This is a genomic window from Pseudoalteromonas sp. ABE4_541 (assembly GCF_056312285.1).
In genome coordinates this window covers 1-57,671 of the sequence record NZ_JBSVEM010000012.1, presented here as the reverse complement: position 1 = coordinate 57,671, position 57,671 = coordinate 1, and the positions used below count along the sequence as shown (strand labels likewise).

The 57,671-nt window shown below is 42.8% G+C and carries 52 protein-coding genes and 1 tRNA gene (1 of these 53 running past the window's edge); 31 read left to right on the top strand and 22 right to left on the bottom strand.

What is annotated here, in order from left to right; genetic code table 11:
* From ACW689_RS12915 to yegD, 5 genes are all read left to right on the top strand, one after another.
* Positions 1-1,570 carry the 3' portion of a TonB-dependent receptor gene (locus tag ACW689_RS12915; protein ID WP_476291961.1) on the top strand. The gene continues 743 nt to the left of window position 1, outside the view, so only the last 1,570 of its 2,313 coding nucleotides appear in the window; its start codon lies off the left edge, out of view; the stop codon is at positions 1,568-1,570.
* A gap of 123 nt (positions 1,571-1,693) precedes the next feature.
* Positions 1,694-1,993: a hypothetical protein gene (locus ACW689_RS12910; RefSeq protein ID WP_476291959.1), complete on the top strand. Its 300-nt coding sequence runs from the start codon at positions 1,694-1,696 to the stop codon at positions 1,991-1,993.
* Between the two features lie 16 nt (positions 1,994-2,009).
* Complete coding sequence (locus tag ACW689_RS12905; RefSeq protein WP_476291957.1) at positions 2,010-2,666, top strand: HAD family hydrolase; 657 nt, start codon at positions 2,010-2,012, stop codon at positions 2,664-2,666.
* 71 nt (positions 2,667-2,737) lie between these two features.
* Positions 2,738-3,574 (top strand): DNA ligase, encoded by an 837-nt coding sequence (locus tag ACW689_RS12900; protein ID WP_476291955.1) that lies wholly within the window; start codon positions 2,738-2,740, stop codon positions 3,572-3,574.
* A 235-nt stretch (positions 3,575-3,809) separates the two neighbouring features.
* Entirely contained in the window at positions 3,810-5,177 is a 1,368-nt protein-coding gene (gene yegD / locus ACW689_RS12895; protein ID WP_476291953.1) for a molecular chaperone, read from the top strand.
* Here the strand turns inward: yegD and ACW689_RS12890 are convergent.
* From ACW689_RS12890 to ACW689_RS12875, 4 genes are all read right to left on the bottom strand, one after another.
* Positions 5,174-5,632 carry a methylglyoxal synthase gene (locus tag ACW689_RS12890; protein ID WP_476291951.1) on the bottom strand — a complete coding sequence of 153 codons (459 nt, stop codon included), beginning with the start codon at positions 5,630-5,632 and terminating at the stop codon, positions 5,174-5,176. The genes yegD and ACW689_RS12890 overlap by 4 nt on opposite strands.
* A 6-nt stretch (positions 5,633-5,638) precedes the next feature.
* The gene (locus ACW689_RS12885) at positions 5,639-6,268 is read right to left on the bottom strand and encodes a LysE family translocator (protein ID WP_476291949.1); all 630 of its coding nucleotides are present in this window, start codon (positions 6,266-6,268) and stop codon (positions 5,639-5,641) included.
* A gap of 117 nt (positions 6,269-6,385) precedes the next feature.
* Positions 6,386-8,209, bottom strand: a complete 1,824-nt coding sequence (locus ACW689_RS12880) for a S8 family serine peptidase (RefSeq protein WP_476291947.1) — start codon at positions 8,207-8,209, stop codon at positions 6,386-6,388.
* 264 nt (positions 8,210-8,473) lie between these two features.
* Entirely contained in the window at positions 8,474-9,661 is a 1,188-nt protein-coding gene (locus ACW689_RS12875) for a multidrug effflux MFS transporter (RefSeq protein ID WP_476291945.1), read from the bottom strand.
* Between the two features lie 160 nt (positions 9,662-9,821).
* Between ACW689_RS12875 and ACW689_RS12870 the strand changes: the two genes are divergently transcribed.
* Entirely contained in the window at positions 9,822-10,286 is a 465-nt protein-coding gene (locus ACW689_RS12870) for a hotdog fold domain-containing protein (protein WP_476291943.1), read from the top strand.
* Here the strand turns inward: ACW689_RS12870 and ACW689_RS12865 are convergent.
* The 9 genes from ACW689_RS12865 to ACW689_RS12825 form a co-directional block, all read right to left on the bottom strand.
* Positions 10,273-10,665 (bottom strand): bactofilin family protein, encoded by a 393-nt coding sequence (locus tag ACW689_RS12865; protein WP_476291941.1) that lies wholly within the window; start codon positions 10,663-10,665, stop codon positions 10,273-10,275. The two genes, ACW689_RS12870 and ACW689_RS12865, sit on opposite strands and share 14 nt — an antisense overlap.
* Positions 10,655-11,686 (bottom strand): peptidoglycan DD-metalloendopeptidase family protein, encoded by a 1,032-nt coding sequence (locus ACW689_RS12860; protein WP_476291939.1) that lies wholly within the window; start codon positions 11,684-11,686, stop codon positions 10,655-10,657. The genes ACW689_RS12865 and ACW689_RS12860 overlap by 11 nt, the downstream gene beginning before the upstream one ends.
* A gap of 205 nt (positions 11,687-11,891) precedes the next feature.
* Complete coding sequence (fahA, locus tag ACW689_RS12855; RefSeq protein WP_476291937.1) at positions 11,892-13,205, bottom strand: fumarylacetoacetase; 1,314 nt, start codon at positions 13,203-13,205, stop codon at positions 11,892-11,894.
* Positions 13,206-13,307: 102 nt separating this feature from the next.
* Entirely contained in the window at positions 13,308-14,354 is a 1,047-nt protein-coding gene (gene hppD, locus ACW689_RS12850) for a 4-hydroxyphenylpyruvate dioxygenase (RefSeq protein WP_476291935.1), read from the bottom strand.
* Positions 14,355-14,807: 453 nt separating this feature from the next.
* Positions 14,808-16,241, bottom strand: a complete 1,434-nt coding sequence (locus ACW689_RS12845) for a peptide MFS transporter (RefSeq protein ID WP_476291933.1) — start codon at positions 16,239-16,241, stop codon at positions 14,808-14,810.
* Between the two features lie 799 nt (positions 16,242-17,040).
* Positions 17,041-17,361, bottom strand: a complete 321-nt coding sequence (locus ACW689_RS12840) for a hypothetical protein (RefSeq protein ID WP_476291931.1) — start codon at positions 17,359-17,361, stop codon at positions 17,041-17,043.
* 44 nt (positions 17,362-17,405) lie between these two features.
* The gene (locus ACW689_RS12835) at positions 17,406-18,452 is read right to left on the bottom strand and encodes a hypothetical protein (RefSeq protein WP_476291929.1); all 1,047 of its coding nucleotides are present in this window, start codon (positions 18,450-18,452) and stop codon (positions 17,406-17,408) included.
* Positions 18,449-19,282, bottom strand: coding sequence for a poly-gamma-glutamate biosynthesis protein PgsC/CapC (locus ACW689_RS12830; protein ID WP_476291927.1), 834 nt, complete (start codon positions 19,280-19,282; stop codon positions 18,449-18,451). The genes ACW689_RS12835 and ACW689_RS12830 overlap by 4 nt, the downstream gene beginning before the upstream one ends.
* Complete coding sequence (locus tag ACW689_RS12825) at positions 19,282-20,523, bottom strand: hypothetical protein (protein ID WP_476291925.1); 1,242 nt, start codon at positions 20,521-20,523, stop codon at positions 19,282-19,284. Before ACW689_RS12825 ends, ACW689_RS12830 begins: the two co-directional genes overlap by 1 nt.
* Before the next feature lie 346 nt (positions 20,524-20,869).
* On the opposite strand from ACW689_RS12825, the gene tyrR reads away from it, so the two are divergent.
* Positions 20,870-22,426: a transcriptional regulator TyrR gene (gene tyrR, locus ACW689_RS12820; RefSeq protein ID WP_476291923.1), complete on the top strand. Its 1,557-nt coding sequence runs from the start codon at positions 20,870-20,872 to the stop codon at positions 22,424-22,426.
* 12 nt (positions 22,427-22,438) lie between these two features.
* Here tyrR and ACW689_RS12815 read toward each other — a convergent pair whose 3' ends face one another.
* Positions 22,439-22,939: a hypothetical protein gene (locus tag ACW689_RS12815; RefSeq protein ID WP_476291921.1), complete on the bottom strand. Its 501-nt coding sequence runs from the start codon at positions 22,937-22,939 to the stop codon at positions 22,439-22,441.
* A gap of 126 nt (positions 22,940-23,065) precedes the next feature.
* On the opposite strand from ACW689_RS12815, the gene ACW689_RS12810 reads away from it, so the two are divergent.
* Positions 23,066-23,596: a thioesterase family protein gene (locus tag ACW689_RS12810; RefSeq protein ID WP_476291919.1), complete on the top strand. Its 531-nt coding sequence runs from the start codon at positions 23,066-23,068 to the stop codon at positions 23,594-23,596.
* A gap of 56 nt (positions 23,597-23,652) precedes the next feature.
* On the opposite strand, the gene ACW689_RS12805 is transcribed toward ACW689_RS12810, so the two are convergent.
* A complete protein-coding gene (locus ACW689_RS12805) occupies positions 23,653-24,303 on the bottom strand; it encodes an OmpW/AlkL family protein (RefSeq protein WP_476291917.1) in 651 nt (216 codons plus the stop codon).
* A gap of 271 nt (positions 24,304-24,574) precedes the next feature.
* On the opposite strand from ACW689_RS12805, the gene dapE reads away from it, so the two are divergent.
* Both dapE and ACW689_RS12795 read left to right on the top strand, forming a co-directional pair.
* The gene (dapE, locus tag ACW689_RS12800; RefSeq protein ID WP_476291915.1) at positions 24,575-25,756 is read left to right on the top strand and encodes a succinyl-diaminopimelate desuccinylase; all 1,182 of its coding nucleotides are present in this window, start codon (positions 24,575-24,577) and stop codon (positions 25,754-25,756) included.
* 172 nt (positions 25,757-25,928) lie between these two features.
* Positions 25,929-26,375 (top strand): Hsp20 family protein, encoded by a 447-nt coding sequence (locus tag ACW689_RS12795; RefSeq protein ID WP_476291913.1) that lies wholly within the window; start codon positions 25,929-25,931, stop codon positions 26,373-26,375.
* An 87-nt stretch (positions 26,376-26,462) separates the two neighbouring features.
* Here the strand turns inward: ACW689_RS12795 and ACW689_RS12790 are convergent, their stop codons facing one another.
* From ACW689_RS12790 to ACW689_RS12765, 6 genes are all read right to left on the bottom strand, one after another.
* Complete coding sequence (locus tag ACW689_RS12790) at positions 26,463-27,674, bottom strand: NAD(P)/FAD-dependent oxidoreductase (RefSeq protein WP_476291911.1); 1,212 nt, start codon at positions 27,672-27,674, stop codon at positions 26,463-26,465.
* Entirely contained in the window at positions 27,661-29,061 is a 1,401-nt protein-coding gene (locus ACW689_RS12785; RefSeq protein WP_476291909.1) for an FAD/NAD(P)-dependent oxidoreductase, read from the bottom strand. Before ACW689_RS12785 ends, ACW689_RS12790 begins: the two co-directional genes overlap by 14 nt.
* On the bottom strand, positions 29,058-29,372 hold the full coding sequence (locus ACW689_RS12780; protein ID WP_476291907.1) for a (2Fe-2S)-binding protein: 315 nt from the start codon (positions 29,370-29,372) through the stop codon (positions 29,058-29,060). Before ACW689_RS12780 ends, ACW689_RS12785 begins: the two co-directional genes overlap by 4 nt.
* A 174-nt stretch (positions 29,373-29,546) precedes the next feature.
* Positions 29,547-30,071, bottom strand: coding sequence for a hypothetical protein (locus tag ACW689_RS12775; RefSeq protein ID WP_476291905.1), 525 nt, complete (start codon positions 30,069-30,071; stop codon positions 29,547-29,549).
* Positions 30,068-31,252, bottom strand: coding sequence for a peptidyl-prolyl cis-trans isomerase (locus tag ACW689_RS12770; RefSeq protein ID WP_476291903.1), 1,185 nt, complete (start codon positions 31,250-31,252; stop codon positions 30,068-30,070). Before ACW689_RS12770 ends, ACW689_RS12775 begins: the two co-directional genes overlap by 4 nt.
* Positions 31,252-32,268, bottom strand: coding sequence for a phospholipase C/P1 nuclease family protein (locus tag ACW689_RS12765; protein WP_476291901.1), 1,017 nt, complete (start codon positions 32,266-32,268; stop codon positions 31,252-31,254). Before ACW689_RS12765 ends, ACW689_RS12770 begins: the two co-directional genes overlap by 1 nt.
* Positions 32,269-32,464: 196 nt before the next feature.
* Here ACW689_RS12765 and ACW689_RS12760 point away from each other — a divergent pair, with 196 nt between their 5' ends.
* Positions 32,465-33,304, top strand: coding sequence for a MipA/OmpV family protein (locus tag ACW689_RS12760; RefSeq protein WP_476291899.1), 840 nt, complete (start codon positions 32,465-32,467; stop codon positions 33,302-33,304).
* Complete coding sequence (locus ACW689_RS12755) at positions 33,294-33,698, top strand: DUF3019 domain-containing protein (protein WP_476291897.1); 405 nt, start codon at positions 33,294-33,296, stop codon at positions 33,696-33,698. The genes ACW689_RS12760 and ACW689_RS12755 overlap by 11 nt, the downstream gene beginning before the upstream one ends.
* Positions 33,699-33,760: 62 nt before the next feature.
* On the opposite strand, the gene ACW689_RS12750 is transcribed toward ACW689_RS12755, so the two are convergent.
* Positions 33,761-34,237: a globin family protein gene (locus ACW689_RS12750; RefSeq protein ID WP_476291895.1), complete on the bottom strand. Its 477-nt coding sequence runs from the start codon at positions 34,235-34,237 to the stop codon at positions 33,761-33,763.
* 356 nt (positions 34,238-34,593) lie between these two features.
* On the opposite strand from ACW689_RS12750, the gene ACW689_RS12745 reads away from it, so the two are divergent.
* The 19 genes from ACW689_RS12745 to ACW689_RS12655 all read left to right on the top strand — a co-directional run bounded on the left by ACW689_RS12745 (position 34,594) and on the right by ACW689_RS12655 (position 57,201).
* Positions 34,594-34,670, top strand: a tRNA-Met gene (locus tag ACW689_RS12745).
* Between the two features lie 261 nt (positions 34,671-34,931).
* Positions 34,932-35,387, top strand: a complete 456-nt coding sequence (gene rimP / locus ACW689_RS12740) for a ribosome maturation factor RimP (RefSeq protein WP_476291893.1) — start codon at positions 34,932-34,934, stop codon at positions 35,385-35,387.
* 40 nt (positions 35,388-35,427) lie between these two features.
* Complete coding sequence (gene nusA, locus ACW689_RS12735; RefSeq protein ID WP_476291891.1) at positions 35,428-36,930, top strand: transcription termination factor NusA; 1,503 nt, start codon at positions 35,428-35,430, stop codon at positions 36,928-36,930.
* Positions 36,931-36,955: 25 nt separating this feature from the next.
* Positions 36,956-39,607: a translation initiation factor IF-2 gene (gene infB / locus ACW689_RS12730; RefSeq protein ID WP_476291889.1), complete on the top strand. Its 2,652-nt coding sequence runs from the start codon at positions 36,956-36,958 to the stop codon at positions 39,605-39,607.
* Positions 39,608-39,718: 111 nt separating this feature from the next.
* On the top strand, positions 39,719-40,129 hold the full coding sequence (rbfA, locus tag ACW689_RS12725) for a 30S ribosome-binding factor RbfA (protein WP_476291887.1): 411 nt from the start codon (positions 39,719-39,721) through the stop codon (positions 40,127-40,129).
* Positions 40,129-41,064, top strand: coding sequence for a tRNA pseudouridine(55) synthase TruB (gene truB, locus ACW689_RS12720; RefSeq protein ID WP_476291885.1), 936 nt, complete (start codon positions 40,129-40,131; stop codon positions 41,062-41,064). Before rbfA ends, truB begins: the two co-directional genes overlap by 1 nt.
* Before the next feature lie 108 nt (positions 41,065-41,172).
* Positions 41,173-41,442, top strand: a complete 270-nt coding sequence (gene rpsO / locus ACW689_RS12715; RefSeq protein WP_010385052.1) for a 30S ribosomal protein S15 — start codon at positions 41,173-41,175, stop codon at positions 41,440-41,442.
* Between the two features lie 223 nt (positions 41,443-41,665).
* Positions 41,666-43,792, top strand: coding sequence for a polyribonucleotide nucleotidyltransferase (pnp, locus tag ACW689_RS12710; protein ID WP_476291883.1), 2,127 nt, complete (start codon positions 41,666-41,668; stop codon positions 43,790-43,792).
* A 106-nt stretch (positions 43,793-43,898) separates the two neighbouring features.
* Positions 43,899-44,777, top strand: a complete 879-nt coding sequence (gene nlpI / locus ACW689_RS12705; RefSeq protein ID WP_476291881.1) for a lipoprotein NlpI — start codon at positions 43,899-43,901, stop codon at positions 44,775-44,777.
* Positions 44,755-45,903: a hypothetical protein gene (locus ACW689_RS12700; RefSeq protein ID WP_476291879.1), complete on the top strand. Its 1,149-nt coding sequence runs from the start codon at positions 44,755-44,757 to the stop codon at positions 45,901-45,903. Before nlpI ends, ACW689_RS12700 begins: the two co-directional genes overlap by 23 nt.
* A gap of 245 nt (positions 45,904-46,148) precedes the next feature.
* Positions 46,149-48,941, top strand: a complete 2,793-nt coding sequence (locus ACW689_RS12695; RefSeq protein WP_476291877.1) for a monovalent cation/H+ antiporter subunit A — start codon at positions 46,149-46,151, stop codon at positions 48,939-48,941.
* Positions 48,941-49,288, top strand: a complete 348-nt coding sequence (locus ACW689_RS12690) for a Na+/H+ antiporter subunit C (protein ID WP_476291875.1) — start codon at positions 48,941-48,943, stop codon at positions 49,286-49,288. Before ACW689_RS12695 ends, ACW689_RS12690 begins: the two co-directional genes overlap by 1 nt.
* Entirely contained in the window at positions 49,285-50,805 is a 1,521-nt protein-coding gene (locus ACW689_RS12685) for a monovalent cation/H+ antiporter subunit D (protein WP_476291873.1), read from the top strand. The genes ACW689_RS12690 and ACW689_RS12685 overlap by 4 nt, the downstream gene beginning before the upstream one ends.
* Positions 50,805-51,341 (top strand): Na+/H+ antiporter subunit E, encoded by a 537-nt coding sequence (locus tag ACW689_RS12680; RefSeq protein WP_476291871.1) that lies wholly within the window; start codon positions 50,805-50,807, stop codon positions 51,339-51,341. The genes ACW689_RS12685 and ACW689_RS12680 overlap by 1 nt, the downstream gene beginning before the upstream one ends.
* The gene (locus tag ACW689_RS12675) at positions 51,335-51,604 is read left to right on the top strand and encodes a K+/H+ antiporter subunit F (RefSeq protein WP_476291869.1); all 270 of its coding nucleotides are present in this window, start codon (positions 51,335-51,337) and stop codon (positions 51,602-51,604) included. Before ACW689_RS12680 ends, ACW689_RS12675 begins: the two co-directional genes overlap by 7 nt.
* A gap of 8 nt (positions 51,605-51,612) precedes the next feature.
* Positions 51,613-51,945 carry a Na+/H+ antiporter subunit G gene (locus ACW689_RS12670; RefSeq protein ID WP_476291867.1) on the top strand — a complete coding sequence of 111 codons (333 nt, stop codon included), beginning with the start codon at positions 51,613-51,615 and terminating at the stop codon, positions 51,943-51,945.
* Between the two features lie 222 nt (positions 51,946-52,167).
* A complete protein-coding gene (locus tag ACW689_RS12665; protein ID WP_476291865.1) occupies positions 52,168-54,270 on the top strand; it encodes a methyl-accepting chemotaxis protein in 2,103 nt (700 codons plus the stop codon).
* Between the two features lie 82 nt (positions 54,271-54,352).
* Positions 54,353-56,278 carry a DNA topoisomerase III gene (locus tag ACW689_RS12660; RefSeq protein ID WP_476291863.1) on the top strand — a complete coding sequence of 642 codons (1,926 nt, stop codon included), beginning with the start codon at positions 54,353-54,355 and terminating at the stop codon, positions 56,276-56,278.
* A 65-nt stretch (positions 56,279-56,343) separates the two neighbouring features.
* Complete coding sequence (locus tag ACW689_RS12655) at positions 56,344-57,201, top strand: tetratricopeptide repeat protein (RefSeq protein ID WP_476292094.1); 858 nt, start codon at positions 56,344-56,346, stop codon at positions 57,199-57,201.
* Positions 57,202-57,671: the final 470 nt, after the last annotated feature.

Here is a 57,671-nt window from a genome sequence, read left to right as displayed (position 1 = left end):
TGAAGGTGAAGACTTTACTGGATTGTTAAATTACCACGTACGTGATTTAGATGGTCGCCCAATTCCATTCCGTGCAAACTTAATTAATGAGGGCACAAACGATATTAACCCTCTTTATGATGGTGACGATTTATATCAAGATGCGGCATCTCGAGCTATTCAGAAAGTTGACACACAAGGTATGAGCTTAAAGCTTGAGTGGGACTTTGAGCAACATACGCTGACTTCTATTTCGGGTTGGGAAAGTGCAGAGATATATTCACGAGCTGACGTTGATGGTGGTTATGGAGCTGGTTTCTTAGGCGTAGACAATGGCCCAGGTTTTGTTCGATTAGCTTTTGAAAGTGCTGATGGTATTCCTGAACATGATCAGTATACACAGGAAATTCGCCTATCGAGCAACTTTAGCGGCGACATGAATTATCAGGTTGGTGTGTTTTTCTATGAAGAAGAAGCAACTATCGAAAGTTTTAGCTATGATACTCTAGGGTACGATGCAGCTGCGCAAAACTATGGTATTCAAAATGGTTATGCGGTGCAGAATCAAGACACGTCGGCATGGGCGGTGTTTGGTTCAATGGATTATCAACTCACTGACAAGCTAGAGTTAACGACAGGTCTTCGTTATTCAAAAGATGAAAAAGAGTTTTATGCTAAGCGCACACAATCTCCACTAGCAAATTTTGGCGCGGCTGATTTTATTGAAGGCCGAGCAAACCCAGAAGACAGCCATTTAAGCTGGGATATCAGTGCAGCATATAAATATAGCGACGACGTGAATTTGTTTGCTCGTATTGCCAATGGCTTCCGTGCGCCAAGTGTGCAAGGACGTATTTTGTTTGGCGATGAAGTGACAGTTGCGCAATCAGAAACCACTAACTCAATTGAAGCGGGTATCAAATCTGATGTACTCGATGGACAAGGCCGTGTGAATGCCACTGTATTCTACTATCAAATGGATGATCAGCAGCTAACAGCGGTAGGTGGAGATTCAAACTTTAACCGTTTGATCAACGCCGACAAGACAACAGGTTATGGTTTTGAGCTTGATACAGAGTGGGTGCTAACGGATGAACTTAACGCTACGTTCAACCTTAGCTATAACAAAACTGAGCTTAAAGACAAGAATTTAGCTGTGGCAGTTTGTGTTCAATGTACAGTGACGAACGCAACTTATCAAATTGAAGGTCCATCGGGCCCTGAAACTAGGGCTATTTTAGACGGTAACAGCTTACCTCATGCGCCTGAATGGATTGCAAATGCGACGCTACGTTACACCAAAGAGTTAGAAGGCGGTGATTTCTTCGTATATGGTGATATGTCTTACCGCAGTGAAATTGATTTCTTCTTGTATAAGTCGGTTGAATTTGAAGGCGAAGCCCTGTTCGAAACAGGTATTCGCACCGGTTATATGTGGGCTGCGGGCGATAATGAATATGAAGTGTCTGCGTTCGTACGTAACTTGTTTGACGAGCAAGTGGTTATCGGCGGCGTAGACTTTAACAACAACACGGGTATGTTGAACGAAGAGCGTTTTGTTGGCGCTGAGTTCAAAGTTCGTTTCTTCTAATACAGAAGCAAATAATAAACAGATGAAAAAACCCGCGTTTAACGCGGGTTTTTTATTGTCTGTAATGAAAAGCACAGCAAGAGCTGATAAAGTCAAACAAATCATGAAATGAAGAGAATAAACATGTCTGGATTTTGGAACTACCGCGTGATCTTTTGTGAAGCAACAAAAGAGGAAGAAGCGCTTTATCAAATTCACGAAGTAGAGTACAACTTAAACGGTAAAGTAACTAACTGGTCCGAAACGGGCGCTGCACCTTTTGGTCGTACAGTTGATGAACTGTTAGCGGATACCGACCGACTCAAGTCGGCATTCGACAAACCGATCCTGAAGGTGGTGAGAAAGCCGCGCGGTTATGAATTGGTTGAAGTGGAAAGTGGTTTAGAAGCAAGTGCAGAGCCACCAGCTGGTTTAAGCCAGTAATTTTGCTAAGGAGCGAATGATGAGTTTAAAAGCCATTTTATTTGATTTTGATGGTACTTTGGTCGATTCTGAAGCGCTCCATTACCAAAGCTGGATGCAAGTACTAGAGCCTTGGCAAGTACACTATGATGAGCTGAGTTTTTGTGATGAGTTTTCTGGTGTACCAACTCTACAGACAGCGCAAGTATTAAATGACCGCCATGGGCTAGGTCGCGGAGCAACTTGGCTAGCTGAACGTAAAAACAACTTGTTTGTTGATGTTGCACAAACAACCTCACCGATACTAATGCCTTATGCACAGCAAGTGCTGCGTGAAGCAAGTGATAAATTCACTATCGCATTGGTGACGGGAAGCACCAGAGCTGAAGCTTTGCCCGTTTTACAACATTATAATTTAGATGTGCTTTTTAAATGTATTGTGTGCAAGGACGATGTTCATCACCCCAAGCCACACCCAGAACCTTACTGCAAGGCGCTTAAACAACTCGGCTTTCAAACAACGCAGGCGGTTGCAATTGAAGATACGCAAACAGGTTTAAGCTCAGCAGTAGGCGCTGGCTTACTTACAATTGTTATCCCCAACCATCACTCGAAAGCACAAAATTTTAGTCGAGCAAGTTACCAAGTAAGCGACTTGCTTGAGGCTTGGCAGCAGATCAAAGAACTCGCCTAAGCAAATAATTCTTTATCTATAAAAATTTCAGCTAGTCTTAAAGGTTCATATTAAGTGCAAGGAGCCTTTAGATGAAAGTATGGATACTATTACTGGTCAGTTGTATCAGTTTTGCAGCGTTCAGCGCAGAAAAAATCCCCCCTCAAGTTGAGCTAGCCAACCTGTATCGTAGTGATATTCGTATAAGCGATTACCTTGTTAGTGAGAAATTTGATGGTGTGAGAGCCATTTGGAATGGCACTAACCTCGTGACAAAAAGTGGAGCTGTCATTGCCGCACCAAACTGGTTTACAGTCAATTTGAGCACTAAGCCTTTAGACGGTGAATTGTGGGCAGGTTACGGTCTGTTTGAGTTTGTGAGTGCTGTAGTGCGCACAAAGCATGCACAGAGTAAAGACTGGCGGCGCGTAAAATACCTCGTATTTGACACGCCAAATAGCCAACTGACCTTTATTGAACGGTATCAAAATTATCTGTATGAAATTGCTCGCATCTCATCTTCACATGTGCAAGCGGTCAAACAATGGCGTTTCGAGCACGTAGAAGAGCTAGATGACTTTTATAAAGACGTTTTAGCAAGAGGTGGTGAAGGCGTAATGTTACATCAAAAAAATGCATTACACATTGCAGGTCGTTCAGACCGGATACTCAAATATAAACCTTTCCAAGATGCAGAAGCGATTGTGCTGGGATATACCGAAGGAAAAGGAAAATACAAAGGCATGATGGGCGCACTGAGAGTGAGGAATGAACAGGGCGTTGAATTCAAAATAGGCTCTGGATTTAGTGATGCTCAACGGCAAAATCCGCCAAGCATAGGTGCTCAAATCACCTACCGACACCAAGGGGCTACCAAATATGGTAAACCGAGATTTGCACGCTTTTTGCGAGAAAGACCTAAGTTATAAGTGCTTGCTCTTTTAATGTGGGTCATTTTAAAAATCCTGACCGTTTTTCACGAGGGTGAAAGACGTATATTAGGGGAGAGACGTTCCCCAAATATACGTCCTAGCTGAGCCAATTTTACCACGCTTAACTAGATTCATAATCTCATCACATAAACGAATGGTGTTATTTTGTCTGTTGGGCTTTTTGGACAGTTATGCTAACCTACGCGGCCTTTTTCGTCGTGAGGTGCAGTGTATGATAGTGGGTTTTGATTATGGAAGTTCTAATTGTGCAATAGGTACAATGATAGATGCGCAACGAACCAAACTCGTTGAGTTAGAAGCGGGCCGCCATTATTTGCCGTCAACCCTGTATGCACAGCACAATGCACTGGTTGTTGATTTTGTTGCAAAGCAACTATCGGGCTCAGAGCACGAGCAGGATTATCGCCATTCAAGGGCTGCCATGCTTAATGGTATGCATGCAATTCGTCAGGATCTGGATTTAGATAGCCATGAATCAGGTCTTTCTATTGGCTCTGCAGCGATAGAGGAATATATCGAATTTCCTGAAGATGGCTACTTTGTGAAATCTCCTAAGTCATTTTTTGGTGCTGTTGGGCTTAAACCTCTGCAAATTGCGTTCTTTGAAGATATTGCCAGTGCAATGATCATGCAAATTAAGCAACGGGCTGAGCAGCAGCTAAATAAAGAGATCACTCATACCGTAATTGGTCGACCAGTAAACTTTCAAGCCATTGGTGGTGAGCAAAGCAATCAGCAAGCCGTTGATATTCTGACAACAGCAGCCAAACGAGCTGGTTTTAAAGAAGTTGAGTTTTTGTTTGAGCCTTTAGCGGCTGGTATTGATTACGAGTCGGGTCTGGATGAAGATCAAAAAGTCTTAGTGGTGGACATTGGTGGGGGAACCAGTGACTGCTCATTTGTACAAATGGGCCCAAGTTATCGTGGCCGCGATAACAGAGAAAAAGATTTTTTGTCTCACACGGGTAAGCGCTTAGGTGGTAACGACCTTGATATTGCGGTGGCCTATCATAACTTTATGCCGCTTTGTGGTTTGGGTGGGCAGCTAAAGTCGGGTTTGCCGATGCCAAATCAACTTTATTGGCAAGCGTGCAAAATTAATGATTTACACCTTCAAACTGAGTTTTACTCGCAAGCCAATCATCGCCATTTACAAGCAATGCTCAGAGACGTGTGTGCGCCGAATGAGTTACAAAGGCTTATAAAAATCCAACAGCAAAAGTTAGGACATCAAGTTGTGAGGCAAGGTGAGTTGAGTAAAATCGCGCTTTCTAGTGATCAAAACTATTTAGCTTCTCTTGGTTTTGTTGAAGCTGGGCTGCAATGTGAAGTGAGCCAAGCACACCTACAGCACGCTGTGTGCGATAGTTTAGAGCAAATTTGTACGCTCGCCAAAGAAGCTATTTTGGCCGCGCAAACTCAGCCTGATGTCATTTATTTAACGGGCGGTAGTGCGCAATCTCCGTTATTAAAGGCGGCTTTACAGCAAGCCTTAGGTGATATTCCAATGCTCAATGGTGATAACTTTGGTAGTGTTACCGCCGGCTTAACTAAGTGGGCGGCTCAGATCTATCGTTAATCTAGGCGCGTCGCTAAGTAACCATGATAATCAGGGAGTTGGCGCGCAATTTCTTGCGACATCAAATGAGAGCTAAGCAAAATATCAGCGGTGACTTCGTTACAGGCAACGGGAATGTTCCAAACCGCGGCTAAACGCAGTAACGCTTTTACATCGGGATCATGTGGTTGAGAAGCTAGCGGGTCCCACATAAATATCAACATATGAATCTCATGCTCGGCGATTTTAGCACCAATTTGCTGGTCGCCGCCCATTGGGCCGCTGAGCAACTTCTCCACATTCAGACCTGTTGCTTTCTCAATGATATGCCCGGTTGTGCCCGTTGCAAAAAGCTGGTGTTGTTGCAATGCGTTTTTATGCGCTAAACACCATTTTTTTAATGCGTCTTTTTTCCCATCATGGGCAACAAGTGCGATGTTCTTTTTTGCAGGAAGCATTTGCGTGGTTGTTTTCATTCGGCCTCACAGTAATAAATTAATCGCCAATGCGATAAAAATAACCCCTGACACTCTGTCAATCCATATTGGCGCACTGGGGTGACGGCGGAAGTAATTAGCAATTTTATCGCCGCCATAAATATAAGCACAGTCGATAGGGAAAGCCAAAATAGGGTACAGCAGGCCGAAAATCGCTAATTGCAGGGTTGGAGAAGAACGACTTGGGTCAACAAATTGCGGAATAAAGGCAATAAAAAACAGTGCAACCTTAGGGTTAAGCACTTCGGTCATCATTGCTTGTACAAACACATTTCCTGGCTTTTTGGTACTGATGTGTGGTTTATCGTCACATGGTATAGATGTCTTAAATGTATCTTTGAGCGTTATTACACCCAAATAAGCCAGATATGCCGCACCCAAATATAAAATAGCGTTAAATGCGGTTGTTGAAGCCTTTAATATTGCAGATAAGCCAACGACGGCAAAAATGGTGTGAATAACCCCACCCATTGCAAAACCCAATGCGCTTTTCATGCCCGCTACTCGGCCATGGGAAAAAGTTTGTGCCATTAGAAATGCATTTGAAGGCCCTGGAGCGACGGCAATGACTGCACTTGCGATAAGAAATGAAATAACAGATTCGGGGTTAAGCATAGAATGAGTTTCAAAAATTCGAATATGCTCACTAGTTTATGCTGTTTTATGAATGAAATATAGAGTCTAAAAAAGCAAAAAAAAGCGGGCAATTCGCCCGCTTAAAAATAGGTTGGGTTAGAACACGACAGTTTGAGTGTCAGAACATACAGTAGTACTGCCTTGTTCGCATACTTGGTAGATGTAGCTGCCGCCGCCTTTACCGCTGATGCTGTCCGTATAGCTATTATCATTGCTAGTTGTGACAATATTGCTACCATTGCGATAAATATCTACTTGGCTGGAGCTTGCACCTTGCCAATTTAGATCAACGTATTTCGCACCTTTTTGCTTGTAGCCTGATGCTGTTAACCCAATGCTACCATTTCCTGGATCGCCACCATTGTCACCACCCGCACAGCCATTTGCCGTCAGGTAAGCATCTGCATCCGCTGCTTTTACAATACCATAGCCAAAGTACACATCTTTACCGGCAGCGCCTGCGTTTTCTGCTGTCGCTTTAAGTGCTGCACGGATCTCTTGGCCTGTGCACTCTGGGTGATTTGACCACACCAATGCAGCAATACCAGAAACTGCTGGAGTTGCCATTGAAGTGCCGCTCATGAAGCCATAATCGCTTGTGCCAATATCAACAGTTGCATTGCTTGCAGACATTAGTGTTGCGCGGTCTTCAAATGCAGCACCAACGGCTGGAATGTTCGTGGTATTGGTATCACCTAGTGTGCCGTATAGCATGCCAGCTTCGTTATTTACGATGATTGCACCGATACCGCCAGACGCTTCGCAGTTTGCGACTTTGTCATGGAATGAAATGTTACCACGGTCAATTAAACATACTTTGCCAGCTGCGCTAGAATCTGTTGCTTCTGCAGTGCCCATGAAGAATAAGCTTCCAGAAACACTACCTGAGTTTTCCATTGTAGAGCTTGCGATTATGCTGTCATCAATAGTTAAGTTTGCAGATGTTGCCATACCTGCAGGGTAAGTTGAAAGCGTATCAACGCCACCTGCAGTTACTTCAACGCAGATGGTTTCATCTTCAATTGCATTTTTACCTCGATCGCTCGCACAGCTAGGAAACTGAGAGAAATCAGCGATTTGGTTATTGTTGTCATTGGCACCAATCATCATAACTGATGGGTAACCTGCAGGATAAGAACGTACACCGTTACCAGCAGCGGCTATTACAAGGCCGCCAGCGGCAGAGAACTGTGCAAATGCATTAGATTCAGTACTATTTGAACCACCGCCACCTAAGCTCATGCTGATGATGTTAGCACCCGCTTGCGAACATAGGTTTGCTGCGTGAGCAAGATCTGATGAATAGCCCCAACCTTCCGCGTTAAATACTTTGATGATGTGCATAGCAACGCCCGGAGCCATACCAACTACACCAATGTTGTTATCTGCTGCACCGATCGTACCTGCAACGTGGGTGCCGTGTGGGCCACCATGCTCATTCCAGTTACCTGTGCCCGAGTCGTTGTCACCCGTGATATTGCCCCAGATGAAATCAGGATTTGAGCTATCTAAACCTGAATCGATCACACATACTTTCATGCCAGCGTTTGCGTCAAATGTGACTTGATCTGCTTGTGATTGATAGACAGCATAAGGCGTGAGCTGTTGAGTCATTGCATCACCTGCATCGTCGTTGTAGATGCCAAGTGGTACACGTTTGAAGTCTTGTTCAACGAGTTTGATATGTGGGTTGTTTAGCAAGCCCTTTACTTGAGAAAGATCTTTGCCAGAGAATGTCGCCGCGATAAAGCCATCACCATCCACATGCAATTGAGCGCTTAACTGTTTAGCTAATGCTTTAACAACGCCTTTGTTATTGTTATCTATCTGGATGATATAACGGTCATCTGTTGCTTGCGCGCTAGCTGCAGCACACATACCTGCAAACATCAATGCTGAAGTGAACTTGTTTAGTTTCATTATTATTATCTCTAGTTCGCTAAAATGAGTGAAGCGAATGTTAATCATGAACAACATTTGATTAACGGGAGACAGATTTGACCGAAATGCACAACAAGGCAAGGAATAATTCATTGCTTTTTTTATAAAGTCATAGAGTTTTTATTTATGTAAATATACTATTTTAGTATTAGAGGATGTCTAGGTGCTTACATGGTTTACCGTTATAGGTACATGATTTACAAGGGAAATGATAACTATACGTATTTGAATGATAAGTGCGGTCTAAACCGCACTGTGGAATAATTGTTTCTTTTTACCTAATAATGTTGCGAGAAATGGCAACATAATTAATAAGTGAAGTGCAATTTGCATAGGCGCTGGTAAGCCGAGCTGCTGTGTTAATAGTGCTAGAACACCGGCCCCACTCATCTGCATGACACCGATTAACGCAGAGGCGGTACCAGCCTGTTTGGCAAAACCTGAGAGTGCTTTCCCAGCAGCTGAACCAAGCGCAAATGCAAAGCCGATGGACGCAATATACATGGGCAGCATGAGTGCCGCAGGATGTGAGAAGCGAGTCGCCCAAAGCATCAATAGGCCACCAACACAAAACAGGCTGAGGCCTACGATCAGTGAATTGCGACTATGACGCTTGATAAAAATAGGGGCGATAAAGCTTGCCACGATACTCAGTGCTGCATTTCCCGTAAACCAAGTTGTAAATTGCGTGACCGAACCACCTAACGTATTCATGATCCAACCTGGTGCAGTTGTCACAAACACCAGCATAGCTGCCATGCCAAACATGGTGATGGCGGCATTAAATGCAAATTCACTGCTCTTGAACATAGGTACAAAGCGTCTAAAATCGAGGATATGACCTTGATAGATGCTATCTTCAGGCTTAGTTTCTTTGAACAATACCACTAGTAGTGAAAGGCCAATCAGTGAAAAAAGCACTAAAAACGCAAAGTTGCTGCGCCAGCCAAATTGTACTGTTAGCCAAGCACCGAAAATTGGCGCAAGGGCAGGGATAAAGCACACAATGCCATTTAGGTAGGTGATCATCTGTCCACTGCCTTTATGCCCGAAACTGTCTCGTACGATTGCAAAAGCGGCGACAAATGTGGCACATGCCCCAAGTCCTTGTAGTGCTCTGGCAGCCATCATCCAATACCAATCGCTAGCCAAAAAGGCCATCACAGCCCCTGCACAAAATAGCAGTGCGCCTGTACATGCAATAGGCTTTCTACCATATTTGTCTGCGAGTGGTCCTGCGACCAATTGCCCTAAGCCAACGGTCAGCATGTAAATACTTACGGTTTGTTGGATCGATGATTCAGGTACATTCAAGCCTTCTTGCATTGCACTAAATGCGGGCAGGTAAAGATCGATCCCTAGGGGGCAAAAGATGACTAATAGCGCCAGAATGAATACAAGCGATTTACTGGTTGATTGAGATGATTGCATGACGACTCCTTTTGCGCGTTATTGTATTTATCTAATTCAAAATGAACAGGACAAAGCGCCGTATCACAAAAATAAAAACGCCAAATCGTCAATTCGACTATTTTGCCAACAGGTCGGATGTGTTAGTTTTGTCAAAACAAAATAACAATGAGGTTTAAAAGTGACTGCGCCATTACTCAAAATTTACAAAAGAATGCAGTGGCTGCCTTTCGGGCAATGGCTTTTTAGTAAAGCCGTATGTAGAAAAGCGCCTTACTTTGGTTCAATCAAGCCAACTATCACCAAACTTGAACCAGGTTTTTGTAGTGCGACTATTCCCAAACGAAAAGCAGTATTCAATCATATTGGCACTATTCATGCGATAGCGCAGTGCAACTTAGCTGAATTATGCGCAGGGGTAATGGTTGATGCAACTGTGCCACATAAAACCCATCGCTGGATCCCTAAGGGAATGACGGTACAGTACCTGAAAAAAGCTGAAACTGATTTAAGGGCTGAAGCAAAAATTGTCCTACCAAGAGAGTGGCAAGATAAGGAAGATTTAATTGTGCCAGTTGAAGTGTTTGATCAGCATGGTGTGAAAGTATTCCACGCTGATATCAATATGTATATTACTGAGCGCTAGTTTTGTCTTTAATAGAGGTGATGTTTGTCACCTCTGTTTTGTGCGTTAGCTTTCCTTCAATTAAGGCGCCAGCCTCAATACTCAATGTATCGTGCATTACATCACCATGCACTTTGGCGGTTTGCTCTAACATCACTTTATCCGCATCGATGCAACCATTGACCGTGCCTTTAATTCTAACGTTATGAGCTTTAACGTTACCTTCAATAATGCCATGTACACCGACAATTAATGTGTTGATGATTAAATCCCCAATCACTTTACCATCGACTTGAAGCTCACCTTCACAGCGGATTTGACCTTCAACAATGGTGTTGGGCGAGATCAAAGCAGGTATACCTGATGCTGCTTTATCGCCATTTATTAAGCTACTGAACACGATTAATCACCTTAGTTAATTTCACTGGATTGATATGTTTGCCATTTTGCAATACTTCGTAATGTAAATGCGTGCTTGTACTTCGTCCAGTACTGCCCATTAAAGCAATAACGTCAGATTTATCAATCTGTTGGCCTTTCTTTACTTTTATGGTGTGTAAATGACCAAATCGAGAAACCAAGCCATGTGCATGCTGTATTTCAATAAACTTACCATAGCCGCCGTTTCTACCAGCTCGTAAAACGGTGCCTGCAGCCGGCGCTGTGATCTCGGTTTTATGCCAACCCGCCAGATCAACACCTTTATGGTAGGCGCGCTTTCCAGTAATTGGGTCCTTTCTAAAGCCAAATTGACTGGAAATGTAGTAATTGTCTTGAGCGACAGGCATGGAATCGGGCAGGGTTGTTAACACCTGCTCAAGGTTATTCAGTGCCACAAGGCTATCAATGGTACTTAGAAAGTCTTCTGGAAGTTGTTCAAGCTCAAGCTGATGATATGGACCACCTTGCGCAAGGCCTGAGTCTTTTGATGGTGCGATCCCAACTTCAGCTAGACTGGCTGAGAGTTTAAGTGAACGTAATTCAATTGACTCTGATAGGGAGCTTAACAGCTGATGTTGGCTTTGCTCTAATTGCTGTGACTGCGACTGAAAGTCACCTTGAATTGGTTGCTCATCTGTTGCTTGTATTGAATCGTTATCTAGTTCATTACCACTGTCATTTTGTTGCTCGGGCGCTAGCGTGCTTTCACTGAGTGAACTGGGTAGCGCATCCACTAAGTTTTGCAATAGCGTCTGCTTTTGTGTTAATTCATTGAGTGTTGCTTGCTGCTGTGCTAGTTGTGCTTGCATTTTCTGCTTTTCGGTCAAAAAGCGTTGCTGTTCAGCGCTGGTTTGAGCTTGCAATGAAGTAATGGTTTGCTGCTGCTTAGTAACTGATTGCGCATTCAACACCGCCCAAGTAATGGAGGCCACAACTAAGGTAAGCAAAACAGGCTGTATCCAGCTTGATACGGTAAGCATGTAGACCTCACCGTTTTGGCGTATTAAAATTTGCCTAGGCTGGAATAACGTCTTATATAGGCGATTGATTAGCTTCAACATATAAATAAAATTTCTTCAACAACACTTCACAATAACAAGATTCAGGCAAAAATCCAGCAAATTTACATAATAAAAAGGTGTGCAAAATGCACACCTTTGATTTTTATCTGCTTTTAATTTGGGATTATTTAGCAGGAAGAACAGTGCCTTCTACAGAGCCAAATCCGATGCGGTTGAAGCCGTCTGCTTCACACCAGCCGCGCATAATGACTTTGTCACCGTCTTCTAGGAATTTACGTTCTTCACCATTTTCAAGCGTAATGCTCTCTTTACCACCGCGTGATAATTCGAGTAATGAGCCTGCTTCTTCATGTTCAGGGCCTGATTGAGTTCCTGATCCTAACATGTCACCTGGCAAGAAGTTACAACCGTTTACTGTGTGGTGCGTAACCATTTGCGCTACTGTCCAGTAACTGTGTTTAAAGCTAGACTCTGATAGCTTGGCCGGGCTTTGCTGTGCGTCACGCATTTTTGCTGTTTCAAGCAATACATCCATTTGAATATCGAATGCACCTGCTTCGCGGTTATGCGATGATTCAAGGTATGCCATTGGTTGTGGATCTTGGGCATCACGGTGCCACTGAGTGCGATAAGGTGCTAATGCCTCTGTAGTAACAATCCATGGAGAAACAGTCGATGCGAAGTTTTTCGCAAGGAATGGACCTAATGGCTGATATTCCCACGCTTGTAAATCACGTGCTGACCAGTCATTGAATAGACAGAAACCAAATACATGGTCTTCCGCGTTTTCAATCGCGATTTGCTCACCAAGTTCATTACCTTTACCAAGGTAGATACCAAGCTCTAGCTCGTAATCTAGGCGCTTACAAGGGCCGAATGATGGTGTATCAGCATCTGGCGCTTTAGTCTGGCCTTTAGGGCGGTGGAACGCTTGACCAGATACATCAATAGATGATGAACGGCCGTGATAACCAATTGGTACCCATTTGTAGTTAGGTAGTAACGGGTTATCAGGACGGAACAATTTACCCACTGCTGTAGCGTGGTAGATTGACGTGTAGAAATCAGTGTAGTCACCGATGTGGCATGGCATTGCGTATTCAACGTCAGCTTGTGCTACAAGTGCGCTTGCAAGTGCAGCTTGGTGCTCAGAACCTTCACGTAGCGCACGAGATAATGCTAAGCGTAGTGCTGACCAATACTGTTGGCCAAGACCCATGAACTCATTCAATGCTTGTGCATTTGCAGCTTCGACAGCAACTTGTGCGTCACCAGAATAAATATCAGCGTTTGCTACAACCGCAAGGTCTAAAACTTGATCACCAATGGCTACGCCACCACGGAACTCTTCATTGCTGTCTTTACGACGAAATACCGCAAACGGTAAGTTTTGAATTGGAAAATCTGTGCCTGCTTGGTTAGCGCTTGCTACCCAGCTTTTTAGATTAATATCATGAGTTTCGTTAATAAAAGACATTGCCTTTCCTTTTTACTTTTGGTTAGGGCTATTTTGCCTTAACTAAAATGGAAAAAGCAGCTTTTAAAAAGCTGCTTGTGAAAATAATAACTTTAATAAAGCTTAGATAACGCCGCGACGCTCTTGATCACGCTCGATTGACTCGAATAGCGCTTGGAAGTTACCTTCACCAAAGCCGCCATCGTCAACACGTTGGATCATCTCAATGAAGATGGGTCCAAATAGGTTCTTCGTAAAGATTTGTAGTAGGTAGCAGTCTTCGCTTTGGCTATCTACCAAGATCTGATGTTCTTTGATCTTGTCTTTGTCTTCTTTAACCCAAGGTACACGGTCAAAGATAGTGTCATAGTAGTGATCGACAATATCAAGCGTTGCGATTGTGCTTTTATCAAGCTGGTCAAGTGAGCCAACTAGGTCGTCAGTTAGGAACGCTAAGTGCTGTACGCCAGGACCATTGTACTCGTCTAGGTACTCATCGATCTGGTTGTTGTTGTCATCTTTACCTTCGTTAATTGGAATTGAGAAGGTGCCGCATGGTGACTTAAGTGCATATGACAACAACGCTGTTTTTTGACCTTTGATGTCAAAGTAGCGTACTTCTTCAAAGCCAAAAACATCTTTGTAGAAGTTAGCCCATGTTTCCATGGTGCCTTTGTATACGTTGTTAGTTAAATGGTCGATACGGATAAAGCCCTTATCTTTAACAATATTTTGTTCTTCTAGGTCAACAAAATCATTGTTATAGATTGAGCCTTTATCACCAAATACTTCGATGAAGTAGATTAAGCTGTCACCGATACCGTAAATCGCAGGGTATGGTAAGTCTTTATTTGCAGAGTCAGTTGCAGGCTTTGCACCACGCTCAACAGCGACTTCAAACGCTTTTTGCGCGTCTTCTACACGCCAGCCCATTGAACAAATAGCAGGGCCATGGCTCTTAGCAAATGCTGCAGAGAAGCCTTCGCGTTCGTTATTTAGTAAAAAGTTGATGTCGTTTTGGTTGTAGTAAACGATGTCTTTATCTTTAAACTTTTTAAGCTTTGAGAAACCAAAGTCGGTGAATACTTTATCCATGTAGTCCGCATCTGGTGTTGCATACTCGGTAAACTCAATACCAACTAAACCTAGTGGATTTTTTACTTCACTCATTGTCATACTCCCGCAATTAAGCAAATTGGGTTGCTTGTTAGATTATGTTTTTCAGTGAGCAGATGATTAATCAAAACTCAGCAAAGAGGAAGAGTCGTCCTTTATTTAGCAGACTGGGGTTTTGTAAATTTAGTTGCACAAATTGAATAATGTGTGCCTCTTGTGATGACAAAGGTGGCTGAAAAGTTATTTAAGAGAAGAACAAACGTACAAGCCATTCACTTTATCTTTTTTTAACCCTTAGATTTTTTTCTTAACCATATGAAAAGAAAGAGTTAATTGTAACCTGGATGGAAAGTCGTATTATTGGATATAACGGCATAAGCGTTATACGTTTAGAGAATATGCAATATCATGTGTAAACATATCTGTACAAATACTTTCAGTTGCATTGTCAGATACAAAAAAACCGTGTGGCCAGCACACGGTTTTTTGTGAAAATAATCGCTGCGATTATTGTTTTACAGCGGCTACTTCTAATTCTTCAGCTAGAACATGTTCTTGTGTGTGTGGCTCACTAGGACCTTCAGCACCATGCATCCAATCAACAAGCTTATCACTGAGTAAGTACATTGCTGTAGCTGAAAGTAACGCAGTTGCACCTAAACCGATAAAGATACCCATTGCATTGCCAACCGCTTCTTGGCCTTCACCAATGAACGAACCAACGACACCTGCGATCTTATTAGCAACTGCTGTACACAGGAACCATATACCCATTAGTAATGATGCTAGGCGCAGTGGTGCTAATTTACTTACCATTGAAAGGCCAATTGGTGATAGGCATAGCTCACCCAAAGTATGGAATAAGTAGAATAGTACTAACCACATCATGCTGATCTGCATTGTACCTTCACCAGAGCCTTCAGTGATCAGTGCAAGCATCATAGTTAAGAAACCAAGTGCTAGGAAAACGAGCGCAATTGCAAATTTTACTGGTGAGTTTGGCTCACGCTTATCAAGCTTTAACCAGATCATGGCAACCAATGGTGCAAAGATGATGATAAAAATTGAGTTTAGGGACTGGAACCAAGAAGCAGGGATCTCCATACCCATTAGCATACGGTCAGTATAATCGTTAGCGAAAATATTCATAAGACCACCCGCTTGCTCAAAACCCATCCAAAAGATGATACTGAACACACTCATGGTAAAGATAACTTTGATGCGATCTTTTTCTACTTTCGTTAATGGTTCTTGCTTGCCTGAACTTGACTGAGCAGCAGATAGTTTTGCTGCTGGAACAACACCAATATCGCCAAGGTATTTTTTACTTAAAGCAAGTTGTAAAACAACAGAAATTACCATGCCGATACCAGCGGCGATGAAACCAGCCTGCCAGTTAATTGCTGCTGCAATACCACCTGCAACTAGAGGACCGATTGCACCACCCATATTGATACCCATGTAGAAGATAGTAAACGCACCATCTCGACGTTTATCACCTTCTTCATATAAGTCACCAACCATAGTTGAAATGTTTGGCTTGAATAGACCGTTACCAATACACAGCAATGTTAGGCCGAGATAGAAAGCGTTTTCTTCCATGCCAGTTACAAGTGCGTGTGGAATACCCATAATGAAATGACCCGCGGCCATTAATACACCACCGATAATGATGGCTTTGCGTTGACCTAGCACGTTGTCAGCTAACCAACCACCAAATAATGGGGTTAGATATACAGCCATGGTGAAAGTACCGTATAGGCTTAGAGCATCAGCATTAGACCAACCAAAGCCGCCATCTTGTGTCATGGCAACAAGGTATAAAACTAAAATGGCGCGCATGCCATAATAACCAAAGCGTTCCCACATTTCTGTGCCGAACAACAGGAATAGGCCTTTAGGATGTCCTAAAAACTGACCTGCATTAGGTGTTGAACTCATATGTGCTTCCTAATTAAATCAATTGTGTTGTATGGCCTTATAATTGTCTTTTACGTGCAAATAGTTATGCATTTGAACGGGTGGCCGATTGTAGTTATATGCTCGATTTTCGGTGTCTAGATACCGACTATCTATGCATTTAAAGTGCGTCAGTATACCCATATGAATCGTGTTGGGGAAGTAGTATGCGCTCAGTTGAGGGAAAGATGTTTAAAAAATGTTTCTTGTGTATATTGTATTCCTTTTTGTTGGTTGTTGGTTTTTTCGAATAACCTTAAGATATACATAGAGATTTTAGGATTATTTAATATCTTAATTTTGTGTGTTGACGTAGCAATGCACTTCTTACTTTTGCTTAGCAGTAAACCAACCAGGTTTTTGGCTTTGGTTTAATTTGGCAAGTTCGGTTTTGGCTTTTTCCAAAGTAATATGTTGGCTTGCGATGTCTTGATAGATCTGCTGGGCGATGGTTTTTTACAATAATTGCGGTTGTCGCAGTTTGGTCTTTTGTCAAATTAGATGGGTCAGTGAGTAATCGAAATTGAAAGTCTTTAAGGGGCGTAGGCTCTATGTCATAACGCTTGGGCTCATTCAGCAAAGCGATATTGGACAGGGGTAAAGTATTAAAAAGCTGCGTACTGCGATAATGTGACCGTGATGTTTTTTCTTCCGGTGGAGCATTAAACGAACGCACTCTGAGGATACTCTCTGACTGTGAGAATGCGTGCGCATTTGAGGCCTTTTGCACAAACCAAGCAGGAATGTATAAGAAGTCTTCGACTTGAGGGTCGCATAGTTGCTAACAATAAGTGCTTTGATAATTGAAATGCTCGCTTCTTGCTTGCAACCTAATTGCACTGCTTTTGTCTGTGGTGATGTCTATTCGTGTGACGGTTTCGGGCAATGAGCGCAAATAGACAATCTCGGAGTCATAAACGGCGCTGCGAGTTGTATCGTTATTGATTGCACGTTCATAGCGAGACAGGGCTCGGTTTAACTCTAATAGGAAGGTCCTAACGACTAAACCTTGCTTGTCAAATAAGCGTATTGTGGCTTGTGTTTTAGGTGTGCCTTTTATATCTATTTTTAGGTCACTGCGTGGCTCTACAGCATACTGCACGGTGTTTTGTTCGCGGGTTTGATAATACAAGCTATGTGGTGCGCTCAGGAGCTGAAAATTTTGGTCGAACCAAGATGACAAAACATCAGTTGTTGACTCAATAATGATAAGACCGGATTTACGTCGTTGAGTTTATATTGATTGGCAACATCAGTACTCTCGGCCCTTAGCGTTTTTGGCGGGGCAAACTTTTTGGGGTCGTACCAAGTGAGTTTAAGTGCATCAGGGGACGTTTCGCTCGAAAAATATAAGTCTTGCTGCTGATAAACATTGACGGATGCTGTGAGCGTGTTTGAGCTAAGAAATGCATCGGTATTGAGCTGTTCAGATGAAAAATCATAACTGGCTACATGATAGGGTAGCGATTCGTATAAAACGCCTTGTACAAAGTCGACTTCAGGAATGCCAAGTGGCGCGAGTTTTTGCCAGTCATATTGCACTGCATTCGCTATTTCACTATCACTCAGGGCGTAAGGACCTAGCGTGTGATATTGGCTGATCCTATCTCGCCATAAAACAGGATATTTTTGCCAAGTGCGTTGAGCATCTTGCTCATTGGTTTTTGTTTTGGCGTGGACTCTAACTACCACGCCTTTGATGAATGCATCTTCAGGAATTAAGTTGAGGACGAGCTTTTTTGCATTATTAAAAACATGACGGCGCAGGTAAAAAGATTGTCCTGAGGAAACATGCAGTGTTTCTTTATTCTCCATTATTTGTTTTGTCGGCTGGTCTTTTTGCGCAATAAAACGGGCTGCGTGATGGTAGCGTTCGCGTGTGATCAGTTGTTGATTATCATCCCACAGCTCATATTGTATTGCATAATGTGCGCTGCTATCGGCAGGCTGTTCTGCATTTAAGATTGCATTGGATAAGATTCTGATCTCAATCGCTTGTGAGGGTGAAAATGTATAAGTTAAAGGCCTATTACTTTCTAACCAGTGCACTGTTGAACGCGTTTCGTCGCCTTGTTTTTGGGCTAAAGGCTTTGCTGAGGATAGCCAATAAAATAGCTTATAGGTTTGCCAACTGAATATGCAGACTATGAACAACCTGATCGCAATGCGGAACAGCCATTTTAAATTATTCATAAACGCCTCGTTTTTTGGCGTCTAAGCCGCGTAAACTGTAGTAAGCTGGTGCCGATAATGAGAATTACAGAAGTTTCAATAAAGGAGGTAAGGAGCTTACTGGGTTGTAGTAATTGCAACGCCAGTAAGGCGGGTAGCAATATACCGTTGAACTCCCAGCCATAACGAAGGTTTGCTCTAGAAGCGATAAATGCAGTGAGCACTAAAATGATATACGCTTTGGGTGCTGCTACGATGGAAGAGGCAACGGCTTCATACATGATGGCCAGATTGGCGATACTGAAGTTGGTAAAAGGCATGAGTACATAGCGCACTAGAAGATAAGTGATCAGTAGCTGAACTGCAGTGACTTTTGCACCATATTTAAAGCCACTGTTCCACATCACATTGGCGGTTAAGGCGATGATCACTAAACCTAGACTGTGAAGATCGGATGCATAATCAAAAGTGATGTCCCACAACTTCATTTCATCAGCAACCAGCGGCCAAAATGTGCTGTCCATAACCACTCTGACCATAATGCTGATTAAAATAATGGCGAAGAAACGGTCTCGGCCAAACATTTGCGCATAACCAAACCTTTCCATAAGTGTTTGGGCGCTGAAACGCATTAAGCCATATACCACGATGGCTTCAATTAAGATAACAGCCGCTGAAGTTGGGCTAACTATCAGTAAAGGAACTAGGTAGCCGGGCACTACGAGCCCAGTCAGAGGAAAGCCGAATCTCAGGTTGAGAAAGCAGACAACTGCGATACCAACCCACACTGTGGTGATAACCGACTGTCCTAATCCGCCTCCGGTTGGAAAGATGCTAAGCGCCCACTCCACTATATATCACCCCAACTGTCATTATCAGACGAGATACTCGGGCGGTGAAGCTTTTCGAGTATATTTGGGTCGCCTTGTATCTGCAGTAAAGAGGAAATATCTATAAACTCGAATAAAATCCCTGAGATTGAAAAAGGAGAGCCGAACTGACTATTGGCTGCTATCTTGTCCATACTCACAACGGTTAAAATATATTGATGAGTGCCAAATTCTACAAGGCGCGTAAACTGACCTTTGTGCAGGGTTAGATAACGCAGCTTTCCTTTTGTTGTATCTGCATCAAATTGGCAGCAATGCATCAGTAAATCGAACGCAGACATACCAAATGTTTTCAAATTTTGCTTTGCTGCTAACGTCTCAAAAGATTCATTAACCTCAACAACTTGCCCAAATAAATTAAACACGATCACGGCACTATTTAAATGATTGAACAAATGCTCTAGGGTTGAGAGTTTTTGTTCCATTCCCGCAATGGCTGATTGCACTTTTTTGCTTGGCGATTCTAATAAATTTAGGGTAAGTACTCGCGTTAATGTTTGGCTTTGTGATTGTTGTATTTGCATTGAGATACGGTAGTGGTAGAGAAGTTCGCCTATCTGACTGGCAAAACGATTAACATTGTGAATGAATGCGGCTTCGTTAAAGTTTTCGTGGCCTTTGATTGTCATTACCCAAAAACCACGAATATCGCCGGCATACATGAGCGGCGCTATATATTGGAGTTCATCACTATTGAGCCCTTTAAAAAACGGCCGAGCTATTTTTATAGCACCGAGCTCTTTAATCGCATCACTATAAGGCGGGCGCTCATAATCTCGCCTCAGCTCTTCTATGTCATTCAGTTGGCAGTTAATTGCTTGGATCTCGTAAAGGCGATGATCACTTTCTACGCGGGCCAAAAACATGCCTCGATTTAAACTAAGTTGTTGGTTGACTAGACTGAGTACAGACTCCCAAGGACTAGATTGTTCAATGATAGATTTTGGTAAGTATCGCCCAAACATACGTTGATTGATGTTGTTGATGAGCTCTCTTAAGTGGAGATCTTGTTTGTATTTACTGTGTAAGAATACTGACACTAAGGACAGCCAAGTTAACAAAATAAGTTGCACAATGGGTATCAGCGTATTGGCAAAAGCAATCATCAAATAGCCCAGTACTAACCACATAGCACTAATGATTAATGAGATCACAGCACCAATATTGATTGCGTATTTTTGTAGTACGAACAGCACAAACATGAAAAAAATAACTTGTAGGCTTGCAAAAACACACTGCAAGGATCAACACGCTTAGACTTAAGAATTACTTGTGCAAGCAATAAATACGGGGGAGATTTTTGCAATTTAACTCCGCACTTTGCATGCTCGAAGGAGTGGATTAAGTTTTATCGCTTTAAATTCTATGGTTAGCCTCTGCTCAATAGGTGAACGTTTCTAATGCTATTTTATGAATCTAAATTTTGAGATATATCATTAAGCTGATTAAATCGGCTTAATCGTTCAAAATAGTTTACATTTTCCTAGTCCAGTCGCTATTCTTGGAGTATTATCTCGCTAAGTTGTGACATGCTCTTTTGAGGAACAAATGCGTCTTGAAATTCATTGTGCGGACCGTATCGGTATTGCTCAGGAAATACTTAATATCTTGGTGAGTTACCAAGTAGATCTAAAAGGAATAGAAGTAGATTCGGTTAATTGCCGGATGTATGTGAGTTTTCCTCCAATCGAATTTGAGCAATTTCAAAAAATCATGCCGGAAATACGCTTGATTGATGGTGTTGAAGATGTACGAACAACTGCATTTTTGCCATCTGAGCGTGAGCATAACGAACTTTATACTCTGTTAAGTGCGTTGCCTGATGGCGTTATTTCAATTGATGCTAAAGGTTGGGTTCGTCATTGCAATGACGCGGCATGCAAAGATCTCAACCAACCAGAAACAGAAATCATCGGTGCCAATATCAATAATTTGCTTAAAGGCTTTAACTTTACTCGCTGGTTAGAGGGTAAAGAAGTGCTCGGTCAAACCACACGAGTTGAAGTGGGTGGAGAGGACTATATCGCTGATATTTTGCCTATTTCTGTACCACAGGGTGATGATGAAGATGTGTTAGCCGGTGCGGTTATTAATATCAAATCGCAGAGCCGTTTGGGCCAGCAGGTTAGCGCATTTCGTCGATACGGTCAGGAGAGTTTTTCCACCATCCACAATTACAGTACGGCAATGCGCAGAGTTGTGCGTGAAGCGCGTAAAATGGCGCAACTTGAAGCGCCCATTTTGATCACCGGAGAAACAGGCACAGGTAAAGAGTTATTAGCGCGTGCTTGTCATTATGCTTCTAATCGTTCGTTGAAACCCTTCATTGCATTGTCATGCGCGTCGTTACCCGACGATGTTGCTGAGTCAGAGTTATTTGGCTACGCCGGATATGAAGATAATGCAGCGCCAAAACGTGGTGTATTAGAACAAGCTGATGGTGGCACGGTATTTTTAGACGAAGTAGGCGAAATGTCTAAGCAGCTTCAAACAAAACTACTGCGCTTTTTACAAGATGGCACTTTTCGTAAAGTCGGTGATGAAAACGAAGTTAAAGTGAATGTTCGTATTATTGCTGCAACGCAAAAAGACCTACCAGCGATGGTGCAAGAGGGAAGTTTCAGAGAAGATTTATACTACCGAATCAACGTACTGACGTTAGAAATTGCACCGCTTAGAGATAGAAAAGCAGATATCGGCCCGCTAGCTGAGCACTTTATTCAAAAATACGCACAGCAAAATGGTCATCCTGCACCTAAATTGGCTCAAGATTGCCTGGAGTTTTTGGAGCAATATCCTTGGCCTGGCAATGTACGTCAGCTAGAAAATTCAATCTATCGCGCAGTATCGTTATTAGATGATCAAGAATTGCGTGTAGAGCACATGCAATTACCGACATTTACTCATGATTTGGGTTATTTGGAGTCCGATTTTGAAGGCTCACTGGAACAAGCTGTAAAACGCTTCGAAGCAACATTGCTACGCAAACTTTATCCTGCGTATCCGAGCTCTAGACAGTTGGCTAAACGCCTTGGTTTAAGTCACACAGCAGTGGCGAATAAACTGCGTGAATATGGGATCAATCGTAAGACGGTCAAAGTATAGCGAGTATGGGCATTAATTTTTAATGCCCATATCTTTGGTCACCCCATCTAATTTAATATTTTCAATGCCATCTTCTTTGAACGTGATTTCGATACTAATATTGCTGCGCGCTAAAAAGTAATCTACTTTGTTAAAAGTGAGCAAATAGTTGCCTTTGACCTCGTCGTTATAGTCTTTTTTCTGTAGTGCAATTCGGTGATTGCCAATTTGCCAGTCAAATCCTTCAATAAAACCTTTATTAAATTCTTGGATCCAAACTTTGTTGTCATCTTTGCTCAAAGTGAGGGCAATGGAGTAAGACTCTGGTAATTCAGCCATATTGTAGGTTTTACCACCGATACGGAATTCCTTTGACTTTTTGGTCCACGCAAATCCGAATGTAAAAGGTTTTTCAACGCCCGTTGGGTAACGCAATGTACCTGCGCCTTCAAAATCAAAGTCGGCAAAGCTAAGATGAGAAAAAAACAAGGAAAATAATCCACAAAGAGCGGATACAAGATAACGGTTTTTCATTATGATCAACTTGTTAGGCTTTTTTTGAAGACTAGTTGAGCAACCGAAAGTTAGCAAGTTAATCTTGCTCCGTAAGGCTTGTATGTTAGACTGCCTAGTCTATTTGTCTGGTTGGACCATTTAACAATGAACCTCTATTTTCGATTGCTGTTACTGTTTTGGAAAATAAAAAGAAACAAAGAATATCAATCACTCCTCGACGTGGTGGATTGTGAGTTTAAAGTCATGCCAAGCGACTGCGACATCAATTTGCATTTAACTAATTCACGCTATTTGGCGTTTATGGACTTGGCGAGAACTTGGATGACAGAGCGGATTGGTTTGTTTTCTGCGGTTATGAAGCGTCGCTGGTTTCCAATTGTAAATGCCACTGCGATCACTTATATCAGAGACATTAAACCTTTTCAGTCGTTTACTGTGAGTACCCGTTTGGTGGGGTGGGATCATAAGTACTTTTACATTGAGCAAAAATTTCACTCTGAGCGTGGGTTGCATGCTATCGCTTATGTGCGTGGTGTGTTTAAAAAGAAAAAAGGCATTGTGACGGTAGAAGAGATGCTTGAAGTTGCGGGCTTTAAGGGGGAAACACCGATCCTTCCTGTCGAGATCATGCATTGGAAAGCCATGTTAGAAGAAAAGAAAAGTAACAATAAATGATAAAAGGCCACATAAAGTGGCCTTTGGGATTGAGAAAGTAATTGTGTGAGTAAAACTTAAAACTTGTATTTAACACCAAACATGGCAACCACAGGGTCAAGCTCAACGTCTGAAGTCAGTGTTTTTACGCCATTTGCGTATACGGTTGCATCTGTATTGATATCCATTTTAGATACCATAGCATGCAGGCCCCATTTTTCGTTTAACATGTAGTTAAAGCCAACTTGCAATGCGATGCCAAACGAGCTGTCTAGATCTACTTTTACATCTTCAGTGCCTAACGTGGTGCGTAACGCCGGTGTCGCTTCTTCATCAAAGAATACGGTGTAGTTAAGACCCGCACCTACAAATGGGCGAAACTTTTCATCAGCACCAAAAAAGTGGTATTGCGCCAATAATGTTGGTGGTAGATGCTTCACTTTTGCAATTTCAGCACCTTGTAAGCCACCTGCACCGTTTACTGTGTGTGAAAACGGTGTTGCTGCGATCAATTCAAAAGTAATGTTATCTGAATACTGATAGTCGAATGTTAAACCTAACTGTGTATCTGAATCTGCCACTAAGCCTAGCGCTTTGTTTTGCTCAATGTGAGATGCGGTATCGCTAGGATTCACGTTGATAGCACCCACGTTGATACTAAATTGTGCTTGAGCAAAAGGCGCTGTTACTAATAATGCTGAAAGTAATGCAGTGCTAAGTGTTTTCATTGTCATCTCCTGAACCTATACGAGGTATATCTTTTTGATGAGTTCATATTAATGGGCAGGAAAAATAAAAAACTGTTCTAGATCAAATTTTGAGAATGGAAGGTTCAGAAATTTTTGAAACTTTGATTTAGATTAAGTTTTATCAGCAAACCTCTGCGTCTGAGCCTCCTAAATAGACCCACTTGTCATAAACTTGACTTGATAGTGCAATGAAATCGCAACTTCGGAACGCTGTAATGTCAACAGTATGTTCTACTAAGAGCCGAAGATCATGGCACATCAATTAGCCGCGCGTAAATCCCTTGAATTAACAACCATCGAAAAACTACAAACGCTTATCCAAGCTCCATCTGTCACACCCTGTGATGCTGGAACTTTATCTTGGCTATCAGCAATGTTAGAAGCACAAGGTTTTGAGGTGCTATTAGATGAAGAAGTATATGGGGTAAAAAACCTCGTGCTGAGACGGCATTTTTCATCCGGGCCAAGCCTAGCTTTTGCTGGCCATGTTGATGTTGTGCCAGCCACTGATCGAGGTTGGGATGTACCGCCTTTTAGTGGTGATATTGTCAATGGTGAGATCATTGGTCGTGGTGCTGCTGATATGAAAGGGGGTATCGCAGCAATGCTTAGCGCGACCGAGGCGCTAAATAAGCACTCAACAGCCTGTCAGGGAACCTTTTACTGGTTACTTACTTCTGATGAAGAAGGGGAGGCTGAGTACGGGTCAAAAAGGATCGCGCACTTTTTACAACAGCACAATATCTCCATTGATGCCTGTTTAGTGGGTGAACCTACATCAGATAAATTGGTTGGTGACACCATAAAAAATGGTCGCCGAGGTGCTTTGTCTGGACGTATTCAGGTGCGTGGAAAAGCTGGCCATGTGGCATATCCAGAAAATACTGTTAATGCGGCCCACCTTGCCGGTGAAATCGTTTCTGCATTGACACAATTGGTGTGGTGGAAGGATGAGCCTGGCTCAAAAACGCATTTACAAGTCACAGGGATCACGGTGCCAAATATTGTGGATAATTTGGTGCCTAGTGAATGTGAAGTGACTTTTAATATTCGATATAGCCATGCATATCGTGGTGAGAGTGTTTGCGCGCTAGTCGAGTCTGTATTAGGCAAGTGGCAGCACCATTTAAAATTTGTTTGGGAGCGACCTTGTGAGCCTTATTACACGGGCAGCCGTAAACAAAATTGTTTTTTAGCTTTGGCCGAAAAAGCGATCCATCAGGTAACAGGGCAATATCCTGCATTGAGCACCTCAGGTGGAACATCAGATGGGCGCTTTTTTGCGAGTGAAAATACGCAGGTTGTGGAATGTGGTGTACGAAATCATACTATACACCAAGTGAATGAGCGTGTACCTATATCTGACTTAGAAAAAATAGAGAAAATGTACTTAAATGTTTTACAAGAATTTTTTCTAAAAAAACAAATTTAGAAAAAAGTTTATAAATATTCTTGAAAATAAATCTGCTGACCATAAATAGGTTAGTGAAGACGCCATAAAGGGTTTTCACTAACCAACATTTTGAATTTTAAAACATAAAGGTTGTGACTGGTTCAAGCTGAAGAGTCATAGACCTATATCGCTTAATTATGAGGATATTATTATGCGCACAGTAGACCTATCTCCGTTATACCGTTCATTTATTGGCTTTGATCACTTAGCATCGATGATGGATGCCGCAGCACGTACAGATAAGCAGCCAAGCTTTCCGCCGTATAACATTGAAGCACTAGAGCAAGACAAATACCAAATTACCATGGCTGTTGCTGGTTTTAGTGAGCAAGAGCTGAATATTGAATCTGAAAATAACACGCTTAAAGTATCTGGCACCAAGGCACAGAAAAGTGCCCAAAGTGAGCGCAAATTTATTCACCAAGGTATCGCAGAGCGCAGCTTTGAGAGAAAGTTCCAACTTGGTGATCATGTTAAAGTGATTGGTGCAGAATTAGAACATGGCTTACTTGTGATTAATCTAGAGCGAGAAATACCGGAAGCGCTGAAACCGCGAAAAATTGAAATTGGAACAGGCCAACTCATCGATAACAAATAGCGAAAAGTAAGCTCCAACCAAACTCCCTAGCAAAAGTAATGAAGTGCCGCTAATCGTTTTAGCGGCATTTTTGGTTTTAGCGTGGCATTAATTTGATAAAAAACGCGAGACGCTAAACGGTGTCAGGTCGAGTGTGGTTGGTTGACCTGTGACGAGTTCGGTAATGAGCTTGCCTGTGATAGCTGAGGTGAGAATGCCTGTTCTAAAATGTCCACATGCATTTAAATAACCTTCAACTCCTGGTGTTTTGCCAAGAATAGGCAATTCGTCCGGTGTACCAGGGCGTAAGCCTGCCCAGCAGCGCTTAATGTTGCTTTGCTTTAATATGGGTAAACACTTGGTAGCACCTTGCGATAGTTCACTGACCTTGTCGAGTGAATTGGTAACATCAAAGCCTTTTTCTTCGGTTGATGAACCAATAAGTATCTCACCGTTATCTTTTTGCGCTATATAACAATCGCTTGTGCTCACGCAGCCTCGAAGTATCTTTGGCATACGTTCAGACAGCACGATTTGTCCTTTGACGGGGTAAACAGGCATGCTCATGCCAGTGGCTTTTTGAAATAGCTCATCGGCCCAAGCACCTGACGCATTGATAAGCGTATCGCATTTATATGTGCCTGAGTCCGTCGTTACACCTACAACACGGTTTCCCTGTTTTAAAACGTCTTGTATTTCGGTGTTTAATATAAGTTCAACACCATTTTGACGCGCCCCTTCAGTGTAGGCATCTACTAAGCGATAAGGGTTGACTTGATGGTCGCAGGTAAAGTCAATTGCACCGATAGCATCAGGCGTAATGTACGGCTCTTCTTCCTTCAATTGTTCAGCGCTGAGCCAGCGAACTTGATCCGTTAAGTGTGGAATACCGCTCAATATTTGGTCCGCGTATAGCTTATCTTCATGGTTGTACATAATGAATTTAAGCCCAGTGCGTTCAAATTTGAAATCAACTCCGTGTTTATCCAATAGTTCTTTATGTAACGCTGGGTACATGTCATTGGAAGTCAGCGCAAATTCAAAAAAGCAATCTGGCAATTGATGTGGGCGCATGACAGGGATTTCTTTACCATTTGCCTCGCTTTGTAACTTAGACAGTGTTTTGAAAAAGATCACCCCACATCCTAAACCCACGGATTCACCAATTGCCCAGAGTCCGCCAGCGGAGGCGCGAGAAGCATTACCCGGCTTTTTTATGTCAATTAAAGCGATGCTTAAGTTGGTATCTCGGCTCAGAAAATACGCACAAGCAGCACCAATAGCACCGCCTCCAGCTATCACAACATCATACTGCTTCATGGTTATCCTCCAATAATTGAAAAGGGATAGGATCAAGGGGGAAACGCGGTTTGATAGTACCAATATTGTCGTAAATGCCAGCGTTGTGTAGGCGGTCGATGGCATAGCTTGCGCAGGTCTTCCCTTGGCAATCACCCATACCAATACGAGTACGCATTTTCAGACTTGTGATGTCTTTCGCGCCTTGTTCAATGGCTTGGTCTATTTGCGCACGAGTGGTTTGCTCGCAGCGGCAGACAATGGTGTCGGCTTCTGGTAGGTCGAGTAAGCCCGGCTGGCGCTCGCTAAAGCGATCAAAGCCACAGCGAAAACGTTTAATTCGCTCTAACTTTCTCATTATTTTTCCAGCATGTTGCGCTGCTTGTTTTGGCGTGATAATGGCGCGACTTTGCGCGATTCTTACAGCGGCAATTTGCCCTTCACAAATTGCCGCATCAGCACCGAGCAAGCCATTGCTATCACCTACAATAAAGGTGTTAGATAAGTTGCTTTGATACCACTTATCAAGTTTTGGTACATAGCCGCTGATAGTGTTATAGCTATGTTCGACGCCTAACAGCATAGCGAGTTGGCTACGAGCGACAAAGCCGTAACCAACACCTATTGCATCAACATCGATGGTTTTGCTTTGAGCGTGAATAGCCCCCCAATTACTATCGTACGGAGCGACAGTAATATGCTCTAGATTTTGCGTGCCATGGGCTTTGACGATGCCCCAACCATAGAGAAATGGAATACCATGCTTTTTTAGATATGCCATCATACTTAGCCCTGAAAGCGTTAATTTAGGCTTATTCAATAAAGCAACAGCTTCTTTGGCGAGTTTGTTGAAATGGCTTGCTTCGTATACGCCAACAACATCCACACCAGCTTTATGCAGCTGGCAAGCAACTAATGGTAATAACGGTCCCGTGCCAACTAATGCCATTCGAGAACCTGGTTTTACAAGCCCACTTTTTATTTGCAGTTGCACGCCGCCCAGTAACATTACACCAGGAGTATGCCAACCTGGAAAAGGAATGCTGCGTTCATGGCAACCCGTCGCTAACACCAATTCATCAAATTCAAGACTGGATAGCACGTTGTTTTTGTTTAGCAACAGATTACGGCTACCCTCTGGGCCTAATACTCGGGTGTTGGTCATGAGTTGGATGTGCTGAGCTTGGCTTTCAAAACGAGTGCGTAACGCTGCCATTGCGCGTTGCAGGTTATCATCGAGATGCGGCAAATGGTTGGTTTGACGCAACGGACCGCGATAGATAACGCCACCGATTTTTGGGGCTTCGTCTACGACAACGCTTGGGATGCCATATTTGCCAAGCTGTGCTGCCGTCGCTGTACCTGAAGGGCCTGCACCGACAATAACCACAGGAGTTTGTGTGCTCATTTTATTCCCTCCTGTACAAATCGATTAGCGAGCGTTTCGACTTTCATATTTGGTTGCACCAATGTTTGGCATGCGCGTTGCTTAAATTGATCGTTGACTTTGACATGACAGCAATGGCACACCCCCATACCACAATATGCGCCTGATTGAGCATTATGATCATTGTGCATAATGGCTTTTTGGTCGGTTGCGAGTAGCACACTCAGTAGGGTTTCACCCTCACTGGCAGCAACTTTGTTTTGATTGATCTCTATTTCAAAAAGGGAGGATGATAATGGTGTTATATCCTTTGTTCGTTTTAACGTTTTCATTCTTGCCTCGAATAAATTATCTCAACTTGATATCCCTGGGTGAATAAACACCCTAGTGGGCAAGGTACAGACGAATAGTGGGTAAAACAAACAAAACTTTTACATTGAGTTAACTTTGTTAGGGTTGTTTGATCTAGATCTATCTTATTTTGAGCGAAGAATGGCGACATCCAATCATTGTGCGTCAAATTGCTGTTGTAATTGTTCGCTCATTGCTTTGATCCCGGCTATTTTTTCCTCTGCAAACACTAGTTCTTCTTGGCTAATTCCTTCCCTTTTTCCTCGTTCCAATAGTGCTTCTAAGCGCGCTACCTTAGTCTTTGCAGCAATGATGAATTGCTGTTTGAGCTTTTTCTCTTGGTTGTCCCCAAAGGCTTGATAGCTATCATAGTCGTTTAAATCACCTTTATATGAGGCGCTTTTTGTGGGTTTACCAATAGGGGGAATGTAGTTATCAGGTTCTTCAACTGCTGTATCATCTGTGCTCATAATCTCTTCTGTGGGGATTATGACAGTATTCGTATTGATTTGTGATTGCGTTGTTGTCTCAGCTTGAGTTTGCTTTGCTTGTGTTTTGGCATAGTGGCTGTGCTCGATAACCTTTTTATGCACAACAGAAGTGGCTGGCTGTGCAAAGTATACTGCGCCAGCAATCGTGAATATCACGATTGCTGCGCTAACAACGTACTGCTTTTTCATTGCACCACTCCGTTTTCAGTAAGCCATTGCGTTTTTAGTTTTTCATAGGCTGTTCTCGCAAACGCTTCTGTTAATGCGAGTTTAGCTTGATACTTAACAGTTTCACTATCAATTGGATAATACGCGTAAAAGCGCTGCTTAGTTTGTGCTACCAACCATTGTCCTTTTGGTGTGCGAATTGGCTTGGATAGCTGTTTTGGGCGAAGACTGAATGCAAGCTGTTGTGCCCATGAATTTTGCTTCTGGCGCTTGATCAGCCCTTGGCTATTTGCAAACAAATCTTGCACATTAAAGTGCTGCGTTGCTTGCTCAAAACCTTGGGTAGCCGCAACTTGTCTAAAATGTTCTGCTTTGTCTTTGTTTGCAAACTGCACCGCATTGGCCTGCACTTTCTCAATGTATTTAAAGCTTTCTTTATTTGCCTTAAAGTAGTCACTCACCACGTTGCCTGTAATGTTTTGTTGCAGTCGCTCAATGTATTCACTTCGTTCTCCATGCATACTGTGTACTACACCAAAGTAATTTTGCATTACGGGCCTAAGTAACTCGCCTTTAGCTATATTGGTGAGTCTATTTCGCGATAATCCCTGCGAGTGTATCTTTCCTTCAAGCTTTTTCATGGTTAGATTGAAATGTCTGTGTTCAGCCACTAATGTTTTGAATAACTGGAAGTCACCTTGATGAAGCTTATAGCGATTTTGCATCGATTGTTCTTGCATGAGGGTTGCTAAAGTTAATGGGCCGTTCGCTAAATTGCTTAAGTCGATTTCCTGCATTTTTGTTAATTGCGCAGGAGAATACACATTGGTACTTGGATACGCTGGTAGGTTTTCTGCCAACCACTTAGAACTATATGGTGTCCAAGCCTTGTCAGCGAGCTTACTGATATTGGGTAGCTTAAAGCGCGCTTTTAAAAGCGATAGCGTGTATCGGCGAGTATGATAGTCAGTGCTAAACCCGACCATTGATTGCCTTTGCAAAATATCAGAATGGCGCTTTTTAGCTTGCTCTAGCAGAAAACTATTTTCAAGTAGGCGGGCTTTGGCTTGTTGCGTTGTGACATTGGGTTCTTTATTTTGCAGAGCAAGCTGAACCAGTTCTACTTCAGCTTTACTAAAGCTTATCTGTGCGAAAACTGGCAAGCTTAAGCAGCTTGCCAGTAGGATAACCAAAGTACGCATTAACGCGCCACCATGGCATGGTTAAGTAGGTGTACTACCATTGCGATTGCGTGCGGGATCACGAGTTTTGCCGTGTTCAAGCGGTCGTAATGATCTTTAGAGTTAAGCACGATACCACCTTGAGAATAGGAAAACGAGCCACCCTGTGTTAGTAAAGGGCGAATATCTTGGCTGTTTACGGCCAATGGAGAAAAAGTTTCTAATGCTTCTTTTACTAACTGTGTATTGTTCAGGTTTTCTTTATCATAATAATCTTTGACCCAAGACTCCCAGCTAGCGTGGTTCAGATCCGACGTGGTCCATGTGTGGTGAGGTTGTAATAAGTCTGTCGTGTGAAATACAAAACCAAGGATCTGAGGGTTACCACTTTGTAGATACTTTTGATACCAATATTGGCCTAGATTATCGATAGGCTGAAATGGCATTTCTTCAAAGTCATCATACATACTGTATGTTGAGTGGCTATCAATTCTGTAGTTTGCTTCGGTAATGCCGTAACTGTTGTATTGTGTGTCATCGGCTCTAAACCAACCGGTTTCTCCACCACGGCCATCATCCAAGTAGTCACCTTTTAACCACGTAGAAGCAATCGAATCAACAGTGCCCCACACTGTGAGCTTTTCCCAGTTATAACCGCCAAAATCATTGCCATGGACATCTGGGCCTTGAGTATGATTTTGGAAATGCCAGTAACTTGTGTATTTTACAATGCTCTCTGCTGCTCCCCAAAGCGGTGCTTGGACACAGTCACCCGTGATAGCACCGCAAAAAAACGTATCTTCAAAATCATCTACATCAAAAGCAGCTTGTCCGAGTAAGTCAGCGAGCGCATTTACGTTCATATTGTTTGCTTGCGCGTATTGAACCAACTTGTTGTATTGTGTGGAGCTTGGATTTTGAGCCATATAATTAACCGCATCTATTACGATACGTTTGTGTGTTTCTTGGCTAAAAGCATGCGCATCAATTGCTGCAACACTCAAAAAAGGTAATGAGCACAGTATTAATTTTTTCATAACGATCCTTGGGTAAAGTAATCACTCTAGTTCAAAGGGCGTTATTTGACACATTTTTTGTTACATTTAAGTTGCACTTGTATTAAATGTTTTTGTAACTCTTTGTATGAAAACTGTGATTGTTGAAGTGTGCTTGGTCAGGTATTATTAGGTATCAATTTCGGCACAAAGTAATGCAAAAAAGAAAAATCATGTCATGAGAAAACTATTTACACTCCTGAGCTTTTTGATAGCCGCGTTATCGTGGGGAGTCCATGCAGAAGAGCCACAGCAAGCGTCTGTTCAAAGTTTGGATGAGGATGAGTTCTACTGGCAATTGAGCTTGGGACTATATGGCGTTAAAACTCAGCTCCCAGAACTGGTCGGTGCTGACTCTACGTATAGCGGTGCAACTGTATTGGTTGATGCCATAGTAGAATACAAAAATTTTTATTTGAGAGCGCGTTCAGGAGACTTTTTTGGCGGAGCTGATGTGGGTTACCAGCTTTGGCAAAGTGGAGATACGGGTATCGATCTGATTGTGGGTAGTTATGAACTACCGTTCAGTGAGAAGGGTTATGACAGCGATGGGGCGGTGGTTCCTGAATTGGCTGGGATTAAGGAGCGTGAGCAGGATTCTTCGCTAGGCGTTGCATATTATAGAAACTTTAATGATTACCAAGTAATTGTAGAGTTAGTGTATGACGCACTAGGTGAGAGTCGTGGCTGGGTTTTACATGCTGAATCAACCAGAACATTCGAATTACGCAATTGGGATGTATGGTTAAACTTCGGCTTAAATTACTATTCGGGTAATTTTATCGATTATTACTATGGTGTCGATAGTGACGAGCAAACTGCATTTAGACCTATGTACGAACTAAGTGGTGGCGCGTCAGTTTTTACTCAACTCCAAGCTAACTACCCAATTTCACAAAGCTGGGTCTTCAGTGGCGGAGCATCATTGCTGGTGGGGAGTACCAATGTAAAAAACAGTCCATTGGTGGAGTCTCAGCACGCCAGTGTTATTTTTGCGGGAGTGAAATATGTATTCTAAATTCATGTCCGCAAAATTATTACTAGGATTAGTAGCTACAATTGCAACCTGCCAAGCACAAGCTAAAAGCGAGAGCTCAGGTCAAATATTGAATGTAACACCTAATAAGTGTGTTGCACTGACTCAAGGAAGAACCTGTTATGCAGATGTTGAATTTAAAGTTGTAACACCAAAAGTTGGAGACTATTGCCTTCGTGAAGGGTATTCAAAGAAGATCTTACAATGTTGGGCGAATACGCAATCATTCTCGTACACGCTGAACTTTGGCTCAGAACAGAGCCTGAGTTATGAACTTATTTCTCAAGCGCAAAGAGATGTACTTGCAGTGACGACTATTGAAGTCAACTGGGTACACAAGGTACAAACCAAAAAGCGTCGTTGGCGTTTATTCTAAACACGACAAAAACGATGAAAGAGCTCTGGGGAGCTCTTTCATCGGGTGTGTAAAAGCAGGCTTCAGTTAGTTACATTAGATACTCGTTGTTCCCTGATTTGCTGTAAGCTAACAACATTACTGATGTTGAATAGCGTTTCTTTAATAATATTTGCAAATATATGCAGCGCCTTACGCCAGGCATTTCGCAAAGCAAGTGTAAATTGTGCGCCTAAGTGTAATTGCAAGCAACAGATCATAGCGTTACAAAGCACTGAAATATCACGCTCGTTTGGGTTGAGCATCGCGAAGTTAGGTGCGCACTTTTTGATGAAGTTCGATAACTGCTCTTGTTGGGGGAGTAAGTAAACAGCTTCTTGCAAAAAGTGGTTAATAGATTGCTCCACACTGAGTAATTGTTCATTGTTTCGGGGCAGCAATAATTGCGTATCGTATCGGTTAACTTGAGTTTGTAGGCTTACACAAAAACAGTGAAAATTTGGTTGAATGATAGATAGTGATTGCGTCAATAATTGATATTGATAGGGAGAGATACTCATAATCGCCTCTTCGTCGATTAAGAGCGCATCCGTTTGCTCGGTTAGTGCTGCTCAGTGCCACTTTATTACTTCTAGATAGATGACACCACCGTTTCGCGTATAAATTATCAAGGTTAATTTATTGCTCGTAATTTTGAGTATAGCGCTTATATTAAAGTATGCGAGATAGATTCAAAATTTGTGCGAATATACTCAAGGTTGTGAGACTTTTCTGCATTCTATTTTCTGTACACGAGACTAACAATTATGCTCAAGTGCCCAAAGGCTCTATTTAATTGAGCATGAAGGTTGCTTATTAATGGAACTGTCTTTATAATACAGCGCATATTTTGCAGTACTAACTGCTTATTTATTGGCGCGGGATGGAGCAGCCTGGTAGCTCGTCGGGCTCATAACCCGAAGGTCGTCGGTTCAAATCCGGCTCCCGCAACCAAACTTAGAATGTTATACATTCTTGTACGGTTTCGCGCATTCTTTGTAATGCGCGTTTTGCGTTTAAGCGTCAGCTTAATAAAGCTGCAGTGGCACGCAACCAAGCTAGGCCTTTGGCCACACAGTTTTGTTTTAGGTGTGACGCCCCGCTTGGTTCGGGGCGTTGTTGTATCTGCAGTTTAGGTTTCTATCCCAAGCTTTGGTACGAAACAACTAAGTTATTGGGGCTAAGGCCCTTTTTTTGTTTGTATGGAGGAAATTTGTGACAAAACTCGAGCAAGAATTAACAGCAATGTTGGAGCCTGCGGTTGCCGCGTTAGGGTTTGAATTATTGGGTCTTGAGTTTGTGCAAGCTGGTCGTCATTCTACATTGCGTGTTTATATCGAACATGAAAATGGTATTACGGTAGACAATTGTGCAGATGTAAGTAGACAAGTCAGTGCGATTTTAGACGTTGAAGACCCGATTACAAACGAATACGACTTAGAAGTATCGTCTCCTGGTGTTGATAGACCACTGTTTAAACCGGCACATTACGAAAAAGCGCAAGGCGAAGAAGTACGTATTCGTACTAAATTGCCACAAGATGGTCGCCGTAACTTTAAAGGTGACTTAATTGCTGTGAGTGGTGACATGATCACAGTGAGCATCGATGGTAATGAACATATGATTATGCTTAGCAACATCGAGCGTGCGAATATTATCGCAAAGTTTTAACTATTGAGTGCGAAGGACAAGGGCAAGCGAGGCATTACCTATGGCAAAAGAAATATTATTGGTGGCAGAAGCCGTTTCCAATGAGAAGGCAGTCCCAAGAGAAAAGATTTTTGAAGCGTTAGAGTTCGCACTAGCGACTGCAACAAAGAAAAAACACACAGGTGAAATTGAAGTTCGTGTTTCAATTGACCGCAAAACGGGTGAATATGATACGTTCCGTCGCTGGATGGTTGTAGAGCCACAAGAAGATGGTTCACTAGAAAACCCATACGCTGAGATCACGCTCGAAGCTGCTCAAGTAGATGAACCAGAAATTCAACTTGGTGAGTTTGTCGAAGAACAAATCGAGTCTATCAAGTTTGACCGTATTACCACGCAGATGGCCAAGCAAGTGATCGTACAAAAAGTACGTGAAGCCGAGCGCGCTTTGGTTGTTGAAGCGTATAAAGACCAAAAAGGTGAGTTGGTAACGGGTGTTGTTAAAAAAGCAACTCGTGATGCGATTGTGATTGATTTAGGTAACAATGCTGAAGCGGTGATCTACCGTGAAGATATGTTGCCACGCGAAAGCTTCCGTCCAGGCGACCGAGTTCGTGGTTTACTTTACGAAGTTAAGCCAGAAGCGCGTGGTGCACAATTATTTGTGACGCGTTCAAAGCCTGAGATGCTAATGGAGTTGTTCCGCATTGAAGTGCCAGAAATTGGCGAAGAAATGATTGAGCTTCGTGGTGCGGCGCGTGATCCTGGTTCTCGAGCAAAAATTGCTGTTAAATCTAACGACAAGCGTATCGACCCAGTTGGTGCGTGCGTTGGTATGCGTGGTGCGCGTGTGCAAGCAGTATCGACAGAGCTTGGCGGTGAGCGTGTTGACATCGTGTTATACGATGACAACCCAGCACAATTCGTTATCAATGCAATGGCACCAGCTGAGGTTGCATCAATTGTGATGGACGAAGATTCTCGTTCAATGGATATCGCAGTTGAAGCAGATAACCTAGCACAAGCAATCGGTCGCAATGGTCAAAACATTCGTCTTGCTAGTCAGTTAACTGGTTGGGAATTAAATGTGATGACGGTTGAAGACATGGAAGCGAAAAACGCGGAAGAGTCAGACAAGCTAGTTAACTTATTCACTGAAAACCTTGATATAGATGACGACTTCGCGGCGCTACTTATCAATGAAGGTTTCTCTACGCTTGAAGAAGTGGCGTACGTACCGGTTGCTGAGTTTTTAGAGATTGATGGTCTTGATGAAGACACTGTGGAAGAACTGCGCAATCGTGCAAAAGATGCATTAACGACAAAAGCACTTAAGACTGAAGAAAGCCTAGAAGGTGCAGAGCCTGCTGAAGACTTATTGACACTTGAAGGTTTAGAGCGTCATCTTGCATTTGTAATGGCGAGCAAAGGCGTTGTTACGCTTGAAGACTTAGCCGAGCAAGGTATTGATGAACTAGTCGAAATTACAGAATTATCAGAGCAAGAAGCTGGGCAGTTGATTATGGCTGCTCGTAACATTTGTTGGTTTGGTGAAGACGCATAATTTATTAACGGAGGTAACACACACTATGGCAGAAGTGAGCATTGAGAAACTAGCCGAGACAATTGATACAACTGTTGATAAATTGCTGCAGCAGTTGAATGATGCAGGGATCACCAAAGGTAAAGACGACACGGTTACTGAGTCTGAAAAAGCGCAGTTGCTTGATCACTTGAGCAAGCAACATGGTGGCAAAGGCGCCGAAGGCCCTGAGCGTATGACTCTACAACGCAAGAGCAAAAGCACGCTGAGCGTTAAAGGTTCAACGGGCAAAGAAAAGTCTGTATCTGTAGAAGTGCGTAAAAAACGCACTTATGTGAAAAAAAGCGCGATTGATCAGCAAAAAGAGCAAGAGCGTTTAGCAGCTGAAGAAGCAGCACGCCAAGAGGCGGAGCTGAAAGCACAGCAAGAAGCTGAGCAACAGGCTAAAGAAGAAGCTGAGCGTAAAGCGAAAGAGGAAGCGGAGCGCAAAGCGAAAGAAGAAGCAAAACGTAAAGCGGAAGCGGAGCGTAAAGCGAACGAACAGCAAGACAAAAAAGTGGACAGTGCGCAACTTGAAAAAGAGCGCATAGAAGCTGAGCGTCTGCAAAAAGAAGCAGAAGAGGCAGCATTGAGAAAAGCTGAAGAAGAAGCGAAGCGCCAAGCTGAAGAGGCGCGCAAGTTAGCAGAAGAAAACGAAGCTCGTTGGAAGCAAGAAGAAGAGGAGCGTCGTCGTCGCGAAGAAACGGCGGACCACCACTTAACGACTTCAACTTATGCTCGTGAAGCAGAAGATGAGTCAGATGCGCGTGAAGAGAAAAGTGCGCGTCGTAAGAAGAAGAAAAAAGCGCCAGCTAAAGAGCAAGAAGCACATGTAAAGGGCCGTAAGGGCAAGCTTAAAGCGCCTACATCATTGCAGCATGGTTTCCAAAAGCCTGTTTCGGATGTAAAACAAGAAGTGCGTATTAGCGAAACCATCACCGTTGCAGAGCTTGCATCTCGTATGGCGGTGAAAGGCGCAGAAGTTGTTAAGACAATGATGAAAATGGGCGATATGGTGACCATTAACCAAGTTATCGACCAAGAAACTGCGCAGTTAGTAGCCGAAGAAATGGGCCACAAAGTTATTCTAGTGAAAGAAAACGAGCTAGAAGAGCAAGTACTAAGTGACCGTGCAGAAGTAGAATCAACAGAATCTCGTGCACCGGTTGTAACGGTAATGGGTCACGTTGACCACGGTAAAACATCAACACTTGACTACATTCGTAGCGCGAAAGTTGCATCTGGTGAAGCGGGTGGTATCACACAGCATATTGGTGCATATCACGTTGAAACTGATGGTGGCATGATCACTTTCCTAGATACACCGGGACACGCAGCGTTTACTTCAATGCGTGCTCGTGGTGCAAAAGCAACGGATATCGTTATTCTAGTTGTTGCAGCAGACGATGGCGTAATGCCACAAACTAAAGAAGCGGTACAGCACGCGAAAGCGGCTGGTGTTCCTTTAATTGTTGCTGTGAACAAGATGGATAAAGAAGGCGCCGATCCAGATCGCGTTAAGAATGAGCTTGCGCAACTTGATGTTATCCCAGAAGAGTGGGGTGGTGATACGCAGTTTGTACACATCTCTGCAAAAGCGGGTACTGGTGTTGATGAACTACTCGAAGCTGTTCTAATGCAAGCTGAAATCTTAGAGCTAACGGCGCCAACTCAAGGTATGGCAGCGGGTGTTGTTATTGAATCACGCCTTGATAAAGGTCGTGGTCCAGTTGCTACGGTACTTGTTCAGTCTGGCCAATTAAGCCAAGGTGACATCGTTCTTTGTGGTCTAGAGTATGGCCGTGTTCGTGCGATGCGTGACGAAAATGGTAAAGAAATTAAGACTGCGGGTCCTTCAATCCCTGTCGAGATTTTAGGCCTGTCAGGCGTGCCCGCAGCTGGTGATGAAGCAACCGTTGTTAAAGACGAGCGTAAAGCGCGTGAAGTTGCATTATACCGTCAAGGTAAATATCGTGATGTTAAGCTGGCTCGTCAGCAAAAAGCGAAACTTGAGAACATGTTCAGCAATATGACTGAAGGCAATGTGTCTGAAGTCAATGTTGTATTAAAAGCAGATGTTCAAGGCTCAATTGAAGCGATTGCTGATTCACTGACTAAGCTCTCTACAGATGAAGTTAAAGTGAAGATTGTTGGTTCTGGTGTTGGTGGTATCACTGAAACAGATGCAACGCTCGCTGCTGCATCTAACGCGATTATTGTTGGCTTCAACGTTCGTGCTGACGCATCTGCGCGTAAAGTGATTGAAGCTGAAAACTTAGACTTACGTTACTACAGCGTTATCTATAGCCTAATCGAAGAAGTGAAACAAGCGATGTCTGGTATGCTGGCACCAGAATTTAAGCAAGAGATCATTGGTCTTGCTGAAGTTCGTGACGTGTTTAAGTCGCCGAAGATTGGTGCTATCGCAGGTTGTATGGTTACAGAAGGTGTGGTTAAACGCAGCGCGCCAATCCGTGTACTTCGTGATAACGTGGTTATCTATGAGGGTGAACTAGAGTCGCTACGTCGCTTTAAAGATGATGTGCAAGAAGTACGTAACGGTATGGAATGTGGTATCGGCGTTAAGAACTACAACGACGTTAAAGTTGGTGACCAAATCGAGGTATTCGAGACGGTTGAAGTACAACGTACTTTATAAGCCAACTTATTAAGAGTGGTTAAAATGGGGGCATAAGCCCCCATTTTGTCTATTGTGTGAAAATAAAACTTATTCATATTTATCAATAAGTTAATTTTATAAGTGGTGAAAATGAGAGAATTTTCTCGCACAGATAGAGTGGCTCAGCAGATTCAAAAAGAAATTGCGGTCATTTTACAACGTGAAATTAAAGATCCTCGTCTAGGCTTTGTAACGGTATCAGCTGTGGAAGTGTCTAGAGATTTATCATACGCAAAAATCTTTATTACTGTATTGAACACTACAGATGAAGATAAAACGAAGCAAAGTGTGGCTATTTTAAATGATGCAACTGGCTATATTCGTTCAATTCTAGGTAAGCGAATTCGTGCCCGCATAATGCCAGAGCTTCGTTTTGTGGTTGATAACTCACTGATTGAAGGTATGCGTATTTCCAATTTGGTTGATTCTGTGATCCGTGAAGACAACCAAAAGCGTGGCCCTGAATCATCAGAAGATGCTGTTGAGGACGATAAAGAGTAATGGCTAGACGTGCAAAAGGTCGTCCCGTTGATGGTATTGTGCTGCTGCACAAGCCGCAGGGGATCTCCTCCAATAAGGCGCTTCAACAAGCTAAAGGTATTTACTTTGCGCAAAAAGCAGGGCACACGGGCGCACTCGACCCGCTTGCAACGGGTATGTTACCTATCTGCTTTGGCGAAGCGACCAAGTTTACTCAGTTTTTATTGGACACTGATAAAACGTATGTGGTGCGTGCCAAGTTGGGTGAACGAACCACCACGTCAGACTCGGATGGTGAAATTGTCGAAACCAGACCCGTGTCTATCGATCAAGATACATTACAAAGTGCGGTAAACAGCTTTTTGGGAGAGTCGGACCAGTATCCCTCGATGTACTCTGCACTAAAATACCAAGGCCAACCTTTGTATAAGTATGCACGTGAAGGCATCGAAGTGCCTCGCAAGTGCAGAAAAATTAATGTGTATAGCCTTACGCTTGATGAATATGATGCTGACAATGAAGAAATTCAAATGACAGCTCATGTGTCAAAAGGCACTTATATTCGCACTATTGTTGATGACCTTGGTGAAAAACTGGACTGCGGCGCACATGTGATCATGTTACATCGCTCTAAAGTGGGTCATTATCCGAGTGAAAGAATGGTGACGATAGAGCAGCTTGAAGAAAAGCTTCAGCAGGCAAAATCGGAAGGTTTAGAACCATCTACCTACCTAGATGAACTTTTGTTGCCGATGGACACCGCTTTGGTTGATTTACCTGTTATAGACATTACCCAAGAGCAAGGTAAAGCATTTAGTCACGGTCAGGTTGTTGTCTGCGGTGAAGTGCCCGATGGGATCATCAAAGTTGTTGCGGATGGCCAGTTTATTGGTATTGGCGAGCGCAATGCGGACGGCCATTTAAAAGCAAAGAGAGCGTTGTCTAGCAACCAGTAAGTTTTACTAGCGTCAGATAGGACTTGCTGGTACAATTCGCGCCTCTTACCGCTTTGGCTGAATTAGTGATCGGCTAAAGCACAATTTAAATTCTATTTTGGAGTTATTATGTCACTAAGCAACCAAGAAAAAGCAGAAATCGTAGCAAAATTCGCACGTGCTGAAGGCGACACTGGTTCACCAGAAGTTCAAGTTGCACTTCTAACTGCTGACATCAACAAGTTACAAGGTCACTTTGCTAACCACAAGCATGACTTCCACTCACGTCGTGGTCTTCTACGTAAAGTTAGCCAACGTCGTAACTTGCTTGATTACCTAAAAGGTAAGAGCGTTGAGCGTTACTCAGCACTAATCAAAGAGCTTGGCCTACGTCGCTAATAATTTGATTACTTGTTGGCTTTTTAGTCAACAGCAAAAAAAGGGGCTTAATCGCCCCTTTTTTTGTGGCTGATGTCCAAGTATACTAAGCTACTTCGGCATAGGGCCGAAACTGCGCCGACATCATTTGCCAATTGTAGTGCTTAAGCTGATTGATTAGTCTGCTTAAGACTGTAATTGGTAGTTGTTGGCGTTTATATTTTGTTTTTTGAAGGAAATATTTGTGCAAGCAATTATTAAAGAATTTCAACTAGGTCAACACACAGTGACTCTAGAAACAGGTGCTATCGCGCGTCAAGCTGACGGCGCAGTACTAGCAAGCATCGGCGACACTTCAGTACTAGTGACTGTCGTTGGTAAGCGTGACGCAGTACCAGGCCAAGACTTCTTCCCACTGACTGTAAACTATCAAGAGCGTATGTATGCAGCGGGTCGTATCCCAGGTGGTTTCTTAAAGCGTGAAGGTCGTCCAAACGATGGCGAAACACTAATCGCACGCCTTATTGACCGTCCAATTCGTCCTTTATTCCCAGATGGTTTTGTAAACGAAGTACAAGTTATCGCAACTGTTGTTTCAGTTAACCCTGAAATTCAACCAGATATGGTTGCTATGATTGGTACTTCAGCAGCACTAGCTATTTCTGGTATCCCATTCAATGGTCCAATTGGTGCCGCGCGTGTTGGCTATATTGATGGTCAATACGTACTGAACCCAACGCTTAAAGAGCTTGAGGAAAGCAAACTAGACCTAGTAGTTGCTGGTACTGAAAACGCAGTACTTATGGTTGAGTCAGAAGCTGATGTGCTTTCTGAAGAAGAAATGCTAGGTGCGGTTGTATACGGTCATGAGCAATCTCAGGCTATCATCAAAGCGGTAGAAGAGTTTAAGGCGCAAGCGGGTAAACCAACATGGGATTGGGTTGCACCAGAAAAGAACGTTGCACTTGCTGATAAAATTGCAGAGCTAGCTGCTGATAAAGTGGGTGAAGCTTACCGTATTACTGATAAAGTAGCGCGTAAAGAGGCGCTATCGGCGGCTAAAGAAGCGGTTATTGAAGCATTAACTGCGCAACTTGGTGAAGGTGAAGAGCTAGATACACAAGAAGTATCAAAACTATTTGGTTCACTGGAGAAGAAGATTGTACGTGGTCGTATCATCGCGGGTGAAAAGCGTATCGATGGCCGTGAACCAGACATGGTTCGTGCACTTGACGTGATGACAGGTGTTTTGCCTCGTACTCACGGCTCAGCAATCTTTACGCGTGGCGAAACTCAGGCGTTAGTGACAGCTACTTTAGGTACTGAACGTGATTCTCAGATGATCGATGACCTGACTGGTACGCACAAGCACCACTTCATGTTGAACTACAACTTCCCTCCTTACTGCGTAGGTGAGACTGGTTTCATTGGCTCTCCAAAGCGTCGTGAAATCGGCCACGGTAACCTAGCCAAGCGTGGTGTTCAAGCGGTACTACCTACGCTTGAAGAATTCCCATATTCAGTGCGCGTTGTATCTGAAATCACTGAATCAAATGGTTCGTCTTCTATGGCGTCAGTATGTGGTTCTTCACTTGCGCTAATGAATGCAGGTGTACCAATTAAGGCTTCTGTTGCTGGTATCGCAATGGGTCTTGTGAAAGAAGACGAAAACTTTGTTGTTCTATCAGATATCTTAGGTGACGAAGATCACTTAGGTGATATGGACTTTAAAGTTGCGGGTACAAGCGCCGGTGTTACAGCACTTCAGATGGATATCAAGATTGAAGGTATCAACAAAGAGATCATGCAAATTGCGCTTAAACAAGCGAAAGCAGCACGTTTGCACATCCTTTCTGTAATGGATGAAGCGATTTCAACACCTTCAGAAGAATTATCTGAATTTGCACCACGTATTTACACGATGAACATTCCACCGAAGAAAATCGCTGAAGTGATTGGTAAAGGTGGCGCGACAATTCGTCAGTTGACTGAAGAAACAGGCACGACCATTGAGATCGAAGATGACGGTACAATTAAGATTGCTGCAACTGATGGTATGAGTGCAAAAGATGCGATTTCTCGCATTGAAGCGTTAACAGCAGAGCTAGAAGTGGGCACGATTTACAATGGTAAAGTTGTACGTATTGTTGACTTTGGTGCATTTGTTAACGTATTACCTGGTAAAGATGGCCTAGTACATATTTCTCAGATCAGTGCTGAGCGTGTGAATAACGTGACAGATCACCTTTCTGTTGGTCAAGAAGTAAAAGTTAAAGTACTTGAAGTTGACCGCCAAGGTCGTGTTCGCTTAAGTATTAAAGAAGCACTAGAGCAACCTGCAGAAAAAGCGCCTGAAGCGCCTGCAGAATAATTTTGTGCGAATAAAATAAGATAGTAATGAAAGGGGGCTGTATGGCCCCTTTTTTTATGCTTTAATGGCCGCTAAAGTAAGAGCAGTAAAGCAGCTAAGGAAGAAAATGAAGTTTAGATCAGTTTTTATTTTGCCCATGATGATTTTGGGGCTCGCTGGCTGCCAATCAAGTCAAAGCGATCATGTTCAGCAGATTGTTAATGTGCCTTTAAGCGTGCCACTTGCCGCTAATTTTAGAAATGAAATTGCGATTGCCCGTTATTCCGAATTGCTACTAGCGAGTGATTTGCAAGCAGAACAAAAAGCGCAGCTTTATTACAATCGCGGCATGCTTTATGACAGTTTAGGACTGAGCACCTTAGCACGTATTGATTTTAATCGTGCGGTAAAGATGAAGCCTGATTTGGCTGAGGTATACAACTTCTTGGGCATTCATCACACCTTGTTGCAAGAATATGGCAAAGCCTACGAAATGTTTGATGCAGTACTTGAACTGGATGAACAACATGAATATGCCTATTTAAATAGAGGGATTGCTCTTTATTACGGCGATAGACCGACACTTGCAAGCGAAGACTTTTCAGCATTTTTATCACGCTCACCACAAGACCCTTATCGCGTGATGTGGCTATTTCTCGCTCAATCTAAAGTTGACCCAGAAATGGCTAAGGCGAAGTTGCGCGACAACAGTGGTTTGATAGATCATGATAAATGGTCAAGTCAACTGGTTGATTTGTATCTAGGTGAACTCAGTGAGACGCAGTTTTTGGGGCAAATATCCGAAGGGGTAACCGATCAGCAACAATACGCTGAACGACTTTGTGAAGCGTATTTTTACCTTGGGAAACTTTATCAGGCACGGGGTAATAAGCAAGTAGCCATAGACTTTTTTAAATTAACGCTGGCGACCAATGTGTATGAGTTTGTAGAACATAAATACGCGCGTTTAGAGTTGGATATACTTGCTGGTAATGCTGCAAGTTAACTATTTAAGTTTATGTGTTTTTATTTTACTGATGATGACGCAAAGTCATCATCAGCCTTATCTTGAAGAAACGACGGCTAGACAAAAGTATTTAGCTCGATACCCACAGAGTTACTATTTAATTCAACATACGGTGCCGCTGCAGAGCTTATCTGACGACACAGTCCTTGCATTGCAAAGTTTAAATGAGCCTGAGTTGAAATTTGAGTGGTCTATTCGTCTCGCTCAGCAAAAGGATTATGCATCGAGTACACTCTATTGGCGGCGGTATTACGATGATGTATCAAACGAACAGCGGATGCGTTTGCAAACGTTGTTGATAGAGCAAAAATCATTCGATGGGTTAGAAAAGTTACGTGCTATAACTGGTTTGTCTGAGAAGGCATATGCATTACTAGCCAGTGAAAAAGGCACCTTACCTTCGTTCATGTCGGAAAATATAAGAACTGCGCTAAATTTAAAACTAATAACGACCGAGGTTGTGTTTCCCAAAGAATGTAAAAACAGGGTGTTGTTAGTTGCGGATCATTATTCAGCGGTGAGTAAACTTCGACAATTACGGATGAAATATAATGAGCAACCAGAACCTGCTGCAAACAGTTTTTGTTTAAGTGAAGTTTTTTATGTTGGTGACACAATGGCTTGCCATGTGGCTCAAAATGAGTTTGCTTACTGCCATGGCGGACGTTTAGCGCAACAATATGGTGCTAAACTCAATCATGTTGACTATGTGATAACAATGACCAAAATGGGTTTAGCAAATGTAACTCGGGGAATGATGACGTTATCGACTGACAGTGATTATCCAATCTTCTTACATGAGTTGATGCATTTCAGCGGGTTTGAAGATGAATATGCGGTATCAAAAGGTAAAGCACGTTGGTTGTGCAAAACTTCCGGTCAGTATGCGCCGAATTTGCGGGTATCGGCACAGCCACCAAAAGAAGGTTGGTATTTGAGTCAAACATGTCAACATGGGCAGCTCAACGCGTATAAACCATCTAGTGAGTGGGGTATTATGCAATTTCAAGAGTTACCCTTGAGCGAGGACTATAGAACATTATGGCGTAGGGCTGTTGAGTCAAAGCAATATCAATTACCCTATTTTAGTACATTTGCTGAGTGATAAATGCGCATTCATGAATTGCTTTTTGGCAAGATATGAATTTAATCTGAAATGTTTATTAAGGTTGTTTAAATTTTGCACGCATAGCGTCTAAAACTATAGACAACTCAAATACTAATAAAGTATAAATGGGAAAGTTTTGTGTGCTTAAAATCAAACTCATTTGTTTAATACAATACAGTTGGTTGCACAGGCGCTCAGTGTAGGTCGTGCATTTACGACGCTGAAACAAAAAGGTTTAATCTATGACTTTGCTTTGGATACCCTTGCTATCCTTAATCGGCAGTATTCTCTCATCATTTACGGGTAAGTTAACGCGCAATCAAACAACTGCATTGACGCTTGTAACCCCTATCATAGCGCTGGCATGGGCTATTAATCTTTCTTTTGATGTATTTGCCGGTCAAGTACTCAGAGAAAGCGTATCTTGGATCCCACTACTTGGGATTGAATTGGCCTTTAGACTAGATGGGCTTGCATTACTTTTTGTGTTTATGATTTTGGGTATCGGTATTCTGGTGATCTTTTACGCGCGCTATTATTTGAGCGAAAAGGATTCAATGCCGAAGCTATTTGCTTACTTAATGCTCTTTATGACTGCCATGCTGGGTATTGTTATGTCTAACAATGTGTTGCAGTTATGGGTGTTTTGGGAGCTGACCAGTATTAGCTCATTTTTGTTGATTAGTTACTGGTGGCAAAAATCAGAAGCGCGAAAAGGCGCGCGCATGGCACTTGCTGTGACTGGCGGCGGTGGTTTAGCGCTGTTAGCTGGTTTAATGATTATTGGTAACATTGTAGGAAGCTACAATTTAGATGTCATTTTACAAAGCAAAGCGTTGATTCAATCGCATGCTTTATATGAGGTTGCGCTCATTCTTGTATTGTTGGGTGCATTTACTAAGTCAGCTCAATTTCCATTTCACTTTTGGTTACCACATGCCATGGCTGCACCAACGCCAGTTAGTGCTTACTTGCATTCGGCAACAATGGTTAAAGCTGGGATCTTTCTTTTAGCGCGTTTTTACCCGGCATTAGCAGGCACCGACCTTTGGTTCGTGATGGTTGGCTTGACTGGTCTGGTGACTTTATTGTTTGCAGCTTATGTGGCCTTGTTTAAACATGATTTAAAAGGTCTGTTGGCATACTCGACCATTAGCCATCTGGGTCTAATAACTTTATTGCTGGGTTTAGATACTGAGCTGGCAACGGTTGCGGCTATTTTCCATATTATCAACCACGCGACATTTAAAGCTTCGCTGTTTATGGCTACGGGAATCATTGATCATGAAACGGGCACGCGTGATATGCGCAAGCTCAATGGCATGTGGCGCTTTATGCCGTATACAGCAACGCTTGCGATGGTTGCTGCTGCTGCAATGGCTGGCGTGCCTTTATTAAATGGATTTTTGTCTAAAGAAATGTTCTTTGCGGAGACTTTATATCAGCAATTATTGGGTTCAATGTCTTGGCTAATTCCTGTCTTGGCAACTATTGCAGGTGCGTTTTCGGTTGCTTATTCTGCGCGTTTTATTCACGACGTTTTCTTTAATGGTGAGCCAATTGGCTTGCCAAAACAACCGCATGAACCACCACGTTATATGAGAGTACCAATAGAAATTTTAGTGGCACTTTGCTTAATTGTTGGTATGTTCCCGAATTTAGTGATCGACAGTATTCTGAATGTCGCTTCTTCAGCAGTGCTAGGGCAGACGGCGCCAGAATTCCACATTGCTATCTGGCATGGGTTTAATTTACCGTTGCTGATGAGCGGTATTGCTGTGTGCGGTGGATTACTTATTTACACGCAAAGACGTTATTTATTCCAATTTCAGGCTTCTTTGCCACCGTTGAATGCCAAGAAAGCATTCGATACGTTTGTATACACTATCGTTAAATGGTGCCAGCACAAGGTTGTCGCCATTGAAAATGGTTCGTTACAGCGCTATTTAATGCTGATGTTTATTGTCGTGTTACTTTGCGCTGGCTGGCCGTTGTTTGAAATGGCCCAGCTCGTTGGAGATAAAAAGCCAACCTCGGTTGATATGCACAATGGTATTGGTGCCGCTCTATTGATGATAGGGGCAATTGGTACGGTTATTTGGCATCACATAAGAATGGTATCACTGTTGATGCTCTCTGTGGTTGGTCTGATGGTTTCTGTTGCATTTACACGTTTTTCTGCACCAGACTTGGCTTTGACGCAGTTAACTGTTGAGGTGGTGACCATCATCTTGTTAATGCTTGCGTTATTTTTCTTACCGCAAAGAACACCCAGAGAATCTAGTTCTATCCGAGTGCTGAGGGATCTTGGGATTGCGTCTGCGATTGGTGTTGTTGTCGGTAGTATTTGTTATGCCATGATCACACGTCCACTCGATTCTATTTCCCAGTTTTTCATTGCTAATGCAAAAACAGGAGGGGGGGGGACCAACGTAGTCAACGTGATTTTGGTTGATTTTAGAGGGTTTGATACCTTAGGTGAAATCACTGTGCTGGGTATTGCTGCTTTAGGCATATACAAGCTCTTACTCAACTTGCCATTGTTTATGCCTGCAAGCGATAGTGAAGGGCGTCCTTGGGCTAAAGAGCGTTATCCAATTCTATTGGCGAGTATTTCACAAAGTTTGTTGCCATTAGCATTGTTGGTGTCGTTCTATATTTTCTTGCGTGGCCACAATCTACCAGGTGGTGGTTTTATCGCAGGCCTTATAACCTCAATTGCCTTTATTTTGCAGTACATTGCGCATGGTTCAAATTGGATTGCAGAGCGCTTGACAATTAACTACCGGAAAATCATCGCTTCGGGCATAGCAATCGCGCTTGTGACAGGTATCGGTAGTTGGTTCTTTGATAGGCCATTCTTAACGAGCTGGTTTGACTATTTTGACTTGCCACTTGTTGGAAAAATTGAGCTCGCAAGTGCCCTTGTATTTGATTTAGGTGTTTATATTACGGTTGTTGGAGCAACATTAATGATTTTAGCTAGCTTAGGTAAGCTCACTGCCGATGCGCCGAAAGAAGAGGTGAATTTCTAATGGAACTGTTATATGCATCTTGCGTTGGGTTACTGGTAGCTTGTGGAGTGTTTTTGATCCTAAGGGCAAGGACATTTCCCGTTGTGCTTGGTTTAACCATGTTATCATACGCTGTTAACTTATTTTTGTTCTCGTCTGGTCGTATATCACTAAACCAAGCTGCAGTGTTGAGCAATGCTCAATCTTATGCAGATCCTTTACCTCAAGCGTTGGTATTGACCGCGATCGTGATTGGTTTTGCGATGACGGCGTTTGTAGTGATTTTAGCGATTAGGGGGCGTGCCGATTTGGGCAATGACCACGTTAATGGCCAGGTTGTGAATAATAAAAATAAGGGTAAAGCATGATCCAGCACTTGACCTCGTTACCCATTTTATTGCCTATGCTCGCTGGTGTAATATTGTTAATGCCACCTTGCGGGAAAAGCTTACCTATTCGACGCGTAGCCTCGGTGCTGTTTAGTGTTGTGACTTTGCTCGTATCTTTATCGCTGCTATTACATGTGCAAGATATGGGCACGCAGGTGTACGCGATAGGTAATTGGTCTGCACCATTTGGTATCGTTTTGGTGGCGGATCCACTTTCAGTATTGCTTGTTAGCTTAACTTCACTGCTTGGCGTTGCATGTGCTTTGTATGCTTGTGCAGGCGATGACGAAAGAGGGGCATTCTTCCACCCACTTTTACACTTTTTGGTGTTGGGGGTAAATGGCGCGTTTTTGACTGGCGATATGTTTAACTTGTTTGTGTTTTTTGAAGTGCTGTTGATAGCCTCTTATGCGCTGTTAATGCATGGTGGTGATAAACACAACACGCGAGCAGCTTTACAGTATGTCATTATGAACCTTGTTGGTTCTGCCGTTTTTCTTATTGCGTTAGGTACCTTATATGGTGTTTTAGGCACGCTCAACATGGCTGATATGGCGAATAAAATTGCCAGCTTGCAGGGCGATGATATCTATTTGGCGAAAATAGGAGGCTTGCTTCTATTAGTGGTATTTGCATTAAAAGGTGCATTGTTGCCGTTGCATCTTTGGTTACCGAATACCTATGCTACGGCTTTGCCAGTTGTCGCAGCGCTATTTGCTATTATGACTAAAGTTGGTGTGTATTCTATGATGCGTGTATACACCATGATCTTTGGTGAACATGCGGGTGAGCTGAGCTTAATGGCACAACAGTGGCTGTGGTGGCTAGCGATAGCAACAATTGTGTTTGGCGCTATTGGTGTGCTCGCTAGTCAAGACTTACGTAAGCTGACAGCTAATCTTGTGATTGTTTCGGTAGGTACTTTAGTAGCTTTAGTTGCGGTGCAAACAGTGCAAGCAAGTGCTGCAGCAATTTATTACTTAGTACATTCCACATTGGTGAGTGCCGCGCTATTTTTACTAGCGGATCTTATTGCACGTCAACGTGGTAAAGTGTCAGATAGACTGACAGCTGGACGTCCTGTCATTCAGCCTTTATTGCTTGGAGGATGTTTTGTTTTCGCAGCTGTCACTGTCATCGGAATGCCGCCACTCTCTGGTTTTGTGGCAAAAGTCTGGTTGCTGAAAGCGACTCTTCACAGTGATTATGCGTATGTGTTTTGGCCCATTTATTTACTCGCTAGTCTTGCGCTGCTGATGGCAATTGCACGTGCCGGGAGTACTTTATTTTGGCATCACACAACAAACAAACCAATTGAGTCAGCGAACGATATGAAAGTACACCCAGCGCAATTAAGTGCTTTGCTGCTGCTGATTGTTACTTCACCAGCGTTAGTCATTTTTGCAGGTCCACTGACTGACTATGCTTTTACTACTGCTACGAGTTTGCATGACTTTGCTGCTAACGTGAGTGCAGTACTTGAGGGAGGTCAGTAATGCGTTTAGAATCTCGTTTTTCATGGCTGCCTACGCCGTTTCGCAGTTTATTACTATTTAGCGTATGGTTGTTACTTAACAATAGCGTGTCTGCTGGCCATTTAATTTTGGGGCTGATGTTGGCGATCATTATTCCATTGGTAACGCATCCATTTAGAACCAAACAGCCACTCATTTTAAAGCCAGGTTTGGCGCTACGTCATTTATTGCTAGTTTTGTACGATATTATTACGGCTAATGTGCAGGTTGCACTTTTAATATTGGGCCCAACCAAACGCTTGAAGCCTGGATTCGTAAAGGTGCCTTTAGATTTGGCGCATAGTATGCCAATCACAATTTTGGCCAGTACAGTAAGTTTAACGCCAGGCACGGTAAGTGCGGAAGTATACCCTTGGCTTGAATCTCAAGCCGTTGCCGATGAGCCACAACAACGTTATTTGCTGATTCATGTACTTAACCTTGAAGATGAGCAAGCGCTGATACATACCATTAAGCAGCGTTATGAAGCGCCACTTAAGGAGATTTTTGGATGTTAGAAACAGTTATCTTGATTGTGTTTGCCATGATAGGGGTCTCACTGATGCTCAACTTATGGCGATTGGTGGTGGGGCCGTCGGTGCCAGATAGGATTTTAGCGCTTGATACCATGTACATTAACAGTATTGCTTTAATCATCTTGTACGGTATGAGCATGGGCACTAGCTTGTATTTTGAGGCTGCCTTGCTCATAGCTATGCTTGGTTTTGTCAGCACGGTTGCGGTATGTAAATACTTGCTTCGTGGCGATATTATTGAATAGGTGTAAATATGTCTGAGTGGATTATTTCAATATTACTGCTTATTGGCGGCTTTTTCGTATTGGTTGGCTCAATTGGTCTGGTAAAAATGCCTGACTTTTTTATGCGTTTGCATGGTCCAACAAAAGCAACCACATTGGGTATGGCATGTTTGCTTACGGCTGCGATGGTTTATTTTAGTCAGCTACAAGAGGGTATTAGTGCTAAAGAAATCTTAATTTCTATTTTTTTATTACTAACAGCGCCGATTAGTGGTTATATGCTCATAAAGTCGGCTATTCATCATAAGCTTGACAGCATCAAGCGTACATCAGGTAAAGATAATATCGAAGATGATGTATAAACCGTTTGAGTAAGATAAAAAAGGCATGAGGGAATTCATGCCTTTTTTATTGCCGGTACTTTCAGTTGTTGCGCTGAATGCACGTTTGTGATTTGCTGTATAAACATAAAAAACTATCTGCTGAATGGTTGAAGTGTAATCAGTTTTTGTTTTTTATACTAAAATTAGGGCTGAACAATTCATCCACACGCATATCGGCATGTCATACCTAAAAGGAAACATATGGATCAGGCATCGATTAAAAATAAGCTACTTATCTTCTTAGGCACATTAGTCACTGCATTGGTGATGCTACTCACACTTTTTATGTGGTTTCATTTAGAGCAGCAAAACGAAAGCCAAAACGAGCGCGTGCAAGGTGTGATTTACCGCCAAGCACAGCAGAGTTTAACTGCACAGGGCCATTATTATGCCCAACGTGTTGCAGGTTTTATCAATGAAGCGTATCGAATTCCCAACTCTTTGGCAGGGGTTTTGAGTAATACAGCGCAAAACCAACCACTGTCTCGAAGCGAGGTGCAAAGGGCTGTCGCAGGCGCTTTAACACAAAACCAGTTTGTCTCCTCTATGTATGCGCAGTTTGAAGCGGACGGTTATGATGGAAACGATGGACAATATATGGCTGGAGCAAGTCACTCAGTAAAAGGTGATGGTACTTTAGAGGTTTATTTTACGAGAGATTCAGCTGGGATCTCGCAACAGGCGGTTGCAGCTGCTGCAGATAAATATTTGACGGCTAAAAACGAATTTGGATTACGAGAAGCGGAATGGTACTTGTGCGCTCGAGACAAGAACCAGCCCTGCATCATGGAACCATATATATACGATGGCACATTGATGACATCACTGACAGTGCCTGTAAAAGCGCAAGGCAAATTTGTTGGTTTGGTGGGCGTGGATGTCAATTTGCCAGTGTTTCAGCAGCAAACTGTTGAGCTATCGAAAAGCTTATATGGTGGAACGGCAAAAGTATCTTTATTAAGTGAACTAGGGCTAGTGGTTGGCTCAAGCCACTATAAAAAGTTAGCGCGTCCACTGCGTGAGTCGATACCTTCCGAACGTGCGCGAGCATTACTCGAACTGCATAACTCAAATGATTTATTGGAAATCGATGGTGACATTGCTATTGCATTACCAATTCATATTAAACTTGCCGACGTCACTTGGTCACTATTGATAGAAGTGCCTAAAGAAGCCGTTTTAAAAGAGGCTGCTCAATTAGCACAAGCGTTAGATGAGTCGGCGAAATCGGCAAGTCAAACAATGCTGGTTGTTGGCATTGTGATTGCTGCAATAGGCATCGTGCTCGCTGTATGGCTAATTAATACCATTATTAAACCTTTGACTCAGATCCAACAGAGGGTTGAAAGCCTAGCAAGTAGTGAGGGAGATCTAACGCAAGCATTACATGTGAGTCAACATGCAGAGTTAATCGCCTTAGCTAAGGGGTTTAATATATTCACAGACAAATTGCGGCGTATGATTGATGATTTGAAAGCGCTTGCGGAGCAGTCTTACCAACAGTCGTTTACGACAACGGAAGTAGCTATCAACATTAAGAATAAAGTCGCAAATCAGCATAATGAAATAGACAGTGTTGTTGCTGCTATCAATGAGTTAAGTGCGACGGCCAGTGAAGTTGCTCGCTCATCAGAACAAGCGGCACAAAGTGCCAACGAAGCGGCTGCGCAAGTGCAGCGAAGCGAATCAAGCATTGTTAAGACGACGCAAACAGTTCAAGCGATGGCTAGCCAAGTGTTGGAAGCAAAACAAGCGATCAATAAAGTGGTGGAGCGTAGTGCGGATATCTCTCAAATACTCGATGTGATCCGAGCAATCGCAGAACAAACTAATCTACTTGCATTGAACGCTGCTATCGAAGCCGCAAGAGCAGGTGAACAGGGGCGTGGTTTTGCTGTTGTTGCTGATGAAGTAAGGGCTCTGGCCTCTAAGACCCACGCTTCAACGAATGATATTAGTGAACTGATTAGTAACTTAACTCATGAGGTTAATCGTTCTGAAGATATTATAGAGAGTTCTGTTTCGCAAGGAGAGCAAGCTGTGTCGTACTGTGAAGAGTCGGCGCAAGCAATGAGCACGATGGTATCTATGCTGGCAAACATTTCTAATGAAGTCACACAAATAGCAACGGCAGCAGAGGAGCAGAGTGTCGTGACAGAGGAGATAAATGGTAACACGACGGGGATCTCGGATGCAGCGGCAGAGTTGTCAGCGCTTGCAGATCAAGTCGAGCAGGCCGCCAGTACGATGACACAGATAGTTGAGCAAAAACATGCTCAACTTAACTTACTGAAAACACGTTAGTAGAAAACGTAAACTGGCATAGTGCGTTCAGTTAACATAGAATAACTGTTAATTTATACAGTTATTCTATGAGCTCTTCACAATGAAGCTTTATATCGCAGAAAAACCATCATTAGGTAGAGCAATCGCCGACGCTCTGCCTAAACCACACGTTAAGCAGGATGGTTACATTGAAACAGGCGATGGCAGTATTGTTTCTTGGTGTATTGGTCATTTGCTAGAGCAAGCAGAACCAGAAGATTATGATCCTAAGTTTAAAAAGTGGCAATATAATGACTTGCCTATTGTGCCAATCGATTGGCAATTTAAAGCCAAACCAAAGACCAAAAAGCAGCTGGCTGTACTGAAACGCTTGATAAAAAAAGCGAGTATTATCGTACATGCGGGCGATCCAGATAGAGAAGGTCAGCTACTGGTTGATGAGGTACTGCAACACATAGGTCTGTCTGCACAGCAAAAGCAATCAACACAACGCTTACTTATTAGCGATTTAAACCTACAAGCGGTTAAAAAAGCACTAAAAATACAAAAATCAAATCAAGAGTTCATTCCATTAAGCGTCTCGGCGCTAGCTCGTGCGCGTGCCGATTGGTTATATGGAATGAATCTAACGCGGGCTTACACTCTAACGGGGCAAAAAGCAGGTTATCAAGGAGTCCTATCTGTAGGCCGAGTACAAACGCCTGTATTAGGTCTTGTTGTACAAAGAGATAATACAATTAAGGATTTCGTTTCTAAGCCTTTTTATGAAGTGTTCGCACATCTTCTAACAGATAAAAAAGAGCCGTTTATTGCTAAGTGGCAACCAAGTGAGGCATGCTTACCCTATATGGATGAAGAAAAGCGAGTGTTGTTAAAAGCTTTGGCTGAAAATGTAGCATCGCGCATTAAAGGGCAATCGGCTGAAGTGGTAAAGTTACAGCAAACACCAAAGAAGCAGATGCCACCACTCCCTTATAATTTATCAGCATTACAAATCGACGCAAATAAGCGCTTTGCTATATCCGCAAAACAGGTGCTAGACGTATGCCAAAGTTTGTATGAGAAGCATAAGCTGATCACTTACCCTCGTTCGGATAACCGCTATTTACCCAACGAGCATTTTCATGAACGTGAACAAGTGTTTGCGGCAATCGTAAATAATAAGGGATGCGAACAAGATAAGCTAAGGAATGCAGATTTTTCGCTTAAATCTAAGTGTTGGAATGATAAAAAGGTTGAAGCACACCACGCCATTATACCAACGAGCAAAAAGCTAAAGTCGGCACAACTTGGCCAGTATGAGCAACAAGTGTATGAGCTTATCTGCCGGCAGTATGTGGCTCAGTTTTATCCTCCATACGCATATAATGAGACTGTAGCTGAGGTTTTAATAGCAGGTGGCGTGTTTATTGCCAAAGCTAAACAGGTGATGAATCTGGGCTTTAAAGCTTTGTTTGACAAAAACAAACATGAGGATGATTCAGAGTCTTCATTCTTGCCTTCTTTGATCGAAGGGCAGCTTTTGTTGTGCAGCGACTCTGAAGTCCGTGAGAAACACACGCAACCACCCCAGCATTACACTGATGCATCTCTACTTAGTGCTATGACGGGCATTGGTCGTTACGTTAAAGATCCTAACATTAAAAAAATCTTAAAAGATACGGATGGGCTAGGTACTGAGGCAACAAGGGCTGGCATCATTGAGTTATTGTTTAAAAGAGGGTTTCTACAGCGAGAAGGAAAACTAATTAAAGCGAGTGAAATTGGGCACGCTATGATAGCGATGCTCCCTGAAACACTGACTCTGCCTGACAGAACAGCTTTGTGGGAATCGCACTTAGCAAAAATTGCCAATAAAGAATGCAGTTATCAAAACTTCATGGAGCCACTTGTTGGACAAATTCGAGAGATAATCGCAAAGGCACAGCTGACTAATTCGGTAAGTTTTAGGGGGCTAGCGAAGCCTAAGAGTACTAATCGGCGTTTTAAAAGGCGCGCAAAAACCTCAGCAAAGATTAACAATTAGGCTTGTAATTGTAGTCTTTGCCTCAATATATGAACAAACCAGCTAAACACGACGATAAGCAAAGTATGAGTAACCAAATTCAATTAACCAGCGAAAATATACAACAGGTGCTTGGTGAACAACATCAGGACAAACTAATTCTACTGACTTTTTTTAGCGCGCAAAATCCTGATTGTGTTGCACAGGCTTCTATATTAAGCAATTTAGCGACAAGTTATGAATCGCATCTCGTAGTGGCAACTGTGGACTGTGATCTTCAGCAAGCATTAGCTTCGCAGTTAGCTCAGCAAATTGGTTTACAAGCACTTCCTACCCTTGTCATGTTAAAAAATGGCGCGCCAGTCAACATACTACCAGGGGCTCAAAGTGAAGAAGAGATTAAAAAGGCATTGGCAGAGCATTTACCTAAGCCTGAAATGTTACTTCTTGACCAAGCGAAACAAGCACTAGCAAGTGATGACTTAAATGCTGCATTCAGTTTCGCTAAGCAAGCGTATGACATTGACGCGGATAATACGCGAGTTAAGCTCGTACTGGCGAATATATGTATCCAGATACAAAAGTTGGATGATGCGCAAGCGTTGTTATATTCTGTGCCTGAATCTGAGCAAGATCCATACTTCCAAAATTTACAGGCAAAACTAGAGCAAGCAAAACAAGCTCAGGAATCGCCTGAAATAAAAATGCTAAGCGAGGCTTTACAGACTGAACCTGAGAACAATGACATAAAGCTGAAGTTGGCAGGTTTACTTGCGCAAGCGGGAAAAAAAGAAGAAGCGCTAGCGCTGCTGTTAAGTATTTTGCAACTTGATATGAATTTCATGTCAGCAAAACAAGACTTTCTAGATATTATCGCTTCACTTCCTGATGGTGATGCGGTTGCTGCACTATATAGACGTAAGCTATACAGCCTTCTCTATTAATTTCTAAAACGGAAAAAGTACATGCGGATTGTTTGAGGACATAAGTGATGTACTTTTTGCAAAAATAATTTGCATCTTTGATCTTTTCAATAATACTTAATGTCCCACTGTTCAAAAAACAAACTAAAACAGCTCGTAAAAAGCAATAAAACATATGTTTTATTTATATTTAGTTTGTTTTTTGTTCGAAAGGCGCGTTTTTATAATTTTTTATAAAAAAGGGCTTGCGTATTTGTTTGGGGTGCTTATAATGCGCACCCACTGACACGGAGCGCTACGCACTAAAGCGAAAACGAAACGAGTCAGGGTCAAGTAAAACTTAATCTTGAAACTTCTTACCAAGAAAACTTCAAATTAAGTGTTGACAAAAAATCGGGAATGCTTAGAATGCACATCCCTCGAAACAACAAACAGTTTCGAAACGTTCTTTAAAAATATGAAGCAATCATCTGTGTGGGCACTCGTACAGG

Bases quoted from the DNA above. Each gene is read 5' to 3' on its own strand.
- infB (WP_476291889.1), top strand. From the start codon at position 36,956: ATGGCAGAAGTGAGCATTGAGAAACTAGCCGAGACAATTGATACAACT.
- ACW689_RS12810 (WP_476291919.1), top strand. From the start codon at position 23,066: ATGAACCTCTATTTTCGATTGCTGTTACTGTTTTGGAAAATAAAAAGA.
- ACW689_RS12845 (WP_476291933.1), bottom strand. From the start codon at position 16,241: ATGAGTTCAACACCTAATGCAGGTCAGTTTTTAGGACATCCTAAAGGC.
- ACW689_RS12680 (WP_476291871.1), top strand. From the start codon at position 50,805: ATGCGTTTAGAATCTCGTTTTTCATGGCTGCCTACGCCGTTTCGCAGT.
- rbfA (WP_476291887.1), top strand. From the start codon at position 39,719: ATGAGAGAATTTTCTCGCACAGATAGAGTGGCTCAGCAGATTCAAAAA.
- ACW689_RS12790 (WP_476291911.1), bottom strand. From the start codon at position 27,674: ATGAAGCAGTATGATGTTGTGATAGCTGGAGGCGGTGCTATTGGTGCT.
- ACW689_RS12885 (WP_476291949.1), bottom strand. From the start codon at position 6,268: ATGCTTAACCCCGAATCTGTTATTTCATTTCTTATCGCAAGTGCAGTC.
- fahA (WP_476291937.1), bottom strand. From the start codon at position 13,205: ATGTCTTTTATTAACGAAACTCATGATATTAATCTAAAAAGCTGGGTA.
- ACW689_RS12900 (WP_476291955.1), top strand. From the start codon at position 2,738: ATGAAAGTATGGATACTATTACTGGTCAGTTGTATCAGTTTTGCAGCG.
- ACW689_RS12890 (WP_476291951.1), bottom strand. From the start codon at position 5,632: ATGAAAACAACCACGCAAATGCTTCCTGCAAAAAAGAACATCGCACTT.
- ACW689_RS12905 (WP_476291957.1), top strand. From the start codon at position 2,010: ATGATGAGTTTAAAAGCCATTTTATTTGATTTTGATGGTACTTTGGTC.
- ACW689_RS12685 (WP_476291873.1), top strand. From the start codon at position 49,285: ATGATCCAGCACTTGACCTCGTTACCCATTTTATTGCCTATGCTCGCT.
- ACW689_RS12765 (WP_476291901.1), bottom strand. From the start codon at position 32,268: ATGAAAAAATTAATACTGTGCTCATTACCTTTTTTGAGTGTTGCAGCA.
- nusA (WP_476291891.1), top strand. From the start codon at position 35,428: ATGGCAAAAGAAATATTATTGGTGGCAGAAGCCGTTTCCAATGAGAAG.
- ACW689_RS12750 (WP_476291895.1), bottom strand. From the start codon at position 34,237: ATGAGTATCTCTCCCTATCAATATCAATTATTGACGCAATCACTATCT.
- ACW689_RS12875 (WP_476291945.1), bottom strand. From the start codon at position 9,661: ATGCAATCATCTCAATCAACCAGTAAATCGCTTGTATTCATTCTGGCG.
- ACW689_RS12770 (WP_476291903.1), bottom strand. From the start codon at position 31,252: ATGCGTACTTTGGTTATCCTACTGGCAAGCTGCTTAAGCTTGCCAGTT.
- ACW689_RS12835 (WP_476291929.1), bottom strand. From the start codon at position 18,452: ATGAATAATTTAAAATGGCTGTTCCGCATTGCGATCAGGTTGTTCATA.
- ACW689_RS12780 (WP_476291907.1), bottom strand. From the start codon at position 29,372: ATGAAAACGTTAAAACGAACAAAGGATATAACACCATTATCATCCTCC.
- ACW689_RS12910 (WP_476291959.1), top strand. From the start codon at position 1,694: ATGTCTGGATTTTGGAACTACCGCGTGATCTTTTGTGAAGCAACAAAA.
- ACW689_RS12665 (WP_476291865.1), top strand. From the start codon at position 52,168: ATGGATCAGGCATCGATTAAAAATAAGCTACTTATCTTCTTAGGCACA.
- ACW689_RS12795 (WP_476291913.1), top strand. From the start codon at position 25,929: ATGCGCACAGTAGACCTATCTCCGTTATACCGTTCATTTATTGGCTTT.
- tyrR (WP_476291923.1), top strand. From the start codon at position 20,870: ATGCGTCTTGAAATTCATTGTGCGGACCGTATCGGTATTGCTCAGGAA.
- truB (WP_476291885.1), top strand. From the start codon at position 40,129: ATGGCTAGACGTGCAAAAGGTCGTCCCGTTGATGGTATTGTGCTGCTG.
- ACW689_RS12880 (WP_476291947.1), bottom strand. From the start codon at position 8,209: ATGAAACTAAACAAGTTCACTTCAGCATTGATGTTTGCAGGTATGTGT.
- ACW689_RS12785 (WP_476291909.1), bottom strand. From the start codon at position 29,061: ATGAGCACACAAACTCCTGTGGTTATTGTCGGTGCAGGCCCTTCAGGT.
- ACW689_RS12825 (WP_476291925.1), bottom strand. From the start codon at position 20,523: ATGTTTGTGCTGTTCGTACTACAAAAATACGCAATCAATATTGGTGCT.
- ACW689_RS12755 (WP_476291897.1), top strand. From the start codon at position 33,294: ATGTATTCTAAATTCATGTCCGCAAAATTATTACTAGGATTAGTAGCT.
- ACW689_RS12815 (WP_476291921.1), bottom strand. From the start codon at position 22,939: ATGAAAAACCGTTATCTTGTATCCGCTCTTTGTGGATTATTTTCCTTG.
- ACW689_RS12860 (WP_476291939.1), bottom strand. From the start codon at position 11,686: ATGCTTACCGTATCAAGCTGGATACAGCCTGTTTTGCTTACCTTAGTT.
- ACW689_RS12675 (WP_476291869.1), top strand. From the start codon at position 51,335: ATGTTAGAAACAGTTATCTTGATTGTGTTTGCCATGATAGGGGTCTCA.
- rpsO (WP_010385052.1), top strand. From the start codon at position 41,173: ATGTCACTAAGCAACCAAGAAAAAGCAGAAATCGTAGCAAAATTCGCA.
- ACW689_RS12655 (WP_476292094.1), top strand. From the start codon at position 56,344: ATGAGTAACCAAATTCAATTAACCAGCGAAAATATACAACAGGTGCTT.
- hppD (WP_476291935.1), bottom strand. From the start codon at position 14,354: ATGAGTGAAGTAAAAAATCCACTAGGTTTAGTTGGTATTGAGTTTACC.
- nlpI (WP_476291881.1), top strand. From the start codon at position 43,899: ATGAAGTTTAGATCAGTTTTTATTTTGCCCATGATGATTTTGGGGCTC.
- ACW689_RS12760 (WP_476291899.1), top strand. From the start codon at position 32,465: ATGAGAAAACTATTTACACTCCTGAGCTTTTTGATAGCCGCGTTATCG.
- ACW689_RS12690 (WP_476291875.1), top strand. From the start codon at position 48,941: ATGGAACTGTTATATGCATCTTGCGTTGGGTTACTGGTAGCTTGTGGA.
- ACW689_RS12670 (WP_476291867.1), top strand. From the start codon at position 51,613: ATGTCTGAGTGGATTATTTCAATATTACTGCTTATTGGCGGCTTTTTC.
- yegD (WP_476291953.1), top strand. From the start codon at position 3,810: ATGATAGTGGGTTTTGATTATGGAAGTTCTAATTGTGCAATAGGTACA.
- ACW689_RS12695 (WP_476291877.1), top strand. From the start codon at position 46,149: ATGACTTTGCTTTGGATACCCTTGCTATCCTTAATCGGCAGTATTCTC.
- ACW689_RS12660 (WP_476291863.1), top strand. From the start codon at position 54,353: ATGAAGCTTTATATCGCAGAAAAACCATCATTAGGTAGAGCAATCGCC.
- ACW689_RS12775 (WP_476291905.1), bottom strand. From the start codon at position 30,071: ATGAAAAAGCAGTACGTTGTTAGCGCAGCAATCGTGATATTCACGATT.
- dapE (WP_476291915.1), top strand. From the start codon at position 24,575: ATGGCACATCAATTAGCCGCGCGTAAATCCCTTGAATTAACAACCATC.
- ACW689_RS12805 (WP_476291917.1), bottom strand. From the start codon at position 24,303: ATGAAAACACTTAGCACTGCATTACTTTCAGCATTATTAGTAACAGCG.